56 protein-coding genes, 1 pseudogene and 2 riboswitches are annotated in these 55,852 nt (G+C 70.9%); of the genes and pseudogenes, 29 read left to right on the top strand and 28 right to left on the bottom strand.

Features of this window, described 5'->3' with window-relative positions; all coding sequences use genetic code 11:
• The first annotated feature begins 136 nt into the window (after positions 1-136).
• Positions 137-1,054 (top strand): hypothetical protein, encoded by a 918-nt coding sequence (locus ACG83_RS38435; RefSeq protein ID WP_054571187.1) that lies wholly within the window; start codon positions 137-139, stop codon positions 1,052-1,054.
• A gap of 65 nt (positions 1,055-1,119) precedes the next feature.
• On the opposite strand, the gene ACG83_RS38430 is transcribed toward ACG83_RS38435, so the two are convergent.
• The gene (locus tag ACG83_RS38430; RefSeq protein WP_054571186.1) at positions 1,120-1,953 is read right to left on the bottom strand and encodes an IclR family transcriptional regulator; all 834 of its coding nucleotides are present in this window, start codon (positions 1,951-1,953) and stop codon (positions 1,120-1,122) included.
• Positions 1,954-2,064: 111 nt separating this feature from the next.
• Here ACG83_RS38430 and ACG83_RS38425 point away from each other — a divergent pair, with 111 nt between their 5' ends.
• From ACG83_RS38425 to ACG83_RS38415, 3 genes are all read left to right on the top strand, one after another.
• Entirely contained in the window at positions 2,065-2,526 is a 462-nt protein-coding gene (locus ACG83_RS38425; protein ID WP_054571185.1) for a nuclear transport factor 2 family protein, read from the top strand.
• An 85-nt stretch (positions 2,527-2,611) separates the two neighbouring features.
• Positions 2,612-3,364 (top strand): SDR family NAD(P)-dependent oxidoreductase, encoded by a 753-nt coding sequence (locus ACG83_RS38420; protein WP_054571184.1) that lies wholly within the window; start codon positions 2,612-2,614, stop codon positions 3,362-3,364.
• Positions 3,365-3,451: 87 nt separating this feature from the next.
• On the top strand, positions 3,452-4,237 hold the full coding sequence (locus ACG83_RS38415; protein WP_063793349.1) for an SDR family NAD(P)-dependent oxidoreductase: 786 nt from the start codon (positions 3,452-3,454) through the stop codon (positions 4,235-4,237).
• Here the strand turns inward: ACG83_RS38415 and ACG83_RS38410 are convergent.
• The 3 genes from ACG83_RS38410 to ACG83_RS38400 form a co-directional block, all read right to left on the bottom strand.
• The gene (locus ACG83_RS38410; RefSeq protein ID WP_054571183.1) at positions 4,234-4,725 is read right to left on the bottom strand and encodes a flavin reductase family protein; all 492 of its coding nucleotides are present in this window, start codon (positions 4,723-4,725) and stop codon (positions 4,234-4,236) included. The two genes, ACG83_RS38415 and ACG83_RS38410, sit on opposite strands and share 4 nt — an antisense overlap.
• Positions 4,719-5,510 (bottom strand): alpha/beta hydrolase, encoded by a 792-nt coding sequence (locus tag ACG83_RS38405; protein ID WP_054571182.1) that lies wholly within the window; start codon positions 5,508-5,510, stop codon positions 4,719-4,721. The genes ACG83_RS38410 and ACG83_RS38405 overlap by 7 nt, the downstream gene beginning before the upstream one ends.
• 114 nt (positions 5,511-5,624) lie before the next feature.
• Positions 5,625-7,007: an NtaA/DmoA family FMN-dependent monooxygenase gene (locus tag ACG83_RS38400; RefSeq protein WP_054571181.1), complete on the bottom strand. Its 1,383-nt coding sequence runs from the start codon at positions 7,005-7,007 to the stop codon at positions 5,625-5,627.
• A gap of 497 nt (positions 7,008-7,504) precedes the next feature.
• Between ACG83_RS38400 and ACG83_RS38395 the strand changes: the two genes are divergently transcribed.
• The 4 genes from ACG83_RS38395 (at position 7,505) to ACG83_RS38380 (ending at position 11,569) form a co-directional block, all read left to right on the top strand.
• Positions 7,505-8,491: a LysR family transcriptional regulator gene (locus tag ACG83_RS38395; protein ID WP_054571180.1), complete on the top strand. Its 987-nt coding sequence runs from the start codon at positions 7,505-7,507 to the stop codon at positions 8,489-8,491.
• Positions 8,491-9,036, top strand: coding sequence for a cupin domain-containing protein (locus tag ACG83_RS38390; protein ID WP_076832720.1), 546 nt, complete (start codon positions 8,491-8,493; stop codon positions 9,034-9,036). Before ACG83_RS38395 ends, ACG83_RS38390 begins: the two co-directional genes overlap by 1 nt.
• A 113-nt stretch (positions 9,037-9,149) precedes the next feature.
• Positions 9,150-10,079 carry a hypothetical protein gene (locus tag ACG83_RS38385; RefSeq protein ID WP_054571179.1) on the top strand — a complete coding sequence of 310 codons (930 nt, stop codon included), beginning with the start codon at positions 9,150-9,152 and terminating at the stop codon, positions 10,077-10,079.
• Positions 10,076-11,569: a hypothetical protein gene (locus ACG83_RS38380; protein WP_054571178.1), complete on the top strand. Its 1,494-nt coding sequence runs from the start codon at positions 10,076-10,078 to the stop codon at positions 11,567-11,569. Before ACG83_RS38385 ends, ACG83_RS38380 begins: the two co-directional genes overlap by 4 nt.
• A gap of 1,010 nt (positions 11,570-12,579) precedes the next feature.
• On the opposite strand, the gene ACG83_RS38375 is transcribed toward ACG83_RS38380, so the two are convergent.
• From ACG83_RS38375 to ACG83_RS38340, 9 genes are all read right to left on the bottom strand, one after another.
• Complete coding sequence (locus tag ACG83_RS38375; RefSeq protein WP_054571177.1) at positions 12,580-13,764, bottom strand: LLM class flavin-dependent oxidoreductase; 1,185 nt, start codon at positions 13,762-13,764, stop codon at positions 12,580-12,582.
• 44 nt (positions 13,765-13,808) lie between these two features.
• Positions 13,809-14,936, bottom strand: a complete 1,128-nt coding sequence (locus tag ACG83_RS38370) for an LLM class flavin-dependent oxidoreductase (RefSeq protein WP_054571176.1) — start codon at positions 14,934-14,936, stop codon at positions 13,809-13,811.
• 6 nt (positions 14,937-14,942) lie between these two features.
• Complete coding sequence (locus ACG83_RS38365) at positions 14,943-16,316, bottom strand: ABC transporter ATP-binding protein (protein WP_235498454.1); 1,374 nt, start codon at positions 16,314-16,316, stop codon at positions 14,943-14,945.
• Positions 16,313-17,383 carry an ABC transporter ATP-binding protein gene (locus tag ACG83_RS38360; protein WP_054571175.1) on the bottom strand — a complete coding sequence of 357 codons (1,071 nt, stop codon included), beginning with the start codon at positions 17,381-17,383 and terminating at the stop codon, positions 16,313-16,315. The genes ACG83_RS38365 and ACG83_RS38360 overlap by 4 nt, the downstream gene beginning before the upstream one ends.
• Positions 17,376-18,443, bottom strand: coding sequence for an ABC transporter permease (locus ACG83_RS38355; protein WP_054571174.1), 1,068 nt, complete (start codon positions 18,441-18,443; stop codon positions 17,376-17,378). Before ACG83_RS38355 ends, ACG83_RS38360 begins: the two co-directional genes overlap by 8 nt.
• Entirely contained in the window at positions 18,440-19,507 is a 1,068-nt protein-coding gene (locus ACG83_RS38350) for an ABC transporter permease (protein ID WP_054571173.1), read from the bottom strand. The genes ACG83_RS38355 and ACG83_RS38350 overlap by 4 nt, the downstream gene beginning before the upstream one ends.
• 2 nt (positions 19,508-19,509) lie before the next feature.
• Entirely contained in the window at positions 19,510-21,039 is a 1,530-nt protein-coding gene (locus tag ACG83_RS38345) for an ABC transporter substrate-binding protein (RefSeq protein ID WP_054571242.1), read from the bottom strand.
• Positions 21,040-21,554: 515 nt separating this feature from the next.
• Positions 21,555-21,629, bottom strand: coding sequence for a putative leader peptide (locus tag ACG83_RS48250; protein ID WP_369809824.1), 75 nt, complete (start codon positions 21,627-21,629; stop codon positions 21,555-21,557).
• Positions 21,630-21,821: 192 nt separating this feature from the next.
• Positions 21,822-22,649: an SDR family NAD(P)-dependent oxidoreductase gene (locus tag ACG83_RS38340; RefSeq protein WP_054571172.1), complete on the bottom strand. Its 828-nt coding sequence runs from the start codon at positions 22,647-22,649 to the stop codon at positions 21,822-21,824.
• A 117-nt stretch (positions 22,650-22,766) separates the two neighbouring features.
• Here ACG83_RS38340 and ACG83_RS38335 point away from each other — a divergent pair, with 117 nt between their 5' ends.
• The 4 genes from ACG83_RS38335 to mce all read left to right on the top strand — a co-directional run bounded on the left by ACG83_RS38335 (position 22,767) and on the right by mce (position 27,616).
• A complete protein-coding gene (locus ACG83_RS38335; protein WP_198955694.1) occupies positions 22,767-23,438 on the top strand; it encodes a TetR/AcrR family transcriptional regulator in 672 nt (223 codons plus the stop codon).
• Positions 23,439-23,584: 146 nt separating this feature from the next.
• Positions 23,585-23,673, top strand: a riboswitch (ZMP/ZTP riboswitch).
• 29 nt (positions 23,674-23,702) lie between these two features.
• The gene (gene glyA / locus ACG83_RS38330) at positions 23,703-24,965 is read left to right on the top strand and encodes a serine hydroxymethyltransferase (protein WP_054571171.1); all 1,263 of its coding nucleotides are present in this window, start codon (positions 23,703-23,705) and stop codon (positions 24,963-24,965) included.
• A gap of 520 nt (positions 24,966-25,485) precedes the next feature.
• Positions 25,486-25,687: riboswitch (cyclic di-AMP (ydaO/yuaA leader) on the top strand.
• A 272-nt stretch (positions 25,688-25,959) separates the two neighbouring features.
• Entirely contained in the window at positions 25,960-26,703 is a 744-nt protein-coding gene (locus tag ACG83_RS38325) for a peptidoglycan-binding protein (RefSeq protein WP_054571170.1), read from the top strand.
• Positions 26,704-27,190: 487 nt separating this feature from the next.
• Positions 27,191-27,616: a methylmalonyl-CoA epimerase gene (gene mce, locus ACG83_RS38320; protein ID WP_006543187.1), complete on the top strand. Its 426-nt coding sequence runs from the start codon at positions 27,191-27,193 to the stop codon at positions 27,614-27,616.
• Positions 27,617-27,765: 149 nt separating this feature from the next.
• Here mce and ACG83_RS38315 read toward each other — a convergent pair whose 3' ends face one another.
• From ACG83_RS38315 to ACG83_RS38295, 5 genes are all read right to left on the bottom strand, one after another.
• Entirely contained in the window at positions 27,766-28,116 is a 351-nt protein-coding gene (locus tag ACG83_RS38315; RefSeq protein WP_054571169.1) for a hypothetical protein, read from the bottom strand.
• A gap of 35 nt (positions 28,117-28,151) precedes the next feature.
• Positions 28,152-28,682: an LppP/LprE family lipoprotein gene (locus ACG83_RS38310; protein WP_054571168.1), complete on the bottom strand. Its 531-nt coding sequence runs from the start codon at positions 28,680-28,682 to the stop codon at positions 28,152-28,154.
• 119 nt (positions 28,683-28,801) lie between these two features.
• Complete coding sequence (locus tag ACG83_RS38305; RefSeq protein ID WP_235498452.1) at positions 28,802-29,410, bottom strand: DUF5134 domain-containing protein; 609 nt, start codon at positions 29,408-29,410, stop codon at positions 28,802-28,804.
• 59 nt (positions 29,411-29,469) lie between these two features.
• Entirely contained in the window at positions 29,470-29,703 is a 234-nt protein-coding gene (locus ACG83_RS38300) for a hypothetical protein (RefSeq protein WP_006543191.1), read from the bottom strand.
• A gap of 294 nt (positions 29,704-29,997) precedes the next feature.
• The gene (locus tag ACG83_RS38295; RefSeq protein WP_054571166.1) at positions 29,998-30,654 is read right to left on the bottom strand and encodes a response regulator transcription factor; all 657 of its coding nucleotides are present in this window, start codon (positions 30,652-30,654) and stop codon (positions 29,998-30,000) included.
• 180 nt (positions 30,655-30,834) lie between these two features.
• Between ACG83_RS38295 and ACG83_RS38290 the strand changes: the two genes are divergently transcribed.
• Positions 30,835-31,464, top strand: a complete 630-nt coding sequence (locus tag ACG83_RS38290; protein ID WP_054571165.1) for a response regulator — start codon at positions 30,835-30,837, stop codon at positions 31,462-31,464.
• Here the strand turns inward: ACG83_RS38290 and ACG83_RS38285 are convergent.
• The 3 genes from ACG83_RS38285 to ACG83_RS38275 all read right to left on the bottom strand — a co-directional run bounded on the left by ACG83_RS38285 (position 31,436) and on the right by ACG83_RS38275 (position 35,029).
• Complete coding sequence (locus ACG83_RS38285) at positions 31,436-33,079, bottom strand: aldehyde dehydrogenase family protein (protein WP_054571164.1); 1,644 nt, start codon at positions 33,077-33,079, stop codon at positions 31,436-31,438. The two genes, ACG83_RS38290 and ACG83_RS38285, sit on opposite strands and share 29 nt — an antisense overlap.
• A gap of 74 nt (positions 33,080-33,153) precedes the next feature.
• Positions 33,154-33,933, bottom strand: coding sequence for an enoyl-CoA hydratase (locus tag ACG83_RS38280; protein WP_054571163.1), 780 nt, complete (start codon positions 33,931-33,933; stop codon positions 33,154-33,156).
• Between the two features lie 4 nt (positions 33,934-33,937).
• Entirely contained in the window at positions 33,938-35,029 is a 1,092-nt protein-coding gene (locus tag ACG83_RS38275; protein ID WP_054571162.1) for a thiamine pyrophosphate-dependent enzyme, read from the bottom strand.
• Between the two features lie 95 nt (positions 35,030-35,124).
• Here ACG83_RS38275 and ACG83_RS38270 point away from each other — a divergent pair, with 95 nt between their 5' ends.
• Positions 35,125-35,442, top strand: coding sequence for a GlsB/YeaQ/YmgE family stress response membrane protein (locus ACG83_RS38270; RefSeq protein WP_054571161.1), 318 nt, complete (start codon positions 35,125-35,127; stop codon positions 35,440-35,442).
• 215 nt (positions 35,443-35,657) lie between these two features.
• Here ACG83_RS38270 and ACG83_RS43325 read toward each other — a convergent pair whose 3' ends face one another.
• The 3 genes from ACG83_RS43325 to ACG83_RS38260 form a co-directional block, all read right to left on the bottom strand.
• Positions 35,658-35,936 carry a UBP-type zinc finger domain-containing protein gene (locus ACG83_RS43325; RefSeq protein ID WP_076832686.1) on the bottom strand — a complete coding sequence of 93 codons (279 nt, stop codon included), beginning with the start codon at positions 35,934-35,936 and terminating at the stop codon, positions 35,658-35,660.
• 233 nt (positions 35,937-36,169) lie between these two features.
• Positions 36,170-36,718, bottom strand: a complete 549-nt coding sequence (locus tag ACG83_RS38265) for a GNAT family N-acetyltransferase (protein ID WP_054571160.1) — start codon at positions 36,716-36,718, stop codon at positions 36,170-36,172.
• Positions 36,715-37,581, bottom strand: coding sequence for a Sir2 family NAD-dependent protein deacetylase (locus tag ACG83_RS38260; RefSeq protein WP_054571159.1), 867 nt, complete (start codon positions 37,579-37,581; stop codon positions 36,715-36,717). The genes ACG83_RS38265 and ACG83_RS38260 overlap by 4 nt, the downstream gene beginning before the upstream one ends.
• 140 nt (positions 37,582-37,721) lie before the next feature.
• On the opposite strand from ACG83_RS38260, the gene ACG83_RS38255 reads away from it, so the two are divergent.
• The 13 genes from ACG83_RS38255 (at position 37,722) to hypB (ending at position 48,676) form a co-directional block, all read left to right on the top strand.
• On the top strand, positions 37,722-37,988 hold the full coding sequence (locus ACG83_RS38255) for a HypC/HybG/HupF family hydrogenase formation chaperone (protein WP_054571158.1): 267 nt from the start codon (positions 37,722-37,724) through the stop codon (positions 37,986-37,988).
• Positions 37,989-38,026: 38 nt separating this feature from the next.
• Positions 38,027-39,082 (top strand): hydrogenase expression protein HypE, encoded by a 1,056-nt coding sequence (locus ACG83_RS38250; protein WP_054571157.1) that lies wholly within the window; start codon positions 38,027-38,029, stop codon positions 39,080-39,082.
• Positions 39,079-40,875: a nickel-dependent hydrogenase large subunit gene (locus tag ACG83_RS38245; protein WP_054571156.1), complete on the top strand. Its 1,797-nt coding sequence runs from the start codon at positions 39,079-39,081 to the stop codon at positions 40,873-40,875. Before ACG83_RS38250 ends, ACG83_RS38245 begins: the two co-directional genes overlap by 4 nt.
• 5 nt (positions 40,876-40,880) lie before the next feature.
• Entirely contained in the window at positions 40,881-41,516 is a 636-nt protein-coding gene (locus ACG83_RS38240) for a hypothetical protein (RefSeq protein WP_054571240.1), read from the top strand.
• Positions 41,513-42,289 carry a DUF5947 family protein gene (locus ACG83_RS38235; protein ID WP_054571155.1) on the top strand — a complete coding sequence of 259 codons (777 nt, stop codon included), beginning with the start codon at positions 41,513-41,515 and terminating at the stop codon, positions 42,287-42,289. Before ACG83_RS38240 ends, ACG83_RS38235 begins: the two co-directional genes overlap by 4 nt.
• On the top strand, positions 42,289-42,906 hold the full coding sequence (locus ACG83_RS38230) for a DUF6084 family protein (protein WP_054571154.1): 618 nt from the start codon (positions 42,289-42,291) through the stop codon (positions 42,904-42,906). Before ACG83_RS38235 ends, ACG83_RS38230 begins: the two co-directional genes overlap by 1 nt.
• Positions 42,903-44,174 carry a hypothetical protein gene (locus tag ACG83_RS38225; RefSeq protein ID WP_054571153.1) on the top strand — a complete coding sequence of 424 codons (1,272 nt, stop codon included), beginning with the start codon at positions 42,903-42,905 and terminating at the stop codon, positions 44,172-44,174. The genes ACG83_RS38230 and ACG83_RS38225 overlap by 4 nt, the downstream gene beginning before the upstream one ends.
• Positions 44,171-44,710, top strand: a complete 540-nt coding sequence (locus ACG83_RS38220; RefSeq protein WP_054571152.1) for a hydrogenase maturation protease — start codon at positions 44,171-44,173, stop codon at positions 44,708-44,710. Before ACG83_RS38225 ends, ACG83_RS38220 begins: the two co-directional genes overlap by 4 nt.
• Positions 44,711-44,823: 113 nt before the next feature.
• On the top strand, positions 44,824-45,096 hold the full coding sequence (locus tag ACG83_RS38215; protein ID WP_006538162.1) for a HypC/HybG/HupF family hydrogenase formation chaperone: 273 nt from the start codon (positions 44,824-44,826) through the stop codon (positions 45,094-45,096).
• Between the two features lie 54 nt (positions 45,097-45,150).
• Positions 45,151-46,338 carry a hydrogenase formation protein HypD gene (gene hypD, locus ACG83_RS38210; RefSeq protein ID WP_054571151.1) on the top strand — a complete coding sequence of 396 codons (1,188 nt, stop codon included), beginning with the start codon at positions 45,151-45,153 and terminating at the stop codon, positions 46,336-46,338.
• Positions 46,335-47,498, top strand: coding sequence for a hydrogenase expression/formation protein HypE (gene hypE / locus ACG83_RS38205; RefSeq protein ID WP_054571150.1), 1,164 nt, complete (start codon positions 46,335-46,337; stop codon positions 47,496-47,498). Before hypD ends, hypE begins: the two co-directional genes overlap by 4 nt.
• Positions 47,499-47,513: 15 nt before the next feature.
• A complete protein-coding gene (locus tag ACG83_RS38200) occupies positions 47,514-47,909 on the top strand; it encodes a hydrogenase maturation nickel metallochaperone HypA (protein ID WP_054571149.1) in 396 nt (131 codons plus the stop codon).
• Positions 47,909-48,676 (top strand): hydrogenase nickel incorporation protein HypB, encoded by a 768-nt coding sequence (gene hypB / locus ACG83_RS43320; protein ID WP_076832659.1) that lies wholly within the window; start codon positions 47,909-47,911, stop codon positions 48,674-48,676. The genes ACG83_RS38200 and hypB overlap by 1 nt, the downstream gene beginning before the upstream one ends.
• Here hypB and ACG83_RS38190 read toward each other — a convergent pair.
• Together ACG83_RS38190 and ACG83_RS38180 are read right to left on the bottom strand one after the other, a co-directional pair.
• Complete coding sequence (locus tag ACG83_RS38190) at positions 48,574-51,129, bottom strand: carbamoyltransferase HypF (RefSeq protein WP_063793348.1); 2,556 nt, start codon at positions 51,127-51,129, stop codon at positions 48,574-48,576. The genes hypB and ACG83_RS38190 overlap by 103 nt on opposite strands.
• Before the next feature lie 138 nt (positions 51,130-51,267).
• Complete coding sequence (locus ACG83_RS38180; RefSeq protein ID WP_054571145.1) at positions 51,268-52,872, bottom strand: YhjD/YihY/BrkB family envelope integrity protein; 1,605 nt, start codon at positions 52,870-52,872, stop codon at positions 51,268-51,270.
• Positions 52,873-53,171: 299 nt separating this feature from the next.
• Here ACG83_RS38180 and ACG83_RS38175 point away from each other — a divergent pair, with 299 nt between their 5' ends.
• Positions 53,172-54,110, top strand: coding sequence for a ribose-phosphate pyrophosphokinase (locus tag ACG83_RS38175; RefSeq protein WP_054571144.1), 939 nt, complete (start codon positions 53,172-53,174; stop codon positions 54,108-54,110).
• Between the two features lie 104 nt (positions 54,111-54,214).
• On the opposite strand, the pseudogene ACG83_RS48245 reads toward ACG83_RS38175, so the two are convergent.
• Both ACG83_RS48245 and ACG83_RS44925 read right to left on the bottom strand, forming a co-directional pair.
• Positions 54,215-54,415: pseudogene (locus ACG83_RS48245) on the bottom strand (hypothetical protein); the annotation flags it as partial.
• Positions 54,416-54,610: 195 nt separating this feature from the next.
• Positions 54,611-55,321, bottom strand: a complete 711-nt coding sequence (locus ACG83_RS44925; RefSeq protein WP_152991634.1) for a hypothetical protein — start codon at positions 55,319-55,321, stop codon at positions 54,611-54,613.
• Positions 55,322-55,616: 295 nt separating this feature from the next.
• On the opposite strand from ACG83_RS44925, the gene ACG83_RS44920 reads away from it, so the two are divergent.
• Positions 55,617-55,852: hypothetical protein (locus ACG83_RS44920; RefSeq protein WP_152991633.1), on the top strand; the 236-nt coding region annotated here is incomplete at its 3' end.

The raw sequence follows: 55,852 nt of genomic DNA, 5'->3' as shown, positions 1-55,852 counted from the left end.
GGAAAGGAACCGAGAGTGGGCCAGGCCGCACGGCGACAACCCGGCGACAGGCCGGCGACAGGCCGGCGACGCGGCACCGATCGCCAGCGAGCCCCCGGATCCCCGACCATGTTTACCGGCTAAGTAGGATTGCCTCGTGACAATCGGACACGCCGAACGGGCCGAGCACCTTCCCCTCCCCCTGCCTGACGCGGGGGCGATCGTGGTGGGCCCGCCCGGCGACGGGCCGGGCTACTGGGCCGGCGCGCCCAGCGCGATCCTGGTGGACGGCGTCTACTACCTCACCTACCGGCTGCGCCGGCCGGTCGGGCGCGGGCGCGGCTACGCGGTGGTCATCGCGTCGTCCACCGACGGCGAGCGCTTCACCCAGCTGGCCACGATCACCCGCGGCCCGTTCGGCGCCGAGTCGCTCGAACGCGCCGCGCTGGCCGTCACCCCGCAGGGCACCTGGCGGCTCTACGTCAGCTGCGCCACTCCCGACAGCTACCACTGGTGGGTCGACGTCCTGGAGGCCGACTCCCCCGCCGGCTTCGACGCCACCCGCAGGCAGACCGTGCTGCCCGGAGACGCGCGCACCGCGGTGAAGGACCCGGTGATCAGGTACGACGGCGACCGCTGGCACCTGTGGGCGTCGTGCCATCCGCTGGAGGACGACACCGCCACCGACCGGATGGACAGCCGCTACGCCACCAGCCCCGACGGTCTGACCTGGACCTGGCACGGCGTCGCCCTGGCACCGCGCCCGGGGCACTGGGACGCCCGCGGTGTCCGGATCAGCTCCGTTCTTCTCGACGGTGACCGGACGGTGGCGTTCTACGACGGCCGGGCCAGCGCCGCCGAGAACTGGGCCGAGCGCACCGGTGTCGCGTTCGGTACGGGCCCCGGCCACTTCGAGGCGGTCGGGGTGGAGCCGGCCGCGCAATCACTCGACGCCGACCACGCGCTGCGTTACCTCTCCGTGGTCGAGCTGCCCGGCGGCGGCTATCGGACGTACTACGAGATCGCCCGCCCCGACGGCGCGCACGAGCTGCGCTCACAGCTCCACCCCGCGTAGCGCTGCCCCGCGGGCGGTGCCGTCCGCAACAACGATGATCGCGTTACTGTTCAGCTGGCCTCTGGTCAGCTGGCCTCCGGCGGAGCTCCGCCGATGATCGCGATGACCTGTGCCGCGACCTCGACGACGCGGGCAGCGAGCCGCTGCAGCTCGCCTCCGGTGACGTCGCCGGGCAGGCTGGTCAGCGCGAGGGAGCAGGCCAACGTCCCGTCCGGTGTCCAGACGGGTGCGCTCAGCCCGATCACGTGTAGCCGGGTGGCCGCCAGGTCCGCGTCCGTGGCCTCGTGGACAGCGGGCTCGCCAGGGGCCGCGACCTGCTCGCCGTGGGGGCGGACCGTCGCGCTCCATCCCCGCGTCCGCACCGCCGCCAGTGCCGCGCGGTGGGTGTCGCGCTGCGCGGGGGAAAGCGGCGGCTGGGCGCGGGCGAACCAGCGGGCCTCGGCGTCGTCGCCGGCCCACGCGACGTAGATCGGGCCGATCGGCGCGCGCAGCGGCAGCGGCGAGCCGCTCCTGACCGTGAGCCCGTACGGATGCGGCACCGGGTACGCAGCGGTGACGACCACGCTGTCACCCTGGATGGTCCCGGCCATCGCGGTCGCCCCGAACTCGTCCCGCAGCCGCGGCAGCACGTCCGCCAGCACATCGGAGAGCACCGCGGCCTGGCTCGCGGCCCGGCCGAGCCCGAGCAGCTCGGGCCCGAGCCGATAGTGCGGCCCGGGTTCCCGGCGCAACGCCAGCCCCTCGCCACACAGCGCGAGCAGCACGGACTGGCAGGACGAACGCGGCATGCCCACGGCGCGCGCGATGTCGGACAGCGAACGATCGGTCTCCGGGGTGGCGGCGAGCACCTTCAGGACCTGTGCTGCCCGCTGGACGGAACGGGCCGGCTGGGTGGGCATACGTTGACCCCTCCTCGCGACACGCCCTATCGTGTCTCGTGAACGGAATAATGTCTCACTATATAGACAAGCGATTCGTGACGGGGCGCCACTCGTGACGGGGCGCCACTCGTGACGGAGACCCGTCCACGGCTCGCTCTCGGGCTGCCCGTCGGCACCGCCGTCAACGGCGCGGGCGAGCAGCACCGGATCGTCGAGCTCGCCCGGGCGGCCGACGACGCCGGCGTCGACACGCTGGTGCACAGCGATCATGTGGTGATGGGCGAGCGCACCGACCGCTACCCGTTTGGCACCTTCGGTTTCCCGCACCACCGCGCCCAGGTCGAGGCGGCAGGCGAGGTCGCGGTCGCGCAGACCTACTGCGTGGCGCACCACCGGTACCGGGAGTCCGACGGGACGCCGACGGACCCGCGGATGCTCGTCCGCTACGCCGACCGCTGCGTGCGAGGCAGCGACGGCGGGTGGCGGTTCGCCCGCCGCGTCGCCACCGCCCGCTGGCAGCCGACGCACCCCGTCACCGGCAGCGTCCTCGACGACACCGCGGCTGCCGGCGAGCCTGCCACCTCGGGCTGAGATCCGGCCTGTCCCGCCGCACCCGCGAGGCACCTGCGCACCGACGCCTGCACCGACACCCGACGATCCGACAGAGGGAGCACTGATGGGAACACTCGACGGCCGGACGGCCATCGTGACCGGGGCCGGCCAGGGAATCGGGCGCGGCATCGCGCTCGCGCTGGCATCGGAGGGAGCTTCGGTCACCGTCGCCGAGCTCAACGCGGACAACGCTGCCGCGGTCGCCGCCGAGATCGAAGGACGCGGCGCGAAGGCGCTTGCCTTCCCCTGCGACATCCGCGACTGCGCCCAGGTCGAGGCGTGCGTCGCCGCAACCGTCGAGCGTTTCGGCGACCTGCGGATCCTGGTGAACAACGCGATGGCGGCCCGGGTCGGCGTGCCGCTGGAGGAGACCACCGATGACGACCTGGCGCTCGCGCTGGCCGTCGGCCCGGCCGCCACGCTTGCCTTCATGCGGGCAGCGTTCCCGCATCTGAAGGGTGACGGCCGGATCGTCAACCTGCGGTCGGGCTCGGAGCTGAACGGCCTGGCCGGCTTCTCGGCGTACGTCGCGGCGAAGGCCGCGGTAGGCGGCCTGACGAAGGTCGCGGCACGCGAATGGGACGTGCACGGCATCACCGTGAACGCGGTCGCACCGTTCGCCGCCGGCCCGTCCATGAGAGCGCACTTCGACTCGACACCCGGCTTCATGGACGAGGTGCTGCGCGGGCTGTCCATCAAGCGGGTCGGCGACCCGGAACAGGACATCGGCCGGACAGTGGCGTTCCTGGTCGGTCCCGACGCCGGCTACATCACCGGCTGCACGGTGACGGCCGACGGCGGTGGCAGCTTCCTGTAACGCCCGGTCGCAGGCCGGCTGCTGCGACAGCACCTCAGACAACCACCACTCGATCGCCGTGGTCGAAGGACGGATGGAGACGACACGATGCCCTGGGGACGACTGGACGGCCTGCACGCCCTGGTCGTGGGCGGCGGCAGCGGAATAGGCCTGGCAACCGCGACAGTGCTCGCCCGGGACGGCGCCGCCGTCACCATCGCCGGGCGCACCGAGGAGAAACTGAACGCCGCGGCGGAAAAGCTCGCCGGCACCGAGGGCCTGCGCCTGCGCACGGCCCGCTGCGACACCCTGGCCGCGGCCGACGTCGAACGGGCCGTCGAGATCGCGGCCGGTGGCACCGGCGGGCATCTGGACATCGCGGTGACAGTGCCCGGCGGCGGCTCGTTCGCCCCGGTCCTCACCTACGATCCGGACCAGTTCAGCCGCGAGGTGGACCTGAACGTCCGCCCGGTCTACCTGCTCATCAGGTACGCCGGCGCGGCGATGACGGCCGGCGGCTCGATCGTCGCCACCTCGTCGACCGCGGCCGCCTTCTCCACCCGCAACCTCGCCAGCTACGGCACCGGCAAGGCCGCGGTCGACGCCCTGGTCCGGATCGCCGCCGACGAACTGGGAGCACGCGGAATCCGGGTCAACTCGGTGCGCCCCGGGCTCACCCGGACCGCCACCACCACCGGCCTGTTCGCCAGTGACACCGTGCGGGCCGCCTTCCTCGCCAGCCAGCCGCTCGCCCGACACGGCGAGGCCGACGACCAGGCGGCGGCCATCCGCTTCCTCGCCGGCCCGGAGTCGTCCTGGATCACCGGCCAGCACCTAGCCGTCGACGGCGGACACACCCTCCGCAGCTTCCCCGACCTGCTCGCGGGCGCCTAGGCTTCGAGGCGGCGGAACTGGCTGGCATGGAACACCAGCGGGCTGATGCCGTGGTCGGCGTCGAGGTCGTGCACCCGCAGCAGGATGACGTCGTGGTCGCCCGCGCGCACCTCCTGCTCGATGCTGGTCTCGATCCAGCCGCTCGCCCCGTCGAGCAGAACGGCGCCGTGCTCGCTCACCCGCCAGCGCAGCTCGGCGAAGCGGTCGCCGCCGCGCCCCGCGAGCTGGCGGGCCGCCCGGTCCTGATCGGCGCTGAGAATGCTCACCCCGATGCGGGTCGCGCTGCGCAGCACCGGCCAGGTGTTGGACGTGTGTGCGACGCACAGCGACACCAGCGGCGGCTCCATTGAGACGGAGGTGAAGGAGCTCGCCGCGATCCCCACGGGTGCGCCGTCGACCAGGGCGGCCACCGCGGCGACCCCGGACGGGAAGGCGCCGAAGACGTGCCGCAGCCGGGTGGGGTCGAGCGCCGGCACCGCTGTCACCATCTGCTCGCCTCCGTGACGATGATCGGGCTCAGCGCCGGCTCGTTGCGCAGCGCCTCCAGGAACGTGACGACCTCGGCGGAGACCGACCGGTGGTGGACGTCGTTGAGCACGTCGTGGTGCGCTCCGCGGACCACGGTCAGCCGCGCGTTCGGCAGCGCCTTCGCCGCGCGGCTGAGCGCCTCACGGTCGGCGACGGGGTCGTCGTCACCGACGAGCAGCAGCTGCGGCAGCGTGGCGGTGCTGCCGTAGGCGAGGTCGAGCAGCGCGTCGGGGACGACGTCGCCGAGGCTGCCCCGCTGTACTGCCGGGTCGTCGCTGAGCACACCACGATGCACCGGGCAGTGGGTGCGGGCGTTCAGCTCGTCGTCCCAACCGCCGGTGGCGTGGGCGCCGTAGCCGGGCAGCCCGGCGAGGACGAGGGCGTCCGGCCGCCAGACGTCGGAGACGCCCCGCTGACCACCGGCGGCGAGCGCGGCGAGCGCGGCCAGTGCCACCGCGCCGGTGTCCGAACCGACCGCGACGAGCGGCCGGGTCGGCTCGTCTCCCACGCCGGCGGCGGCTTCGGCCAGCTGCTTCGCGATCACCTCGAGGGAGGCGATCGGGTCGGCCGGATCGAGCACCGGTGCTTCGGTCACCCGCACCCGGTAGGTGTCCGACGCCACGCGGGCGCCGAAGCGGCGGTAGACGGCCGGGCTCTCACCGCGGCCCGGCACGATCAGAACGGTCCCGCGGGTGCGCAGGCCGCCGGTGGCTTCGAAGTCGAGGTGGTCGAGGTGGTCGGTCATGGTGTCGGGCTCCCGCCGGTTCGGGCTGTGCGGTGGGCCGCGGTACGACGGTGCGCCGCCACGGCAGGAAACTGGGTGATGGGTGTGGTGATGGGTGTGAGGTGATGGGTCAGGTCACACACCGGCGGGCTGCAGCGTCTGCTGGCGGGCCGCGGTGTGGCGGTTCTCGGGGATGGGCAGCCCGAGGTTGCCGCGCAGCGTCGTGGACTCGTACTCGTCCCGCACGACGCCGCGCTCGCGCAGGATCGGCAGGACCTCGTCGACGAAGCGCGCGAACTCGCTGGGCACCGTCACGATGATGTTGATGCCGTCGAAGGCGCCGGCGCGGAACCAGCGCTCGATCTCGTCGGCCACGGTGCGCGCCGAGCCGACGAAGGGTGCGTAGTGCGCGCTGAGCTGGTGCTCGACCACCTGGCGCAGGGTGAGGTCGTTCTCCCGGGCGTGCTTCTTGATGGCCTCCGCCTGGGTCCGGAAGCTGAGCGCACCGGCGTCACCGACCTCGGGGAACGGTGCGTCCAGGTCGTACTGCGAGAAGTCGTGCCAGCCGAACGGCCGGCCGAGCTCGGCCAGCGCCCGGGCGAAGCTCTTCGCGCCCAGGGTCGCCCGCTGGATCTCGCGGGCCTGCTCGTCGGTGTCGGCGATGATCGGCGAGATGCCCGGGAACACGAGCACCTGGTCGGGGTCGCGCCCCTTGGCCGCCGCCCGTGCCCGCAGCTCGGCGCGGAACGCCTGTGCCTGCTCCAGCGTCTCGGCGTGCGTGAAGATCGCCTCGGCGACGCTGGCGCCGAGATCACGGCCCTCCTCGGAGTCCCCCGCCTGGAAGATCACCGGCTGCCCCTGGGGGGTGCGCTCCAGGTTGAGCGGGCCGACCACCGAGAAGTACTCGCCGCGGTGGTTCAGCGCATGCTGGCGGTCGCGGTCGAAGAACACGCCGCGTTCCTTGTCCCGGGGGAAGGCGTCGGCCTCGTAGGAGTCCCACAGCGCCCGCGCGACCTGGACGTGCTCCAGTGCCCGGCCGTAGCGGGTCGCGTAGTCGTAGTGCTCGTCCCGGCTGTAGTTGCCCGCGGTGCCCGCGTCGCCGCTGGTGACCACGTTCCAGCCGGCGCGACCGCCGCTGATGTGGTCGAGGGACGCCAGCCGGCGCGCGACGTTGAACGGCTCGTTGTAGGACGTCGTGATCGTCCCCACCAGGCCGATGTGGCTGGTGTGCACGGCGATCGCGGACAGCAGCGTGAGCGGCTCGAGCCGGCTGAGGTAGTGGTGCGGCGAGTCCGGGGTGATGAACTGGCTGTCCACGATGAAGACGAGGTCGAACTTCGCGGCCTCGGCGGCCTGCGCGCGGGCGATGTACCAGTGGACGTCCACACTGGCGTCGCCCGGGATCTCAGGGCTGAGCCAGGTGTTGTGCTGCCCTGGCCCGCCGACCCCGAACAGGACGGCACCGAGCTTCAACGTGCGAGGCTTCGGCGTGCGGGGCTTCAGCGTGCGAGCAGACATCGGTGGACCTTTCCTGGTCGGCAACACGCGCTGGACCGCCCTCAGGCCAGGTGATCCAACACGCAAAGTGACGATCTTGCGCCGGGCACGCCAGACCGACACCCCGAATCGGCGACGATCCACAGCCGGGCGGACCAGCGACCTCAGCGGCCCGAGCGGGCCATGTACTCAGTGCGGCGACCGGCCCCTGGACCGACCGCGCGGCAAACCGGTGCAGCTCGGCCGGCAGAACGCCTGATCAGAGGGCTGGCAGCGGGCGGGACACGGTCAGCGGCAGCGCGCGGCGGCACCGCGACACACGGCGGCACCGCGACAGGTGAGGTCGATCAGATGCCAGCCGACGCCCGCCGCTACGATCTCCGACCGGTTCATGGGCCCAGCATGCGTCCGCTTGGCCGGCGGTGTCCAACTACGCTTCGCAATGATGATCTATAGCGTTCCGCGATTATTTTCACCATTTCGGTGTAGATAGTGTGGCCGCTAGGTAGCCTGACCTGGTGGGACGCACCCTGGACATCGCCCCGCTGCGCAGCTTCGTCGCTGTCGCGGACTGCGGCGGCTTCCAGCGCGCGGCGTCCGCACTGCACCTCAGCCAGGCGGCGGTCAGCCAGCATGTGCGCCGCCTGGAGGCCGCGACGGGCCGCATCCTGGTCGAACGGCAGGGGCGCGGCTCCCGGCTCACCCGCGACGGCGAGCACCTCCTCCGCCAGGCCCGGCGGATCCTCGGCCTGCACGACGAGACCCTGCACAGCTTCGTCCCGCAGGCCGCGGAACCGGTGGTCATCGGGTCGACGGAACACGCCGCGGCGCAGCTGCTGCCGTCCCTCAACGGCATCCTGGAGCAGGAGCTGCCGCACCAGGTCATGCGTTTCCGCATCGACCGGGGCAACCGCCTGCGGGAAGGTCTCGACACCGGCCAGGTCGACCTGGCCCTGCTGCTCGGGCCGGCCGACGACCCCCGCGCCTGGCCGGTCGGCCAGCTCGAACTGACCTGGTACTCCGCACCCACCTGGGAGCGGCCGTCCTCCCTGTCCCAGCCCGTCCCGCTGGTCGTCTTCGACCAGCCCTGCTCGCTGCGCAACCGCGCGCTGGAGGCGCTGTCCTTCCACGCGATCCCGACCGTGATCGGCGCGGAGGCCGTCCAGCTCGCCGGTGTGCAGGCCGCCATCCGGGCCGGCCTCGGCGTCGGGCTGATGGCTACCCTGGGCCAGACCCCGGAAGGACTCGTCGCCCGCGACGACCTGCCTCAGCCGGCCCCCCTGCCGATGGCGCTCTGGGCCCGGCAGAGCCTGCCCGCCGAGATCTCACGCCGCGTCGCCGAGACGTTGTGCCAACTGCTCCTGGCACCCGTGCGCCCGGGCCCCACGGCTCTGCCCCCCGAGTCGCTGGCACCCGAGTCGCTCGCACCCGGGTCCCTGGCACCCGGGTCCCCGGCCGCACCGGCGGACGCGCACCTCGAACCCAGTACCAGCAAGGGAGTCTGATGCCTGCCATCCACGTCCCCGCCGGCAGCGCCGACGGGGAGTTCGTCCGCACGCCCAGCGGCGTCCTGCTGCCCGCCGACATCGACCCGTTCCACCGCCGCCTGCACCGCATCGCCCCGGCCGGCCTCGTCGGCGACACGACGCAGACCTCCGGGATGCGGCGCATGGAGGCGGTCAGCGGCAAGACCGTCGGCGCACGCAACCTGTGGATGGGCCAGACGCACGTCCCGGCGTCGACGGCGTCCGGAAACCACCACCACGGCGCGTCGGAGACCGCGATCTACATCGTCTCCGGCAGTCCGGTCTTCGTCTTCCTGGACGTCGACGGCGACGAGCCGGTCGAGACCCGCGTCGAGACCTCCCCCGGCGACTACATCTTCGTCCCGCCGTACGTGCCGCACCGTGAGGAGAACCCCGACCCCGACGCCGAGGCCGTCGTCGTCATCGCCCGCACCACCCAGGAGGCGATCGTCGTCAACCTCGGCGACCTCGGCTGGTCCGAAGTCCGCCTCGACGCCCCCGGCACACCCGGCACGGAGTGCTGACCGGCGGCACCACCGTCCGGGAACCCAACGCTGGTCTCGGATTCCATTCTCCGGTCTCAGACATGGCGATATGGTGGCGGTTGCTCGGGTAAGCCCTAGCGGCCGGGGGGCCTGTGGGAATCGCCATTGTCGATGCAGTCAAGCTCGCAAAGGACAACAAACGCTCGTACGAGCAGCTCGAAGTGCGCCAGCAGCGGTTAGCCACGCGGATGGCAGCCGAGAGCGAAGCGCAGCAGCGGGCTCGCGCCGAGGTGTACGACCAGGCCCTGGTGTCGTTTCAGGATGTGTTCAGCCGGCTCAAGAACGTCGACCTGACCGAGCTTGCGGAAATCAGTCTTCGGGGTGGCGAGGAGTTACCTGCCGTCGAGCTGCGCCGGCTACGGATCAGCGCGGTCCACTCGCTGGCGGCAGTTGCCGGCGGGGCAGTGGCGGGCGCCGGGATCGGTAGTGCAACGTTCGCGGCGGTCGGTGCGCTCGCTACAGCGTCCACCGGGACGGCGATCTCGAGTCTGTCCGGCGCCGCAGCGACAAGCGCGACGTTGGCCTGGCTCGGCGGCGGATCGCTTGCGGCCGGCGGTGGTGGTGTCGCGGCTGGTACGACCGTGCTGACGGGCATCATCGCGGCGCCGGTGGTCATCGCTGTTGGCGGAGTAGTTGAGTGGCAGGGGCGCCGTGCCCGCGCTGGTCAGCGTGAGACGGCGACGCAGATTTCCGAGGCTGCTGACGACCTCGGACGAGCAGAGACCGACGCTGCCTTGGTACGTCGACGCAGCCGGCAGGTCCGGGACATTCTCAACGATCTACGGGTGGCTATGACCAGCCGATTGCCCGTGCTGGATACGCTCATCACCGCCAACCCGGACTACACGACGTACTCCAACGAACAGCGTCGTCAGGTTGCACAACTTGTCGGTATCGCCTCAAAGGCGGTGACAGTGATGAGCACCCCGATAGCCCATGAGGACGGGAAGGCGAACCCTCAGATTCGCGAGGTCGTTCTCGACGTCAAGCAGTGGCTGCTCGCTCTGTCTCGGCAGGCGTGATCACACCGGATGCCGCTGAGCCCTGCGGCAGGCACCAGCGGCGTATCGGGTTGCTTCCCGGCGGTGTGGACGCGGCGGTCTGGGCTGTCATCGACGAGGCGACCCGCCGGACGGCCGCCGAGGTGGTCGAGACGCTGAACGGCCGTGACACCGTGATGAGGCTGGCGCAGCGCTACGCCAATATCGGCGGCCCGCAGCGCGCGGGACACCTGTTCGAGGTGATGCACGCAGTCGATTTCAACCGGCTCGCGGCCCGAGCCGGCTCAGCAGCGCGCGCCCAGGTGTCCGAGTGGGTCCAGGGTGGTTCGCAGAATGGGCCGGTCGACATCCTCCTGACTGACAGAGGTCAGACGACCGTGCAGGTGCAGGCCAAGCTCCTCGACCGAGTCTCCGACACGACCCGCCAGATTTCCCGGTCCACATACCAGGAAATGGGGCGGCTCGTTGCCGGGGACCGGCTCGCCGCCGTCAACGATCTGCTTGACCGGCGTCTGAGCATGAATCAGGAGGGGATCTACACCGAGGGGTACGCCGATGCTCGCGCCTCCACTTCCGACCGGCTAGCTCACGGCGACGTTCACAGCCGTCCGATCAGCTACGAACAGGCGCAGAAGGCCGCCGGGAACCCGGCTGGTTGGGCCAACCGCCAGGTCGCCGCCGCCGCAGCACGTGACGTCGCGACGGCCGGCCTCGCCGGAGCGGCAGCGGGCGCCCTTGTCGGCGCCATGACCGCCGCGGCCAGCGAGGTCGCCCGGGTTCGCGCCGGGCAGACCTCAGCCGGAGCAGCGGTCATCACCGCCGTTGGCGGCGCCGCTCGCAACGCTGTCCGTTCTGGCACAGTCGGGGCGGTCGCCGCCTCGATACGAACCGCGGCCTCCGGCGGTCTTCTACCGGCGGCGCTGGGCAGCGGCACGGTGCCTACTGCCATGGCGGATGCCGTGTGGGCTGTCGCTGACGCCGGTCTGGATCTTGCTATCGGCCGCATCGACCCCGGCGAATTCGCTGCCCGCAGCGCCGCGGGCACGGCGAGAGCTGGCCTGGTGTGGGCCGGCGGGGTGGTCGGACAGACCATCCTTCCCGTCCCCGTTCTCGGAGCCCTCGTCGGCGGTGTCGTCGCTCAGAGCATTGCCGCGATCGTCACCCAGGGACTTCAGCTCGCGATCGTCGCAGCCCGCGCAGCCGGAGCCAGCCCCGAGGTACTCGCAGTCCTGGAAGCCGAAACCGTCACCACGGTGGCCACAGCCGCACTCATCGGCCAGGCGACCCGGGATCTCAGCGAAGACCAGCACGCCCAACTCACCTGCGCCGTGCTGCCCGACCTCGCCCATGTCCGAACAACACTTGCCTCGGTGGACCCCAGCGCCGCGATCAGCGAACTCGCTGCCCTGACCTGCCACCATGCCAGCCAACCACTGTTCACCACCATCGATGAGTTCGACCTGTGGATGGCTGACATCAATATTCCGCTTGTCCTAGACCCAAACCCGTAGAGCGGGAGCGAAATCTTCAGCGATTCCGAAGCTCGCTACGGCTTCCACCCCAGGGCTTCGCGCCGAGCACCATCCACGAATTCGACGGGGATTCCCTTTCACCGAGTTCTTCCTGGACGAGCACACCCACCACAGGCTATAGGCCGAGACCGGGCGACTTGTCGTGGACGATCGCGCTCACCGGCATTTTCCCGCCTCAGCCTCGCCAGACTTATGTCGGATCACGCAACCCTGGATCTCAACTTGGTTCCGACCGGACGGATCGATGGGACACCATGACAATGCACTGGTAGGCCAACCACCCTTCCCCCCTTTTGGCCCTGCTTGCTGTCCGGATGACCGGCGGATGGGGACCGCGCAGGATGGCTGGCGTACCGGTGCGGTCGATGCAACGTCCGCGTCGAAGTAGTACAGCCTGGATTCTAGCGCCAGGCACTGGCCCCAGGCACCAGGTTCTGCCGATCGGAGACCTGAACAGGTCACCAGATGAACGATTCCTGGCAGCCCAGCCGAAGTGACAGCAGTGTCCGAAACTCGAACTCGGCAGATCCGCTGGATGAATTTCAGGGGTTCCACGGCCGACCGAAGCGGGCCACCACCCCACCGCGGACCTCTTGCATCTCCGGCAGAAACCCGTCCGTCCGATGCTACCCGCCCGCGGCAGCACGACAGCGACCGGCAATATCTGCGACGACCGGGGCCGCGACCAGCACCTTCAGTGGCACCTCGAGACCGTCGGCCGCACAAATCCCATGCCCGCTGAGGCCGAAGAGCGTCGCGAATGCTGTGCCCAAGAATGCCGAAGGGCCCGCTAACCCTCTTCCAAGAACCACCCGCCGAAGACTTGCAAAGCTAACGGTGAGGTGGGTGTCAAGAATCCACGGACGAGAGATACAGCGAGCCCTTTAGTCATGGGAACGCGACAGCCACGCAGGCGCTGAAAGCTGACCGGAACGGTCAGAAGGAGTACCCCACCGCACCGCATTCCCCTGCCAGCCGGAGGCCCGGGTTCAGGAGTGAACGACCTCGCGTACCCGGGAGGCACCGGCGCGCAGGGCGGGAATCAGTTCCCTGCCCCAGTCGACGACGTCGTCGTAGGGGTCGAAGCCGCGGATGAGGAACGTGTCGACGCCGATCTCGTGGTAGCGCAGCAGCGCGTCGGCGACCTGCTGCGGGGTGCCGACGTGGCCGGAGGAGTTGCCACCGGGGCCGGTCAGGGCGGTGACGCCGAACCAGAGGCGCTCGTCGTACACCTGCTGGCGAGCCGCCACCTCCTGCAGCCGGGCGGACGCCACCGAGCCGGACGTCGCGAACAGCGCCCTGCCCGCCGCAGCCGACCCCGCCGACCCTGCCGACCCCGATGACCCGGCTGGCCCCGATGACCCGGCTGGCCCGGCGACCAGGGCCGCGCTCACCCGCGCGGCCTCGGCGCGGCGGCGGGTCTCGGCGGCGATCGCCTCGGCCCGGGCCCAGGCGGCTTCCTCAGTCGCGGCGACGATCGGCCGGGTGGAGAGGCTGAAGCGCAGCGTGCGGCCGTGCTTCGCCGCCTCGGCGCGCAGCAGGGCGATGCGCTCCGCGGTCTGTTCGAGCGGCTCACCGAACAGCATGTAGACGTCCGCGTGCCGGGCGCCCACCTCGACGGCCGCCTCGGACTGCCCGCCGAAGAACAGCGGGATGCCGGCGGCGGTCGCCGGCTTCACCGAACTGTAGGCGCCTTCGAACCGGTAGAACGGCCCCTCGTGGTCGAACGGCGCGTCGGAGGTGAGCGTGCGCCGCAGGACGTCCATGAACTCCGCGGTGCGCGCGTAGCGGGTGTCGTGGTCGGCGAAGTCGCCGTCGCGGCGCTGGTCGGCGTCGTTGCCGCCGGAGATGTGGTGGATGGCGACCCGTCCACCACCGCTGAGCTGGTCGAGGGTGGCGAGCTTGCGGGCGGCCAGGGTCGGCGCGACGAAGCCGGGCCGGTGCGCGATGAGCACGCCGAGGCGCCGGGTGTGCGCCAGCACGTGGCCGGCGACGGCGAACCCGTCGGGTGCGGTCGCCCCGTAGCCGATGAGGACACGGTCGAAGCCGGCCTCGTCGTGCGCCTGCGCGAACCGGGTCAGGTAGGCGGCGTCGACCGCGGGGCCGTCGAAGTACGACCCGCGGGTCTCCGACACCTCCTTGGTTCCCACCATGCCGAGGATCTCGATCGCCATGTCAGCTCCTGCTCGCCTTCGTCGGCTTCCAGTGAGATTCCAGGTCAGACGGACGCCGGGGCCGCGGCGGGCGCGGCGGGCGCGGTCACGGCCGGTGTGCCGGAGCCGGTGACGGGGTCACGGTCGGCGGTCCGCTCGTGGACGAGCTTCACCAGGCTGCCGTAGTCCCGGGCGTCGGCGACCGGGTCGAAGCCGCGGATGAGCAGGGTGGAGACGCCGACGTGCACGTAGTCGACGAGCGCCTCGGCGACCTGCTCGTAGCTGCCGACCAACGCGGTGGAGTTGCCGACCGCGCCGGTCACCTTGGCGATGGCGGTCCACAGCCGCTTGTCGTGGACGTCACCCTCGTCGGCGTACTTCAGCAGCCGCTGGCTGCCCACCTGCTCGGAGCCCTTCAGGAACTTCTGGATGTCGGCGCTGCGCTCCCGGGTGAGCTCCAGGATCTCGGCGGCGCGATCCCACGCGGCCTGCTCGGTGTCGGCGGGGATGGGCCGCAGGCTGACACTGAACCGCGGGTCACGCCCGTACGGGGCGGCAGCGGCCCGGACCTGCCGGATGCGCTCGACGATCCCGGCCAGCGGCTCACCCCAGAACGCGTAGACGTCGGCGTGTTTCCCGCCGACCCGCACCGCGTCGTCGGAAGCGCCACCGAAGTAGATCGGGATGCGTCCGGCGGGCGGGCGCACCGCCGACCAGGCCCCGCGGATCTGGTAGAAGTCGCCGTCGTAGTCGAACGGGGTGGCCGACTCCCACTCGCGCCGCAGGATGTCGAGGAACTCGTCGGTGCGCCGGTAGCGGGTGGCCTTGTCGGTGAGGTCGCCGTCGCGGGCCTGGTCGGCGTCGTCCCCGCCGGTGATGACGTGCAGGGCGATGCGGCCGGGGTTGAACGCGTCGATCGTGGCGTACTTGCGCGCGGCGATGGTCGGGGCGACGAAACCGGGCCGGTGTGCGAGCAGGACGCCGAGCTTCTTCGAGCGGGCGAGGATCTGGTCGGCGACGACGAACCCGTCGGGCATGAAGGAGGCGTGCGCGACCAGCACCCGGTCGAAGCCGGCTTCCTCGTGGGCGCGGACGAACCCGTCCAGGTAGTCCGGGTCGACGACGGGGCCGGTCGAGCCCTGGGACTCGCTGCCGGCCGAGGTGGAAACCATCCCGATGAACTCAACGGACATCGTTGTTCACTCCTTTGTGGACAGGGCGGTCAGCGCCGCACCCGCGTCGACGGCGCTGCGCGCGCCAGCAGGTGCGGAGGCGGCGGGGGCCGGGACGGCGGTCGTACCAGGCCCCGCGGCGGCGGAGATCGATGGCCTGGCGACGTCGTGGCGCCGGACCGGCAGGCCGGGATCCGCGGACCGTGCAGGCGCCGGCGGCGACGTTGCCGGTAGCGACGTCGCTGGTGACGACGTTGCCGGTAGTGAGGACCGCCAGGTCTCGGTGTGATGGCAGGCGACGGTCCAGCCGGCCGCGACGGGCAGCGCGGCAGGGGTCCGGTCGCAGGCGTCGGTCGCGAATGGGCACCGGTGCGCGAAGCCGCAGGCGTCGGCGGGCCGCCGCCCGGCGCCCGGCCTGTCGGCGGGCCGCCGCAGCTGCGCCGGGGTCGGGCCGTCCTCGTCGCGGATGCTCGGCGCCGAGGCGATCAGCAGCGCGGTGTAGGGATGCCGCGGCCGGTCGAACACCTCGGCGATCGGGCCGTCCTCGACGACGCGGCCGCGGTAGAGGACGACGACCCGGTCCGCGATGCCGGCGAGCGAGCTCAGGTCGTGCGAGATGATGATGATCCCCAGCCGGCCACGGCCAGGGTCCGCATCGGCCGCGCTGGCGGAAACAGCCGGATCGGCGGGCACGGCGGGCTGATGGCGCAGCCCGTCCAGCAGCCGAAGGATGAGGTTGCGGTTCGATCCGTCCAGCGCGCTGACGGGCTCGTCACAGATGAGCAGCCGCGGGTCGTCGACGATCGCGCGGGCGATGGACGCCCGCTGCCGCTGGCCACCGGAGATCGCCCCGGGCAGGCGGTCCGCCACGGCGGGATCGAGACCAACCCGGCGCAGCGCGTCGGCGACGGCCGCGCGCCGGTCGTCGCGGCTGCCGCGGCCGGCGACGGCGAGCCCCTCGGCGATGCTGGTGCCGATGGTGAGGTCGGGATCGAGCGCGCGCAGCGGGTCCTGGAAGACGAAGCGGATGGCACCGCTGCGGCGGAAGTCCCGGCGGGCGCGGCGGCGCAGACCGCGGACATCCCGGCCGTCGACCTCGACCTCGCCGGCGTCGGCCCGGGTCAGGCCGGCGATCGCGCGGGCGAGCGTGGTCTTGCCTGATCCGGTCTCACCGATGACGCCGACGACCTCGCCGGGACGGACGGCCAGGGAGACGTCCCGCAGGACGGTCGTGCGCCGTCCCGGCCCACTGCGGGCGCGGAAGGAGACGGTCAGGCCACGGACCTCCAGGAGCGGCGCCGCGGCAGCCACCGGAACCGGTTCCGCGGAACCGTCCGGATGCGGTTCCGCGGAACCATCCGGGAACGGCCCCGTGACAACGGCGGTCCTGGTGGCGTTCATGTGGGTGCTCCTGCTCGCTCGGGGACTCGGGGCGTCAGTTCGATCTCGCCCAGTCGGGCGCACCGTGCGAACCGCTCTCCCCCGGGCGCACCGGCCGGCGCGCCCGGCACCGCCGCCCGCAGCTCCACCGGCGCCGCGCGGCAGGCGTCGGTGACGAAGGCGCAGCGGTCGGCGAACCGGCAGCCGGTGATCCGCGCGCCCACCGGCGGCGCGGCGCCGTCGATGACGTCCAGCTCACGGCGCCGCCAGTCACCGACGGAGGCGACCCGCAGCAACGCTGCCGTGTAGGGGTGCCGCGGGTTCGCCAGGACGTCCGCCGTGGGCCCGGCCTCGACGATCTCGCCGGCGTAGAAGACCAGGATCCGGTCGCAGAGCTGCGCGATCACGGCGAGGTCGTGGGAGACGGCGAGGATCGCGAGGCCCCGCTCGGCGCGCAGCAGGTCCAGCGCCTCCAGCACCTCCGCCTGCACCGTGACATCGAGCGCGGTCGTCGCCTCGTCGGCGACGAGCAGGTCCGGCTCACCGGCGACGGCGATCGCGAGCACGACCCGTTGCAGCATGCCGCCGGACAGCTCGTGCGGGTACTGGTGGTAGACCAGCTCGGGCTGGTGCAGGCCGAGCGTGCCGAGCAGCGCGATCGCGGCCTGGCGGGCTTCGCGGCGGCGGTGCCCGACCTTGATCCGGAACTGCTCGGCGAGCTGGCGGCCCACCGTGTGGGACGGGTTGAGGTACGAGCCGGGATCCTGGAAGACCGCACCGATCCGGGTGCCGCGCAGCCCGTCCCAGCGGCGCCTGGGCAGGTCGACGAGAGACGTCCCGTCGAAGTCGATCTCACCGGAGCTGACCGTGCAGCCGGGCGCGAGCACGCCGAGGGCGGCCCGGCAGGTCAGGGTCTTGCCGCTGCCGGACTCGCCGACGAACCCCACCGCCTCGCCGCGCCGGATGGTGAACGAGACTCCCTGCACGGCGGGGACTCCGCCGGCGCCGCGGGCACGGCGGCGCCGCCCGAACGACACGCCGCCGACGGTGATGTTCAGGTCCTCGACCCGAAGCAGGTCGTCAGGCATCGCGCACCTCCCGGTTCTGCCGGGGTATGGAGGACGTGGCCGCCGTGGTGGTCTCGACGGGCCCGGTGGCCGTGGCCGTCGCGGCGGAACTGATCGCGACGGCGGAGCTGACTGTGGCGGCGGAGCTGACTGTGGCGGCAGAGCTGACTGTGGCGGCAGAGCTGACTGTGGCGGCAGAGCTGGTCTCGGCGGTGTCAGCGGAGTCGCTGCCACGGGCACGGCCGCTGCGAGCCGGATCGCCGGTGACGATGCCGGTGGTGTCACGGAGCGCGTCCGCGAGCGCGTTCAGCGCGGCCACCGTGATGATGATCACCAGCGAGGGCGCGAGCGGTGCCCAGGGCCGCTGGGCGAGGTAGTTCAGGTCCGACGAGAGCATTCCGCCCCAGGTGGGCGCGGGCGGCTTCGTCCCGATGCCGAGGAACGACAGCGACGAGACCACCAGCAGCGACGCCGCCGCCCCACTCGCCGCCGTCACCACGATGGTGGGAAGCACCTTGTTCCAGATGTGCGTCCGCAGGATCCACCAGCGGGACGCCCCGACCAGCTCGGCGATCTCGACGTACTGCGAGGAGGCCAGGCCGAGCGTCGCGGCCCGGGTGATCCGGAAGTAGTTCGGGGCGAGCACCAGGCCGATCGCGAGCATCGCCTGATGGATGCCGTTGCCGATGATCCCGGTGACCGCGATCGCGAAGATGATGTAGGGCAGGGTGAGCAGCGCGTCGCTGATCCGCAGCGCGAGCCATTCGAAGGCCCGGCCGAACACCACCGACGCCAGCCCCGCGGGCGCGCCGAGCAGGAGCCCGACGCCGACCGCCTCGGCCGCGCCGACCACCGAGCGGCCGGTGGCGTCCATCAGCCGGCTCAGCACGTCGCGGCCCAGGTAGTCGGTGCCCAGCCAGTGGGCGCCGCTCGGGTTCTGCAGGATCGCCTTCGGGTCCTGGGCGATCGGGTCCTGCGGCGCGAGGGAGCCGCCGGCGACCGCGAGCACGGCGACGACCGCGAGTACCAGCAGGGCGAGGCGCACCGAACGCAGCCGGATCATCCGGCGCAGCACGCTCATGATCGCCGCTCCGCTGCGGGGCGGAGCCGCACCAGCGCCACGTTGACCGCGACGTTGCAGACCAGCACCAGTGCGATCGAGGTGACGAGAACGCCCTGGATGACGGGAATGTCACCGCGCTCGGCGGCCTGCAGCGCCTGCTGCCCCAGACCGGGCAGGTTGAAGACCGCCTCGGCGACAACCGCACCGCCGATCAGCCGCGGCACGTACAGGCCGACAACGGTCAGCGCCGGCCCGACGGCGTTGCGCAGCGCATGGCCGAACACCACCCTGCGCACCGACAGCCCTCGCACGGTGGCACCGGTCACGAAGTTCTCCCGCAGGGTGCCCACCAGGGAGGTGCGGATCTGGCGCGTGAGCTCCGCACCGAACTCCACGCTGAGTGCGATCCCCGGCAGGATCACGAACTTCAGCCACTGGCCCGGGTCCTCGGTGAACGGCACGTACCCTCCGGAGGGCAGCACCGGCACCGTCACCGCGAACAGGATGATCAGACCGATCCCGACGACGAACGGCGGGATGGTCGACGCCACGGCGCACACCGCCGTGACCGCACGGTCGAGCCGCCCGCCGTTGTTCAGCGCCGCGGCGATCCCGGTCACCCCGCCGACGAGGATGGCGACCACCGCGGCCACCAGCGTGATCGACAGGTCGACCGGCAGAGCCTGCGCGACGCTGTCCCGCACCGGCAGGGTGGTGAAGTAGGAGTAGCCGAGATCCCCGGTGAGCGCGTTGCCGAGCCAGCTCACGTACTGGACGAGGAACGGCCGGTCCAGCCCGAACTGGTGGTTCATCCGCTCGATGTCCTGCGGCGTGGCGAGATCCCCGAGCACGGTCGCGGCCGGGTTGCTGTCGGTGAGCGCGGTCATGCCATAGGTGATGAAGGTCGCCAGCAGTGTCACCGGCACCCCCACCGCCAGCAGTTGACCGAAGCCACGGGCCAGCCCGGACAGGCCCGATGGGCGCCAGCGGCGCAGCAGGCCCGCGCCCCCCGGGAGCCGCGACGGCTGCGACGGCTCCGGCTGGCCCCGTCCTCCGGAGCCGACGACGTCGAGGGTGGTCATGGTCAGCTGTTCCCGGTCACGGTGACGCCCTCGAACCGCTGCGCCATCAGGTAGCTGCCGACCGGCGACACGTTCGAGCGACGGGCCAGGATCCGCGGGTTGCTGAAGAGGAAGACGTTGGGCATGGTCTCCACAGCGATCTTCGTGGCCGCCTGCACGACGGACGCGTAGTTCGGGTCGTCCAGCGGCGTCGCGGTGATCTTCGCGACCGCCTCCTTGAGCGCCGGCGGGTTCGTCCGGCCCGGGTTCATCAGGCCCTGGTCGCCGAAGAGCACCTGGAACGCCTGCACGGGGCTCTCCCGCCCGGCGAACTGGTCGGTGAAGAACGGCTTCGCCCGCTGGATGTAGACCTGCTGGGTCGCCTGGGCCTGCGGGATGACCTCCAGCTTGACCCGGATGCCGGCCTTGGCGAGCTGCGCCTGGACCTGCTCGGGCAGTCCCTCGGCGATCGTGGTGGTGAGGGTGACGTCGATGCCGTCCGGGTGCCCGGCCTCGGCGAGCAGCTTCTTGGCCTTGGCCACGTCGTACGGGTAGGCGTTCTCCAAGGCGGCGTTGTGCCCGGCGTGCCCCTTTGGGAACGGCTGGTAGTTGACCTCGCCGACACCGAAGTTGACGGTGTCCACCAGCGCCTTCCGGTCGACCGCATGCTTGATCGCCTGGACGACCTTGGGGTTGTCGAACGGAGCCACCGTGTTGTTGACGTCGAGCACGCTGATGACCAGCGACGAGATGACCTGCACCTCGAACCCGGCGGCCTTGACCGCGGTGAGCTGCGACGCGGGAATCATGGCGACGTCGAGGCGGCCCGACTGAAGCGACGCGAGGGCGGTGGCGGCCTCGGGCGCCGGGTAGAGCTCGAAGTTGTCCGGCTTGATGTTGGCGGCATCCCAGTAGCCGGCGAAGCGCGTCAGCTTCGCGCTGTCGTTGGGCACATAGGAGTTCAGCTGGAACGGGCCGGCGCCGACCGGCTTGGTGGCCAGGCCCTTCTCGTCGGTGTCGATGGCCTTCGGGCTGACGATCATCCCGGTCTTGCCGGCGAGAATGGCGGGCAGCTGGTAGTCGGTGTTCTTCAGGTCGATGCGGACGGTCGTCGCGTCGACCGCCACGACCTCCTTGAGGCTGGCGAGCTGGGCGGCCACCAACGAGTTCTTCGCGTCCCGGCCGCGCTCGAGGCTCTTCTTGACGGCGGCGGCGTCCACCGCGGTGCCGTCGCTGAACGTGAGCCCGGAGCGCAGGTGGAAGGTGACCGACGTGCCGTCGGCGCTGTACTCCCAGGAGCTGGCGAGCGCGGGCACCGGGTTCGCCTTCTCGTCCAGCTTCGTCAGGCCCGCGTAGACCAGCGAGAGGGCGTGGACGTCCCACCCGGCCGACGACGTGATCGGGTCCCAGGAGGTGACCAGCGCCCATCCCCAGCGCAGGGTGCCCCCGCTGGTGCTGCCGCCCGAGGCCGAGTCACCGCCGCCCCCGCACGCCGCCAGCAGGATCGAGCCTCCGGCCAGCGCCCCCAGGCGCAGGAACCCACGTCGCCCCATCACCGGCGCCGCCGACTCAGGTGACGAGGCGGAACTCAGGAAGGTCGTCCTCGGGGTACTCACGGGTTGGTCCTCTCAGGCATGAGAAAAGTCAGGCGGCAGCGAAGAAGTCAGGCGGAAGTCAGGCATGGCGGGGTGCCGACCGGTACGGATGCCGGTCGGTTAGTTACGGGCGCGCTGAAAACACGACCCGGCGGTGGCAGGGCACGGGGCGTTCTCAGGCAGGGCGCGGGCAGGGTCGCGCAGGCGTCTGATGACGCCGCGCGCGGACGAGGAACACGGAACGGGAGCGGTGGAGCGACGTCCGCCGACGGGAGGCGGACGACAATGCCAGCAGCAGACGAAACTCCGGCAGCAGGCATCTCGGGACCGGCTGTACAGCTGGCACGGGCGCGGGTGCCCGACCTGTCCACCGGTGACGGACGGTGGCTACCTACATCAACCCGGACCCGGTGGAGAGGACCAGGCACACCTGGCGGGGTGCCACGGAGCGTGGCACCGGACGCCGTCGACGACTAGCGACAGAGGGCGCTGGCGATCCGCACGAGGTCGACGTAGCGGCGCGCCACGCCGGTGTATGTCCACCGCATAGGTGAAGAATGCCCGATGACCAGGTAAAACGTCAATCACTACAACTGGGCGATCTATTTCACAAGCTCCGAGCCACCCGTACGCATCCATCTCACCACGCACCGTGGAGATCCATCACTGGAACCTTGCCGACCTTGTCGACAAGCAGTCACAACAACCACCAGAAAATCTCCATACGCGACGGTGAGTAGTTACAGTCGATCGGTAACGCTCCGCAACCGTTCGGCATCGGCGACGTCGGCCGCTCCCGCACTCAGCCGCAGCCGATGCCGGCGCCGGTAGGCCGACACCTGGCGCTCCGGAGGCTGATCGATCAGCTCGACGATCGGTTCGACCGCCCGGTCGACCGGGGTGGCAGCGACCGCGGCCAGCGCCGACACCAGCGCCCGCGCCGGCCGGCTCAGCGCACCCGCATGGCTGGTGCGCACGAAGCCGGGGTTGTAGAGCACGTGACGGATGCGGCCCGCCGGACGCGCACGCAACATCAGACCGAGCAGCTCGTTGGCGCGCCGGCTCTGCTGGTTGGCGCGCCGGGCGGTGAACCGCCGGTCAAGCTGCAGGTCGCCCCACCTCACGGCGTCGCGAGACGCACCTGGCACCGAGGTGTTCAGAACCACCGGCCGCTCGGCGGCCTCAAGCCGGTCAGCCAGGCCGTGACTGAGCAGGTACCGGCTCAGGTAGTAGAGGGCGAAGGTGTGCTCGAGGCCCTCCGCCGTGACGGTGCGGGTGGTGCGCAGGTAGGCCGCACAGAGGATGAGTGCGTCGATCGCGGGGAACCTGTCGGTGACCTCGGCGACGACCCGGCGGTTCTCCGCGGCGAGCGCCAGGTCCGCCCCGACGAAATGGGCCACCCCGGCGCCACTGACGCCACTGACGCCGCCGCCGGCCTCGGCGACCAGGCGGCGGAACTTCTCCTCGCTGCGGCCGATGACCACGACGTCGGCACCCGCCCGCAGGTAGTGCAGGGCCAGGGCCCGCCCGATGCCGTCGGTTCCCCCCGAGATGACGAATCTGCCCACGTCTACCGATCTCTCCCCTACAGCCGGCGCCCCGCCGCCCCGAACTTGAGGTGACCCTCAAGTTCGGCCGAGGCTAGGGTAACTTGAGGACACCGTCAACTTCCCCAGGTGAGGACATTGCCCCCGACAGAAGACGAGCCCGGCCTGCGCAGGGACGCACGCCGCAACCGCGAGCAGCTGATCGCCGCCGCGCGCGAGCTGTTCGCCGAGCGCGGCGTCGACGTCCCCCTGGAGGAGATCGCCCGCCGCGCCCGGGTGAGCATCGGCACGCTGTACAACCGGTTCCCGACCCGCGGCCACCTCGTCGACGCCGTGTTCGCCGACCGGGTCGCGGCGAGTGTGCGCATCGCCGAAGCGGCGCTCGACATGGACGACCCGTGGCAGGCGCTCGTCCTCCTGCTCGAACAGACCTGCGAGCTGCAGGCCGCCGACCTCGGCTACAACGACGTCGTCTCCCGGGCACTGCCGCTGCGCGGCGCCGCCGAGCAGGCCCGGGCCCGCGGCTATGAGCTGATGCAGCAGGTCATCGTGCGGGCCCAGGAGGCCGCGGTCCTGCGCGCGGACATCACCCTGGAGGACATGGCCTTCGTCCTGTGGGGCCACGCCCGCACCGTCGAGGCGACCGCGGCCGTCGCGCCCCGCGCCTGGCGACGCCATCTCGCGATCATGCTGGACGGCCTGCGCGCCGAGGCCGCCCACCCGCTGCCCGAGCCACCGCTTCGACCCGACCAGGCCCGACAGGCGCTGAGCGGTCAGTGCGCCGCGGAGCACGACGAGCCTCGGGCGTGACGCGGCAGCAGGCGTGACATGGCGGCAGGCGTGGTGCCGGTGCGGCGGCAGGCGTGCCGGCGCGGCGGCGTGCCGGCCGGCGCCTGGTCACGGCGGTCCACTGTCCAGGCCTCCGGGGCGACAAGGCCGTGCCCACTACGATGCAGAGCAACAGTCGTGACTGGCGTGCTCGGGTGGAAGTGACCACCGGGGAGCGACGAATCTGCTGGCGGTGCCGCGCGCCTGGGCACTCCGACGTCCGCCGCATGCCCGTTGGAGGTCCACATGCACGAGCCCGCGATGACGCACCTGGCGGCCAGCGACCCCGAGATCGCCGGCCTGGTCGAGTCCGAGGCCCAGCGCCAGTTCGAGAAGATCCGCCTGATCGCCTCCGAGAACTACGTCTCCACCGCCGTCCTCGAGGCCTCCGGCTCCGTCCTGACGAACAAGTACTCCGAGGGCTACGCCGGCAAGCGCTACTACGAGGGCCAGCAGTTCATCGACCCGGTCGAGACCCTGGCGATCGACCGGGCGAAGGCGGTGTTCGGCGTCGAGCACGCGAACGTCCAGCCGTACTCCGGCTCGCCTGCCAACCTGGCCGTCTACCTGGCGTTCCTGCAGCCGGGCGATGCCGTGATGGGCATGGGCCTGCCCTCGGGTGGCCACCTGACCCACGGCTGGACGGTGTCGGCCACCGGCCGCTGGTTCCAGGGGGTCCGGTACGGAGTACGCCAGGACACCGGGCGGGTCGACCTCGACGAGGTGCGCGACCTCGCGCTCCAGCACCGGCCAAAAGTGATCTTCTGTGGTGGGACCGCGATCCCCCGCACCATCGACTTCCCCGCCTTCGCGGCGATCGCGGGCGAGATCGACGCCGTGCTCGTGGCGGACATCTCCCACATCGCCGGCCTGATCGCCGGTGGCGCCCACCCCTCGCCCGTGGGCCACGCGCCGGTCATCACCACCACCACGCACAAGACCCTGCGCGGGCCCCGCGGCGCGATGATCATGTCGGACGCGGCGCACGCGTCCGCCCTCGACAAGGCGGTGTTCCCAGGCCTGCAGGGCGGCCCGCACAACCACACGACCGCCGCCATCGCGGTCGCGCTGCGCGAAGCCACCACCCCGGACTTCCGCGAGTACGCCCACCGCGTCGTCGCGAACGCGAAGGCGCTCGCCGAGGCGCTGTCCGCCCGCGGTTTCGACCTCGTCACCGGCGGCACCGACAACCACCTGATCCTGATCGACCTGACCAGCCGTGGCGTCGCCGGCAAGCCGGCCGCGAAGGCGCTGGACCGGGCCGGTATCGAGCTCAACTACAACACCGTTCCGTTCGACCCGCGCAAGCCGTTCGACCCGTCCGGCGTCCGGCTGGGAACGGCCGCGATCACCACCCGCGGACTGCAGCCGGAGCAGATGCCGACGCTGGCGGGCTGGATCGACGAGGCCGTGAAGGCCGCGGGCGATGACGACGAGACCACCATCAGCCGCATCGCCGGCGAGGTGCGCGACCTGATGACGGCCTACCCGATGTCCGGCTGGGTCTGATCACATCGCACATCCGCTCGGGCTCGCCCGGTCCGCTGGCCGGGCGAGCCTGTTCCTGACGGCGCGGTCGACGGGAGAGCGCCCACACCGCCAGCTTGCCCGCGACGTATGGGGCGGTTCCGCGGAACCGCCCCGCCAGTCACCGTAGGACGTCGGCGAGGGCCCCACGGGGACGGGGCAGGGTCCGGTATTCCACTCTCGCCGGAGATGCTACGCACATCACAGCCGATTCGGCGATCGCGAGCCGACAGGCCTGCCAGGGATCACTGCGGATCGGTCACCACCCTCCGCGGACGACCCGGTCACCACGCGCAGCTCAAGCAGCCGGCAGAACGCCGCATACACCACATCGGCGGCACCTGCGGTACTCGGCGGACCCTCTCCCCCTCTTCGTCGCGTACAGTGCGCATACACCAACCTGTTGTACGCATCGTGACTAGGTAGCGCCACAAAAGGGCAAAAACTGGGACTTGCGACTACCCTTAGTAGTTCGTTACGGTGTGTTGGCACCAAACAAGCGACGGGTCGTACGCCGAGTTCTGCCCTAGGCCCGTCGTCCCCTCCTAGTGACCACCAGGGCAGAAGCGGGGGAACCAGGTTCCTCCGGATGGCCACCGCACCCAGGCGGCCGTCCTCGGGGTGAAGTCGCCGCGCAGCGCGCGCCGACCGGGCTTCCCGGCCCGAACCCGACAGCTAACCTCGCAGGCGTACGGGAAGGATCTGCGTGTACGCATGCTTGGAATAGCAGCCGGGACTGCATCCGTCCCTCGGAACGCCGCCGCGGTAACGCCGCGCCCGTAACCCGGGGTTGACACCGGAGATCTGGGGCCCGCTCGGGCCCAGACAAATTTCACGCCGATAGCAGAACGCGCGTCCATTCGTGCGCCTTTTTTCGCGACCCCATTTCGTCGCGACTCATTGATCCGTGTACGGATCACTGGCGCCCGAAGACGCCCTACCCGCCTGCTCTTCAACGTAGAAACGAGATATCTTGATGTCGACCGGAAAGCACCGCAAGTCCCCCAGCGTCCGCCGCCGAGGCCGTGGTCGCTCCGCTGCTGTTGCCGCGGCGAGCGTCATCGGGGCATCCGCCGGCCTGTTCTTCACCGCGAGCCCCGCCAGCGCGGCGGTAATCTCGGACACCAGCATCGCGCAGGCGGCGAAGAACGCCGGCCTGAACTCCTGCCGCGGAATTCCGCTGAGCACCTGGGTCGCCGTCGCGCTCGCCGAGTCCGGCGGCAACACCACCGCCCACGCGACCGTCGGCGAGGACTCCCGCGGCCTGTGGCAGATCAACATGCGCGCGCATGCCAGCTGGGTCGGAAACCGCGACCTCTACGACCCGAACGTCAACGCCTGGGCCGCACGGCAGGTCTGCCAGAGCCAGGGCATCACCGCGTGGAGCGCCTACACCAACGGCATGCACACGAAGTACCTGGCTCGTGGAGCCGCAGCAGCCGCGGCCGTGGGCAACTCGGTGAGCACCACGGTGTCCACCGCGCCGTCCACCAGCGCCAACCGCGCCGTCGACTCGGGCTACATGCGGCTGGGCGTGTCCGGCCCCCGCTGGGATGTCTCCCTGGTGCAGGACCAGCTGCGTAAGCTCGGCTACCCGATCGTCGTCGACGGCTACTTCGGACCGCAGACCAACCACATGGTCATCGACTTCCAGAAGAAGCACGGCCTGGTGCCCGACGGCGTCATCGGCCCGCTCACCCACAAGGCCCTGTTCGGCTGATCGGCCGCACAACCGAATACCCGAGCGAGCGACCGGTCGATCAGCTGCCCCTCGTAAGCTGATCGGAATCGTCGATCGACTCGACGCACCGTCCCCGCCGCGGGCCCCTGGACATCCAGAGGCGTCACGGCGGGGACGCCGCGTTTTCCGGCGATAAGCCGCACCCCTGGCATCGACTCGGCAGAAATGCGATCCAGCCGAGCTCCAGGCACCGTTACACGCCTTCCATTAATCACTACAGACAACACGGATCTTCTTGTGGGTCCGAGCGGGGAATTCATACCGACTGCGGTGACTGGGACCTTCCCGCACCACTCGTCATGAAACTTCGACGAAGCCCGGGGTGACGCGCGCCACAGGTCGGTGGTGACCGGGACACGGCGTACTGGATTCAGTGGACCGCAACGCCGTATCCGGGCACTCTCGGAGGCTGGGCCCGGGCCGGACGCCGCCACGGGCCGACCGTCCTACGACCAGGAGCGATGTTGTGCTGACCAGGATCGACCATGTCGGGATCGCCGTGGCCTCGCTGGAGGAGGCCATTCCTCGCTACGAGGCCGCATTCGGCCTGACGGTCGCGCATCAGGAGACCAACGAGGCGCAGGGCGTGCGCGAGGCCATGCTGCTGGTCCACAAGGGCGACACCGGCGGTTCCTACGTCCAGCTGCTGGAGCCGATCCGCGAGGACACCCCGGTCGGCAAGTTCCTGGCCAAGAAGGGGCCGGGCATCCACCACATCGCCTACGGCGTGGGTGACATCGACTCCGCGCTGGCGGCGCTCACCGTCGCCGGCTTCGACCTGGTCAACAAGACGCCCGTGCACGGCACGGCCGGCAGCCGCATCGCCTTCATGCACCCGAAGGGTGTCGGCGGTGTGCTCACCGAGTTGGTCGAGGCACCGGAAGGGCACTGACTCGGCGCCCCCGCACCGGCTGCACGCACAAGGCACCGGGCGTCGGCCATCCCGCCGACGCCCGGTGCCCCCCCAGCCCGCAGTCCCCAGCCCGCAGCCCGCAGCCCGCGATCACCCGTGGGCCGTGAAGGCCCGCCCGGCTGCCATCGTCACCACAGCACCGCGATCGCCACATTGGCCACCCCGAGCCCACCTGCGGCGTGAGCCAGGGCCGCCGGCGCCTCGCGGCCGCGGGCGTTGCCCACGACGGCGATGCCGGCGACGGCCGCCGCGACGACGAGCTTGACCGCGATCTTGGCGTTGTCCACGTCCCGGTCCACGGCCCCGCTGGACGCCAGCCCCACCAGGATCATGCCTGTGACGATCTGGACGAGGGCGCCGTGCAGGATGCCGGGCGTGATGACCGGATGCGGCGAGCGGATCTGCGCGAGCCACCCTCCGACAATCATGGCCATCCCGACCAGGTGAAACACAACAACGATGTCGTAGACCACGCCCATGACGTCTTTTCTACAGGACGTAGAACATGGCCGGCTCAGCGGCGGCTCGTCGGAGCCGACCAGTCGTTGGTCGGGATCGGGTCGAGCGCCTGCACCGCGGTGCCGTTCCACCGGAAGCGCACCGTGGCCGCCCCCGCCGACGGGCAGCACATCGGATCATCAGGGCGGTACAGGTCGTACTGAAGCGCCACGGTGTCGCTCGTGGACCACACCCATCGCACGTTCGCACTCGGGACGCTGTCGGTTCCGACGAACCGGCCCTGACTGAAGAAGAACGCCTGCTGCGGATGTCCGTCCACGGATGACGTCAACCGCCCCACGATCGCGCTCAGCGCCCAGGCGGGTTCGTAGCTGCTGCTCCCCATCGGCGTGTAGCCGCGTTCCCGCACCAGCTGCACCGCCTGCGCGGGTGTCAACGCACCGGCCGGGGCGGCAGGTGTCGCGGTGCCTGATGTGACAGCCGGTGTGCTCGCCGGTGCGCTCGCCGGTGCGGCGAAACTCGCCGAAGCCGTCACGGTCAGCACTGCAGTGAAGGTCAGCACGAAGATGAGCACGATGCGCCGCATGGGTCGCCCCCTTGGCCTCGTTTCCGCCAACCGGGTGACCATAGGCGCCCGTGGCGCGCTCCGCCCGCCAGGAAGGCGATTCGCGCGCTATCGGAACAGCGCGGATCAGAACATCGCGGTCAGACGTGCCCGAGAAACATCAGCACCATCCCGCCTGACATGACAAGCCTGGTGCCACGCGGAACGACCGGATCCGGAAACGCCCTGACCAGCCAGGCGGTGATCCTGCGGGCGGATGTCCGCGCCGCCCAGCGGGCGGGCAGGCCCACCAGCGCCACCAGGCAGGCTCCGGCGAAGACGGCGACGCACCAGGCGCCGAGGGCGCCGTCGGTGCGCAGCGGCCAGCCCGCGAAACCGACCGCGCCCGACATGCACGCCATCGCCGCCGACTCGACGACGACCATGGCGCAGCATGACCAGACTCCGGGCGTCCCACAGTGCGGATGCAGCACCACCATCGCCAGCATGACGAGCGCGAGTGCCAGGTACACGGCGAAGAACGGCCACGAGCCGATGAGCCGCGGCGGGCCGACGAACATCACCGCCATCCCCGCCGCGACCAGCACGTGGGCGACTTCGATCCAGCCGTCGGCGACCATATGGCCAGCCACCGGATGGCCAGCCGCCGGATGACCGAGCGTCAGGCGCCCGGCCGGGGTGGAGCGAAGCAGCCCGTACAGCCGCACGAGGTGAACCGCCGCCACCACCGCGGCCGCCGCGGCAGCCACGGCGGTGACCGGCCCCGGTAGCGGACCGAGCTCGGCCGCTACGGAATGAGGATGACCGGTCACCCTCCGGCGGCGATTTCGGCCGCCACCAGGGAGGTGATCCGGCCCGCGCGGGCCTCGTCGACGATGACTTCGAGCTGCTCGATGCTCATCTGGATCCGCTGGCCGAAGTCGTCCGTGAGCACAACCCTCCGGGTGGCCTCAGCCTCATGATCGATATAGAGCTCCGGGCAGCCACAGCTGCACTTGCCACAGAACGTGATGACGCGACTCAATGCTTCCGAACCGCTCACAGCACCTCCCCGCTGACACGGCAAACAGAAGATCATCTGAAGTGTAAGCCGTCGGGCCCGTCGAGCCGGGGCGTTCCGAACACCATCACATTGTCGTGACAAGGTGCCCGGCAGGCGCTCCCCGGCGCAGGCCAGACGCCGCCCGACGCCGCCCGGGCGCCGCTCGCCACCACCCGGACGCCATCCGGCGCCAGACAGACGCTACTTGACCCCAGGCAACCACAGCTGGGTGCGGCGCCCGGCCGGGTGCCGCACCCAGCTGCGCCGCTCAGCTGCGCCGCTCAGCTGCGCCGCTCAGCTGTGCCGTGCGGCCTCCAGCCAGGCGAGCACCGCGAGCACGCGCCTGTTCTCGGTGGGCTCCATCCGCAGGCCGAGCTTGGTGAAGATGCTGGCGATGTGGGACTCGACCGTCTTCGGGCTCAGGTGCACCTGTTGGGAGATCCCGCTGTTCGACAGCCCCTGCGCCATCAGTTCGAGGATTCGCCGTTCGCGGTCGGACAGCCCGAGCAGGCGGTGCGACTGCGGGTAGCCGGCGAGCAGGCGCGCGGCGATGTGCGAGTCGATGACGGGCTGCCCGTCCCGCAGGCGCTCGAGCGCGTCCCGCAGCGCCTGCCGGTTGGTGATGTTGTCCTTGCGCATGTAGCCGATACCGTCGGCACCGCCGGCGAAAAGGTCGGCCGCGAACGGGTCGTCGTCGTGGGCGGTGACGACGAGAATGCCCATCGACGGGTGCGCGTCGCGCAACGCGCGGGCGGTCAGCAGCCCCTCGTTGGTCCGGGTGGGCGGCATCCGCATGTCCACGATCGCGACGTCGGGAGGAGCCTCGCGCACGGCCGCGAGCAGTTCGGTGCCGGTCGGCACCGACGCCGTGACCTGGACGCCGATCGTCGTGAGCAGAACACCGAGTGCCTCTCTGATGAGCCCACTGTCCTCCGCGATCGCAACACGCACACCGGATCTTCTCACGCCGGTGCTCGCTGAGCCTTTTCCATCGTCGACTCCGGCCTGCGGCACCCTGCCCGTGCACCGTGAGGTGGAAGGGCTCACTGTCCCGATCACACCGGGATAACCCCCGGACGTTCCGGGGTAGGGCCGGTAGCCGCACCGGGACGGGTCCGGTAGACCTGACCGATGCGGGTAGCGATCGCGGATGACAGCCCACATCTGCGCGCGGGGCTGCGTGCGCTCGTGGCCAGTGTCGGCGCGCAGGTCGTCGCGGTCGTCGGCCGCGGTCACGACCTCGTCGACGTCGTCACGGACGCCCCCGTCACCGAGCCGGTGGACGTCGCCCTGGTCGACATGCGGATGCCGCCGACCCTCACCGACGAGGGCCTGCGTGCCGCGCGGCAGATCAAGGCGCTGCGCCCGGCCACGGCGGTGCTGGTCTTCTCCGCTGACGACGAGGCGCCGTACGCGGCAGACCTGCTGCGCGACTCACCAGGCGGCGTCGGCTACGTCCTGAAGTCGACGATCACGGACCGCGACCAGCTGCGGTCGGTGCTGACCCGGCTGTCGGCAGGCGAGGTGGTCGTCGACAACGACGTGGCCCGCCAGCTGCTGAGCCGGCCCGGTGCCGCACCGGCGCTCGCCGTGCTGGATGACCGTCAGCGAGCCGCGCTGGTGCTCGCGGTGCAGGGGAAGGCGGTCAGCGAGCCGGTCCTGGCGGGGCTGCGCGACACGCTCGGGTTCCCGCTCGGCCTGGGCGGCACCGCTGGCCCGGTCGCCGCCGAGCTCATCGCCTGGCTGCTCGCACCCGCCTGAGCAGCCGGCCCGCCGCACCGCCGGCCGTCGTCCCAGCCGGGCTTCCGGCCATCGTCCCGGTCGCGCTGCCAGCCGTAGTCCCGGTCGCACCGTCCATCGTCGTCCCCGTAGCGCTGCCGGTCGTGGGCACGCCGCGGTGACGCACCCGCAATGCCGCCCTCAGCACGGTGGACGTCCCTGGATACGGGTCGAACCGGGTGACGTCGAGGCCCCGGACGCCCGGGCGGCGGGCGGCGACCGATCGGGGCCGGGCGAACTCGCGCAGGCCGTCAGCCCCGTGGATCCGCCCGAACCCGCTCTCGCCGCGCCCGCCGAACGGGAGGGCGGGGATCGCGGCGAAGGACAACACCGAGTTCACCGACACCATGCCCGCATCGAGGCGCCCGGCGATCTCCTCGCCCCGGGCCCGGGAGAAGACCGCCGCGCCCAGTCCGTAGCGGCTGTCGTTGGCCAGGGCGATCGCCTCGTCGACGTCGGCGACGGTCCGCACGGTCATGGTCGGGCCGAACGTCTCCTCCTGGACCGCCGTGCTGTCCTCTGGCACGTCGACCAGCACGATCGGATCGACGAACCGGCCGCGCACCGCCTGCGGCCCGCCGAGCAGGGCCGACCCGCCGCGGGCGAGCGCATCCGCGACATGGCGGCGGACGACGTCGGCCTGGCCCGGCATCGTCATCGGGCCGTAGGCGGCCTGTGGATCAGACCCGGGCCGGACGTCGGCGAGCTGGCGGCCCAGCTCGGTGAGGAAGGCATCGCGCACACCGGCCACGACGTAGACACGTTCGACCCCGGCGCAGGTCTGCCCGGCGTTCGAGGCCGCGCCCCAGGCCACCATCCTCGCCGCGGCGGCGATGTCGGCGTCCTCGGCCACGATCGCCGCGTCCTTGCCGCCGCACTCGGCGACCACCGGGGTGAGCGTCTCCGCGCAGGTCGCGAGCACCTTCCTGGCTGTCGCGCCCGACCCGGTGAAGGCGATCTTGTCGACACCCGCCCGGCACAGGGCCGTCCCGGTCTCGCCGCCACCGGTCACCCCGACGAGGACGCCGTCGGGCAGCTCCGGGTTCGCCGCGGTGAAGCCCTCGACGAGGAGCAGGCCCAGCGCGGAGGTCAGCTCACTGGGCTTGAACACGACCGTGTTGCCCGCGGCGAGCGCGTAGGCGAGGGAACCGGTCGGGGTCAGCAGCGGGTAGTTCCACGGCCCGATCACCCCGACCACGCCGTAGGGCAGGTAGCCGACCCGCGCGGCGTAGTCGATCATCAACGCGGTGGTACGGGCCCGGCGCTCGCGCAGCACCGGGCGGGCGTTGCGCGCCGCCCAGCGGATGTGTTCGCAGGTCAGCAGGAGCTCGAGGCGGGCGGCGATCGCCAGCTTGCCGTTCTCGGCGTGGACGAGGTCGACGATCTCATGCTCATGGGCGGCCAGCCAGGCCGCCCAGCGCAGCAGGGCGGCCCGCCGGCCGGCGAAGCCGGCCGCCTGCCACGCCGACCGCGCGGACCGCGCCGACCGCACGGCAGCGACCACCTCGTCGGCGGACATCACCGCGAAGGTTCCGACGACCTCGTCGGTCGCCGGGTTACGTGACTCGAACTTCGCTTCCGCTGCCTGCGCTGCCATGACGTTCCACCTTCGTCCCCACGTCCGATGGCCCTGCGTCCGGACGCACCCGCCCCGTCGTCGGGCCGCGGGCCCTATTTGCCCTGGAAGATCGGGGGGCGCTTCTCAGCTCGCGCCCGGCGGCCTTCCTGGGCGTCGTCGCTGGCCCAGCATGCCTCATAGGCGGCGGTCACGGCCGCCGACGGCCGGGCGGTCGCGTCCACGGCCTCGTTGAACGCCCGCTTCGAGTACGCGAGCGTCAACGGCGCTAGCCCGGCCAGCTCCTGGGCCCAGGCGACGGCGACGTCGAGCTCACCGGAGCGCTGCACCAGGCCGAGGTCGATCGCCCGCTGCGCCGCCACGCTCTCGCAGCCGATCACGACCGCGCGTGCCGTCCCGCCACCGGCGAGCGCGGCGAGGCGGCTGAGCGTCCACGGGTCGACCGCGAGGCCCAGCCGCGCCGTCGGAATCGCGAACGAGGCACGTTCGGCGGCCACCCGCAGGTCGGCGGCGAGGGCGAGCTGCAGACCGGCGCCGATCGCCGGGCCGTTGACGGCCGCGATCACCGGAACGGCGGCATCGGTGATGGCGTGCAGTGCCGCGTAGAGCGCCTCGGTGAACGCCTCGCCGTACACCTGGTCGAGGTCCGCGCCGGCGCAGAAGCTGGTGCCGACACCGGTGAGGACGATGGCGCGCGCGCCGGCGTCCACCGCCTGCCCGACGCCGTCGCGCAGGCCCTGGCAGTGGTCGATGTCCAGGGCGTTGCGCCGATCCGGCCGGTCGATGCGCACAATCGCGATCTTGTGGCCGGTTCCGGCGGGGCTGTCGGCGTCGGCGGACGATTCGGATCCGGCGTGGATTTCGACATCTATCACGGCGTCAACCCTCCCAGATCTGCCCTCGCTGCTCCCGCAGTAGTGAGGAGCCACCAACGAGCACGTGATCGACCAGCGACCACGGGCTCGGATCCGGCAGCGCCAGGCACTGTCGGCGCAGCGCGTCGGCGTCGGCGTCGGCCTCGGCACGCACCTGTGCGAACCAGGCCGGCTCGTGGGTGTGTGCCAGCAGCCGCTCCAGCCGGTCGATCGGGTCCCGCGCGCCCCACCAGGCGACCTCGGCCGGCTCCTGGTACCTGGTCGCGTCGTCGGACGTCGTGTGCGGTGCCATCCGGTAGGTGTTGGCCTCGACGAGCACGGGGCCCTGGCCGGAACGGGCGTGCTCAAGCGCCCAGCCGGTCACCGCATGCACGGCGAGAACGTCGTTGCCGTCGACCCGGACCCCGGGAAAGCCGAACCCCTCCGCGCGCCGCGCGAGCGGCACCGGCGACTGGCGACGGCTCGGCGTGGAGATCGCCCACTGGTTGTTCTGGCAGAAGAACACCACGGGTGCCGCGAAACTGGCCGCCCAGACGAAGGCCTCGTTGGCGTCGCCCTGACTCATCGCACCGTCGCCGAGATAGACCATCACCACCTGCGGGTCGCCATCTCGAGCGACGCCTTCGTCGATTCGCACGCCGAGGCCGTAGCCGACCGCGTGCAACGTCTGCGAGGCCAGCACCAGCACGTAGTTGGCCACCTTGTACAGCTCCGGATCCCAGCCGCCGTGCGTCACGCCACGCAGCAGCCGCAGGACCTCCACCGGCGGGATACCCCGATGCCAGGCCACCGCGTGTTCCCGGTAGCTGGGGAACAGGAAGTCGCCCGGGCGGGCGGCCGCCGCCGAGCCCACCTGCGCGGCCTCCTGGCCACGCAGCGGAATCCACAGGACCAGCTCCCCCTGCCGCTGCAGGGCTGTCGCCTCCTCGTCCAGCCGCCGGGCCCGCACCATCTCCCGGTAAAACGACTCCGTCTGGCGAGAATCCGCGCGCACCGCGAACCGCGGATCATCGACGAGCGACCCGTCCGGTGCCAGCAGCCGAACGCCCTCGTCAAACGGCGTTGCGTTCTCACCGCGTTCCGCCATCAACGACATCCGTATTCATCCCGTCTGGTCGACGACTCGTTTGCGACGCTGGAACGGAGGGGAAACCCGGGGTATCCATCACCCGACCCAGGGGGCCATCCGTCGTGTTTCAAATTCTGTGGATAGTAGTGGCAGGTCTCGTCATCGGGCTCATCGCGCGCTTCATCGCACGCGCGGCCGGGCACGGCCGGTACGACATCCCGCTCTGGCTCACCGTGGCCATCGGTATCGTCGGCGCCCTCGTCGGAAATGTCATAGCGAGCGCGATCGGGGTGCGCAACACGTCGGGTATCGACTGGATTCGCCATGTTCTTCAGATCGGCGTCGCGGTCGCCCTGGTCGCCGTCGCCGCCCCGCTGTGGGCCAGTCGCGCCAAGGCGCACGCACGCAGCGACCGTGACCGATACACCGCGCACCACTAGTCCGCCCCGCCAGGCCATGCGAGGTGCTGCGTGGCCAGCACGGCGACCCGCCCCGGGGCCGACGGCACCCACCGGTGCCCGCGGCCCCGGGGCGGCGCACGCACCTCGGCCCACGGCGGCCCGGCGGAGGTTCCACGAACCACCGGGCACCCACCGGGGCATTTCGGATGCCCAAACATCGGACGCCCTGCTTTTGGGCACGCTATCGGACACAGCTATACATAGGCCTCGTCCACGTAGCACCAACGCCAGTGCTCGCCGGGCTGGAACGAACGGACGACCGGATGGCCCTCCGTATGCGCGTGTGCGCGGGCATGTCGCAGCGGCGAGGAGTCACAACAACCCACATTGCCACAGGTGAGACACAGCCTCAGATGCACCCAGGACGAGCCGACCCGCAGACACTCGGTGCAGCCATCTGGTGTTGTCGGTACAACCGGCCGGATCATCGACAGATGAGGATCATCAGCAACGCTCACGTCCTCATTCTCCATTGAACGGCCGCTCGTCGTGAGGCGGGTTGTATCACCGCCGCGGGCAGCCTCTGGCGACACCTGATCAGTATCCCGATCAGTACACAGACACTCCCAGTTCACGGAGAATCCGACTGGACGACAGATCCAGTACCGATCGGGCGTCTCCGCCCGTCTCGCCGCCGCCGGCAGCACCGCCGCCGGCAGCACCGTCGCCAGCAGCACCGCTGCCGGCAGGCCGGGCCCACGCCAGCTCAGGCGCCGGGTGCGAGATCCTTGTCGAGGACGACGAAGACGAGATCCGTCCGGCGTGGCAGGCCGAACCGCTCGTCCCCGTAGGGGAACGGCTCGCGGCGGGAGGTGCGCCGATAGCCACGCCGCTCGTACCAGGCGATCAGATCGTCCCGCAGTGAGATCACGAGCATCTCCATCCGGGCCGCATGCCACTGCCGGCGCGCGAACTCCTCGGCGGTGGCGAGCAGCCGGTCGCCGACGCCCCTGCCCTGCAGATCCGGGCGCACGGCGAACATCCCGAAGTACGCGCCGTCGGGTCGGCGTTCCAGCTCACAGCAGGCGACGACGGCGCCCGTCGGGTCGACCGCGGCCAGTAGCCGCAGATCCGGCCGCGCGATCGCCGCCAGCACCATCGCCAGATCCGTGCGCTGGCCGTCGAGGAGGTCGGCTTCGGTGGTCCAGCCGACCCGGCTGCCCTCGCCGCGATACGCCGACTCGATCAGCTCGACCAGCGCGGCCGCGTCCTGGCTGTCGGCGACACGGACGGTGAGATCATCGACGGCGGTCATCGCGCCGCCGCGCCGGCGAGCTCGGTGGCCAGCCGCGGCAGGACCGTGCTGAGCTGCGCGTCCAGCGTGAAGGCCGCCCGGGCGTCGCCGCGGGTGGGGCCCTGGTTCACGATTCCGACCGGGATGCCCAGCTCCCCGGCCCGCAGCACGAACCGGTAGCCCGACATGACCGCCAGCGAGGATCCGAGCACCAGCAGCGCACGGGACTGCGTGAGCAGGTCGACGGCCGCGGCGAGCCGGGCCGGCGGCACGGTCGCGCCGAAGAACACGACGTCGGGCTCGAGGTCACCGTCGCAGTCAGCGCAGCCGACCACGGCGAAACCGTCGATCTCGGCCTCGGCGAGCGTGGCGTCGCCGTCCGGGTTGACCTCGGCGCCCAACGGCGAGCCCGCGACGGCTCCGCTGTCGAAAACGTGCTTGCCGAAACCGGGGTTGCGCAGCCGCAGGCGGTGGTCGAGATCGGCCCGGTCGCTGAGGACCCCGCAGCCGCGGCAGCGGACCCGCGCCAGGCTGCCGTGCAGGTCGATCACCCGCCGCGAGCCGGCGGCGCTGTGCAGGCCGTCGACGTTCTGGGTGATGACGCCGTCCACCAGTCCGGCCCCCTCCAGCGCCGCGACGGCGTGGTGGCCCGGGTTGGGGCGGGCCAGCGCGACGTGCCGCCAGCCGACGTGGCTGCGGGCCCAGTACCGGCGCCGGGACTCGGCGTCCCCGGTGAACTGCTGGTAGGTCATCGGGGTGTGCCGGCGCAGCGACCCGTTCGGGCCGCGGTAGTCCGGGATGCCGGAACCCGTCGAGATCCCCGCGCCGGTGAGCACGGCGACGCCGCCGGCCGCGACGAGATCCCGCAAGGAGGCGAAGGCCATGTCTCCGAGCGTAGGGCGCGCCGGGCGGACATCAGGCCCGGTCTGGGTGGTCATGCTCACCACGGCGCCACCGTCCCGCCGCGGCGCAGGTCGTCACGTGTCGGGTGGTGCCGCTCACATCACAGACGTACCGTTAGGCCGTGAACACGCACCGCAAGGACCATGCCGATATAGCTGGCCCAAGCGCTCCACCCTGCCACCCCGCCGGTGAACTCACCGGCGAGACGGGCCACTGCATCACCTGTTCGGACGACGCGATCGAGATGGAGATCGTCCGGCTGGAGGAGGGCGGACTGGCCGTCGCGAGGGCCGCTGCGGGGGTGGAGGAGATCAGCATCGCGCTGGTCGAGGCGCAGGCGGGCGACACCGTCCTGGTGCACGCCGGGGAGGCGATCGCCGTCGTCTGAGATCAGTGATCGGTCGACGACGGAAGGGGTGGAGATTCGTGTCCACAGTCGAGGAACCGATCCACATACTCTGGATCAACGCCGGTCTGAGCTGCGACGGGGACTCCGTCTCGCTCACCGCGGCGACGCAGCCGAGCATCGAGGACATCGTGCTCGGCGCCCTGCCGGGTCTGCCGAAGGTCAGCGTGCACTGGCCGCTCATCGACTTCGAATCCGGCCCGGAGCAGGGCGCCGACACCTTCATCGAATGGTTCCGCAAGGCTGATCACGGCGAGTTGGACCCGTTCGTGCTGGTGGTCGAGGGCTCCATCCCGAACGAGGACCTCATCACCGGCGAGGGCTACTGGTGCGGTTTCGGCAACGATCCGCAGACCCACCAGCCGGTACCCACCAGCACCTGGCTGGACCGCCTTGCGCCCAAGGCACTCGCCGTGCTCGCGGCGGGAACCTGCGCGACCTACGGCGGCATCCACGCCATGGCGGGGAATCCGACCGGCGCGATGGGGGTCCCGGACTATCTGGGCTGGGACTGGAAATCGAAGGCGCAGATTCCGATCGTGTGCGTACCGGGCTGCCCGGTGCAGCCGGACAACCTCTCGGAGACGATCACCTATCTGCTTTACCAGGCCAGCGGCCAGGCTCCGATGATTCCGCTGGACGAACAGCTGCGGCCACGCTGGCTGTTCGAGGCGACCGTGCACCACGGTTGTGACCGCGCCGGCTACTACGAGGAGGGCCAGTTCACCACCGAATACGGAACCCCGCAGTGCCTGGTGAAGCTCGGCTGCTGGGGACCGGTGGTGAAGTGCAACGTCCCGAAGCGGGGCTGGATCAACGGGGTGGGCGGCTGCCCGAACGTCGGCGGCATCTGCATCGCCTGCACCATGCCCGGTTTCCCGGACCGTTTCATGCCGTTCATGGACGAACCACCCGGCGCCCATGTGTCGGCAGCGGCCAGCAGCGTGTACGGCGCGGTCATCCGCAGGCTCCGCGCCATCACGGCGCGCAAGGCCGACATCGAACCGCACTGGCGGCGCCGGGATGGCCACGCGCCCCAGCACGCCGAGGACTCGCGGGAGAAGGTGCTGGCATGACAACCACCTCGGAGCACAGGGAAACCGAAGCCCGAGGCTCTGACTCCCATCTGCTGGAGATGTCATGGGACCCGATCACCCGAATCGTGGGGAGCCTGGGCGTCTACACGAAGATCGACTGGCCGGCCCGGCGGGTCGTCGAGTGCCACAGCACGTCATCGATCTTCCGCGGCTACAGCATCTTCATGAAGGACAAGGACCCGCGGGACGCGCATTTCATCACCAGCCGGATCTGCGGTATCTGCGGTGACAACCACGCCACCTGCTCCGTCTACGCACAGAACATGGCCTACGGAGTGAAGCCACCACACCTCGGAGAATGGATCATCAATCTCGGCGAAGCCGCCGAGTACATGTTCGACCACAACATCTACCAGGAGAACCTGGTCGGTGTGGACTACTGCGAGAAGATGGTCGGCGAGACGAATCCCGAGGTGCTGGAACAGGCCCGGCGCACCGAGTCACCCAACGCGGACCAGCACGGGTACCGCACCATCGGCGACATCATGCACGCACGCAATCCCATCGAGGGCGAGTTCTACCGCGAGGCCCTGGCGATGAGCCGGGTGACCCGGGAGATGTTCTGCCTCATGGAGGGGCGCCATGTTCACCCGTCCACGCTTTATCCGGGCGGGGTGGGCACCGTCGCGTCCGTGCAGCTGTTCACCGACTACCTCACCCGGCTGATGCGCTATATCGAGTTCCTCAAGCGCGTCGTCCCCATGCACGACGACCTGTTCGACTTCTTCTACAAGGCCCTGCCAGGCTATGAGGAGGTCGGCCGGCGGCGGGTGCTGCTCGGCTGCTGGGGCTCGTTCAACGACCCGGCGCACTGCGACTTCACCTACCGGAACATGTCCGACTGGGGCCGGCACATGTTCGTCACCCCGGGCGTGATCGTCGACGGCAGGCTGGTCACCAACGACCTGGTCGACATCAACCTCGGCATCCGCATCCTGCTGGGCAGCTCGTACTACGACGACTGGGCCGACCAGCCGATGTTCGTCACCAACGACCCGCTGGGAAACCCGGTGGACCGCCACCACCCCTGGAACCAGCACACCATCCCCCATCCGGGCCGGCGCGACTTCGACGACAAGTACTCGTGGGTCATGTCCCCGCGCTGGTTCGACGGGACGGACCACCTCCCCCTCGACACCGGCGGTGGCCCGATCGCCCGGCTGTGGAGCACCGCGCTGTCCGGGCTGGTCGACATCGGCTACGTACGGGCCACCGGCAGCAGCGTCCAGATCACCCTGCCGAAGTCGGCGACGGTCGGTGAGCGGACCTTCGAGTGGATGATCCCCCGGTGGAGCAACGCCCTGGAACGCAACCGGGCACGCACCTACTTCCAGGCCTACGCGGCGGCCTGCGCGGTCTACTTCGTCGAGCAGGCCCTCGCCGAGGTCCGCGCGGGCCACACCCGGACCTGGGAGCCGTTCGACGTCCCGCAGGACGCCGTGAGCTGCGGTTTCACCGAGGCAGTGCGCGGGGTGCTCTCCCATCACATGGTCATCCGGGACGGGCGCATCGCGAACTACCACCCGTACCCGCCGACGCCGTGGAACGCCAGCGTGCGCGACGTGTTCGGCACCCCCGGCCCGTACGAGGACGCGGTGCAGAACACGCCGATCTTCGAGAAGAACCCGCCGGAGTCGTTCAAGGGGATCGACATCATGCGCACGGTCCGCAGCTTCGACCCGTGCCTGCCATGCGGTGTGCACATGCACACCGGCACCGGACGAACCCTGGAGGTGCTGCACACCCCGCATGCCTTCACCCCGGCCGGATGAGCGCGATGACAGCGACAGCAACAGCAACAGCGACCACCGCGGACCCGCGCGACACCGTGAACCCGCACGACCTGAACCCGCACGACAGCACGGACCCGCGTGACACCGCGGCCCGCGTCGACGGTCTGCTCGCCAGGATGGAGCAGCTGGGAGACAGCCGGACGCGGGTGCTCGCGGAAGAGATCGTCAGAGCACTGATGGAGTTCTACGGTGCCGGCCTCGCCCGCGTCACCCGGATCGCCGACGCGGACACCGTCCGGCGGCTCGCGGCCGACCCGCACCTGGGCGCCATGCTGGCGATGCACGGGCTGCATCCCGTCAGCACCCGCGACCGGGTCGAGCAGGCGTTCGACCAGATCCGCGCGCGGCTCGGCGACCGGACCCCCGTGCTGGCGGTGACCGGCCCGGCCGACGATCGGATGGTCACCGTCCGGGCCGACGGGCAGCCGACCAGCCCGGCGGTGATCGCCGCTGTCGAAAGCGCCGTCGCGGCGCTCGCACCCGAGGTCGGCGTCACCGTCGAGGGGCAGCATCTCGCCGGCGACCTCGCCGCGGGACGTCCCCTGCTGCCCGTCGTCGGCGTGAGCGCGGCGGGCACGGCTGACCGTGCCAGCAGGGCGGGTCGGGCGGGCACGCCATGACAGCCCCCACCCTGCGCCGCTTCCTCGCCGGGAACCCGGGCCGCGCCATGACCCGGTGCGAGTTCTGCGGTGAGGCGGTCGACGACGAGCACGGTCACGGTCATGTCGCGGATCTGGCCACCAGGTCCATCCTGTGCGCCTGCCCCGGCTGCCGGCTGCTGTTCACCCCCACCGGAGCCGGCGGCGGGCGCTACCGCGCTATACCGACCCGATACCACTTCGCCCCCAGTTTCGCTGCCGGCCCGCGGCTGCTGGCCGCGGCGGGGATCCCGGTGGGGCTGGCGTTCTTCGTGATCCTCGACGGAGCGGTCAACGCCTTCTACCCGAGTCCCGCGGGGGCGACGCACTGCGAGCTGCCCGCCACCCTGACGCCACAGGACCTCAACCTCGACGACACCGACGGCCCCGGCACCGGCACCGGCACCGGTATCGGCACCGGCGCTGGTACCGACCGCGCAACGGGCGGAACGGCGTGGCGGCCGGAGCCCGAGGTCGAGGCGGTACTCGTCCACGTCACCCGCGACGGCCAGGCGGGGTACCTGCTGCCGATCGACGCCTGCTACCGGCTCGTCGGCGACCTGCGGCTGCACTGGCGGGGATTCGACGGCGGCGCCGACGCCCGCGCCCACCTCGCGGCCTTCCTCGCCGACGCCCGGCACCGGGCCGGGGCCGGGGCCGGGGCCACGCCCGCGGCCACAGCCAGCGCTGCGGATGCGGATGCGGCCAGCGCTGCGGCGGCTGCTCCCATGACTTCGGCTGTGGGAGGCGCATGATGGCCGACCTGACCTTCACCTGTGTCGAGGTCACGCCGCTGCGGCATGCCGCGGCGCCGACGCTCCGGTTCGTCCTGCGGGTCGAGGAGCACAGCGGTGAGCGGCTGCACGCGCTGGCGCTCCGCTGCCAGATCCGCATCGAGCCCGGCGCGCGTCGCTACGACGACGCGGAGGCGCAGGCGCTGACCGGGCTGTTCGGAGCCGGCCCGCCGCATCCGATCCAGTTCGCGATGGTGTCCACGATGATTCCCGGCTTCACCGGGAGCGCGGACGTCGAACTCGCCGTGCCCTGCAGCTACGATCTTGAGGTCGCCGCCGGCAACTACTTCCAGTCGCTGCGAGGCGGGGTGATCCCGCTGCGTCTGATGTTCAGCGGAACCGTCTTCGGGGTGGGCCCGCACGGGCTGCGCGTCGAGCAGGTGCCCTGGCGCCTGGAGACCACCTGCCGCCTGCCGGTGGCCACCTGGCGCGAGCTGATCGACGCCTACTTCCCCGGCTCGGGCTGGCTTCGCCTGGATCGCAGCACCGTCGACGCGCTCACGCGCTACCGCCGCGACCATGCCATCGCGACCGCCGACGCCGCGATCGTCTCGCTGCTGGCCGGGGAGGACCGATGAGATCGCCGGACCGGACCAGCACCGACGCGGCCATCAGTGACCACGCCGATGGTGGGACGTCCGCACCCGTGCCCGGCGACGATGACGCGCTCGGCTTCCTGTCCGCCGCGGCGCGGGCGCTTTCGGACACCGTCCTGTACGAGGGCTACCTGCTCTACCCCTACCGGGCCGACGCGCTGAAGAACCAGCAGCACTGGCAGTTCGGGGTGCTGATGCCCCCGTCGTTCGCCGGTGCCGGCAGCGGCGAGCACAGCAACGCGCACACCGAGTTCCTCCTCGACGGCGGCCCGGACGCCCAGCTGACAGTCGCGATCCGATGGCTGTGGGAGCACGACGGAGCCCGCGGCGAGGCGGCCACCGCCCTGCGGATGCGCCTCGCCGACATGCTCGATGAGCCGGCACGCCGAGAACTCACCTACCCGCCACCGCGGCCGACGCCGTCGACGCCCGCGGCGCGCGGCGAGCTGCTGCTCGACGCCCAGCGGCTTCCTGGCCCCTACGGGGGGTTCCGGATCCGCGCGAGCGTCCGCAACATCTCCGCCGGTGAGCCACCGGGCGCGCCGGACGCCGCCGCCGGAGCGCGGGACGCGGCGTTGGGGGCCGCGTTCATCGGGCTGCAACTGGTGGCCCATGTCGCCCCGGGGGAGTTCCTGTCGCTGGCGGACCCGCCCGAATGGGCGGCCCGCGCCGCGGCTGACTGTGCCAACGAGCGGCTGTGGCCCGCCCTGCTGGGCCGGCCCGGCCGCAGCGACACGCTGCTGGCGGCACCGATCACCCTCCCGGACGACCCTCATCTCGCCGCGGAGAGCCCGACCTCCTTCTGCGACGCCACCGAGATCGACGAGATGCTCGCCCTGCGCACGGCGACCCTGACCGAGACCGAGCAACGCGACGCCCGGGCGGGTGACCCACGGGCGGCCGAGCTCCTGGACGCCGTCGCGGAGCTTGCGCCGGCGATGGTCGAGAAACTCCACGGCCGCACCCGGATCGCCGGCTCCGACCCGGCTGGTGCCACCCCGTCCCCGCCGCTGGCCCCGTCCCCGCAGCTGGTGGAGGGCGCCGCGGTGTGGGTCCGGCCCCGCCGCGGGCGGACCGACGCGCAGGACATGTTCGTCGACGGCGCCGCCGCCACCGTCGCCGCGGTACTGCACGACCTCGACGGACGGACCCACATCGCGGTCACCCTGGACGAGGATCCGGGCGCCGACCTGCGCCGGGAGTTCGGCCGCTTCCTGTATTTCAGCCCGGACGAACTGGAACCGAGATGAGCCCGCCCACGCTGGTCGCCGGAGTGGGTAACGTCCTGCTCGCCGATGACGGTTTCGGCGTCGAGGTGGTGCGCCGTCTGCTCGACGCCGGCCCACCGCCGGGCGTCACGGTCGCCGACTACGGGATCAGCGGCATGCAGCTCGCCCTCGACCTGTGTTCCGGGTACGGAGCTGTGGTGCTCGTCGACGCGCTCGGGCGCGGGCACCCGCCGGGAACGATCTCGTTGCTGGATCTGGGCGGCGCGCGGGAACCGGTCGGCTTCGACGCGCACGGGATGCGGCCGGACGCCGTCCTCGACCTGGTCGCCACGCTCGGCGGCCACCTCGACCGCGCCCTGCTGGTCGGCTGCGAACCGGCCATCGTGCATCCCCAGATCGGGCTGTCCGCGCAGGTGGCAGCCGCCGTGGAGCCCGCGGCCCGGCTCGTCCGCTCCGTGGTCGAGGAGGTGGCGGCGTCGGAGGAGGCCCCGGAAACACCCGCGCATTCGTACTCGTACTCGTACTCGCACTCGCATTCGAAATCGCGAAGGAGCTGATCATGTCGCACTGGATACTGCTCGCCGCCGCGACGGCCGGCCTCGGCGCAGTGGCCGTCACAGTGACCCCTGACCTGCGGCGCTACCTAGATTTCAGCCGGATGTGATCCGGCATGTGCCTTGGCATCCCAGGCGAGGTCGTGGAGATCCGCCCGGACCGCCCGGACATCGCGACGGTGGACGTCAGCGGAGTGCGGCGGGCGATCAACATCGGGCTGCTCGACGCCACCCCGCCCCGGCCGGGAGACTGGGTCCTCATCCATGTCGGCTTCGCGTTGTCCCTGATCGACGAGGCCGAGGCCCGGGCGGCGCTGGAGTTCCTGACCGGCATCGGGCGGGCCTACGACGACGAGCTGGCGGCGCTGCGCGCATCGGCCATCGACTGAGCCTGCTCAGGCTCACGGAACGTCGGCCGACCAGCGAGGAAGGAGGGGAAGCTGATGCGCTTCGTCGACGAGTACCGAGACGCCGACACCGCGCGGGCGCTGTCGGCCCGGATGGCCGACCTGTGCGAACCCGGGCAGGCCTACGCCTTCATGGAGGTGTGCGGCGGGCACACCCACACGATCTACAAACACGGTCTGGAGGACCATCTCCCGCCGGCGGTCTCCCTGGTGCATGGCCCGGGCTGCCCGGTGTGTGTCATCCCGATGGGCCGGGTCGACGATGCCATGCACATCGCCCGTCAGGACGGCGTCATCATGACCTCGTTCGGCGACATGATGCGGGTTCCGGGCAGTCACGGCTCGTTCTTCGACGCGAACGCCGAGGGCACCGACATCCGGATGGTCTACTCCCCGCTCGACTCGCTGAAGATCGCGCGGGCGAACCCGGACCGGCGGGTCGTGTTCATGGCGATCGGCTTCGAGACGACGACACCGTCCACCGCGCTGACGGTGCTGCGGGCGGCCGCGGAAGGCCTGGAGAACTTCTCCGTCTTCTGCAACCACATCACGATCGTGCCGGCGCTGCGGGCGATCCTCGACTCCCCCGACGTGCGCCTGGACGGATTCGTCGGCCCCGGGCACGTCTCGACGGTCATCGGCTGCCGGCCGTACGAGTTCATCCCGCGCGACTACGGCAAGCCGCTGGTGGTCTCCGGCTTCGAGCCGCTGGACATCCTGCAGTCCATCTACCAGCTGCTCCGTCAGCTCCGGGACGGACGGTGCGAGGTCGAGAACCAGTACACCCGGGTGGTCGCGGCCGAGGGCAACCCGGTGGCACTCGCCGCCATCGACGAGGTCCTCGAACCGCGGCCGGACTTCGAGTGGCGCGGGCTGGGACGCATTCCGTGGTCGGCCATGCAGGTGCGGGAGCGGTTCGCGGCCTTCGACGCCGAGCGGATCTTCGCGCCACCAGGTGCCCGGGTCGCCGACCCGAAGGCCTGCCAGTGCGGCGAGGTCCTGACCGGTGTGATCAAGCCGTGGGAATGCCGGGTCTTCGGCACCGGCTGCACCCCGGAGACCCCGATCGGGGCATGCATGGTCTCCCCCGAAGGGGCCTGCGCGGCCTACTACAACTTCGGGCGCCTGCGCCACCGCGGCTCCGCCAACCCCCATCGCGGGGATGACGTCGGCTCCGTCGGCCCCGCGAAGGCGGACCGCAGAAAGGCGGTGATCGGCACATGACGACGGCAGGCCAGGGTGCGTCCGGAGTCCTCGACCGCGTCGAGGCCGCGCGGCGCCGGCGTCCGAAGCTGCGCGACACCCACATCACCTCGGCGCACGGCGCCGGCGGCAAGGCCACAGCGACCCTGGTCGACGCGGTCTTCCTCGAGGCACTGCGCAACCCGCTGCTGGAACCGCTGGAGGACGCGGCGGTGTTCGCCGCCGGCACCGAGCGCCTCGCCCTGACGACGGACTCGTTCGTCGTCACGCCGTTGTTCTTCCCCGGCGGCAACATCGGGGATCTCGCGGTGAACGGCACGGTCAACGACCTGGCGGTGGCCGGGGCCCGCCCGTTGCACCTGGCCTGCGCGGTCATCCTCGAGGAGGGCATGGACATCGCGGACCTGCGCCGGATCGTGGCGTCGATGGCCGAGGCGGCGACGCGCGCGGGCGTGTCGATCGTCACCGGGGACACGAAGGTCGTCCAGCGTGGCCGGGCCGACGGCTGCTACATCACCACGACGGGCGTCGGTCTGGTCGATCCGGGGCTGCGGCTCGGGGCGTCACTGGCCCGGCCGGGGGATGTCGTCGTGGTCACGGGGCCGATCGGCGACCACGGGATCACGGTGCTGCTGGCCCGCGGCGAGCTGGACCTCAGTGCCGACCTCCGCTCCGACACCGCCCCGCTGTCAGCCCTCACCGCACGCCTGCTGGCAGCCGTCAACGCGCAGAGCGGTGACGGCGCCCAGGACGGTGGCGGCACGCAGGACGGTGACGGCGCACCGGGCGGCGGCGCAGCAGGTGGCGGCGTGCGGGCGATGCGGGACGCGACCCGCGGTGGAGTCGCGACGATCCTCAACGAGGTCGCGAAGGCGTCCGGTGTCGGGGTCGTCGTCGACGAGGCCGCGGTTCCCGTCCGCACCGAGGTGCGCGGAGCCTGCGAGCTGCTCGGGCTCGACCCGTTGTACGTCGCGTGCGAGGGCAGGATGGTGGTGATCGTCGCCCCGGAGGCGGTCGACACCGCGCTCGCGGCCCTGCGTGCGGACCCGCTCGGCGCGCAGAGCACGGTGATCGGCCGGATCGTCGACGACCCGCCGGGAACGGTGCTGCTCAACACGGCGTTCGGCGGCACCCGCATCGTCGACCTGCTGGTGGGCGACCCGCTGCCGCGGATCTGCTGACCGGGCGGTCGCGCGGTGCACGAGCTCTCCGTCACCGTCGGCCTGGTCGACATGGTCGTCGACCGGCTGCCCGCGGACGTGCGGGTCACCAGGGTGGCGCTGGAGATCGGCCGGTTGTCCGGGGTGATGACCGAGCCGGTGCGGTTCTGCTTCGACCTGGTCGCCGCCGGCACACCGCTGGCCGGCGCGCGGCTGGAGCTCACCGAGCCGGTCGGGCGGGGTCACTGCCGACGATGTGGGCGAGACGTCGACCTGCCCGACCTGCTCACGCCGTGCCGGTGCGGCAGCCACGAGATCGACCTGACCGGCGGTGAGCAGGTCCGGATCGTCGCAGTCGAGGTGACCGACGTCCAGGTGGCCAATGAGGTCGAGGTGGCCGACGTCGAGGTGGCCGATGAGGAGGTGGGCTGATGTGTGGCACCTGCGGGTGTGACCGCACCGACGAGTCGGCACGCGAGACCGGCCCCGGCGCCGGCGCCGCGACGCGGATGCTGCGGCTGGAGCTGGACGTGCTGGCCCGAAACGACGAGGCCGCCCGGGAGAACCGGGCCTGGCTGGCGGCGCGGCGGACAGCCGCCGTCAACCTGATGAGCTCTCCGGGCTCGGGGAAGACGACGCTGCTGGAGCACACGATCCCCGGTCTCACCGGGGCCGTCGAGTGCGCGGTGATCGAAGGCGACCAGGAGACCCGGCTGGACGCCGAGCGCATCCGCGCGACCGGAGCGCCGGCGGTCCAGGTGAACACGGGCACCGGCTGTCATCTGGACGCCGCTTCCGTCGGCCGGGCGCTGCGCGAGCTAGACCCGCCACCCGGCCGTCTCGACCCGCACCGCGGCGCCATCGACCCGCACCGGGGCTCCGTGGTGCTCATCGAGAACGTGGGGAACCTGGTCTGCCCCGGGCTGTTCGATCTCGGTGAGACGGCCCGGGTGGTGCTCACCTCGGTCACCGAGGGCGAGGACAAACCGACCAAGTACCCGCACATGTACCGGGCCGCGGATCTGATCCTGCTGACCAAGGTCGATCTGCTGCCCTGGCTGGCCTTCGACGGGGATCAGTTCACCGACGCGGTGCGTCAGGTCAACCCGTCCGTCCGGGTGCTGGCGGTGTCCGCGAACGACGGGGCCGGGCTGTCCGACTGGTTCTCCTGGCTGCGCGCGCTGGCGACGGCCGCCTGACCGAGGCTGATCCCGCCGTCGTTGCAGGGCACCCGCGCATGGGTCAGCACGGTGAAGCCCGATCGGGCCAGGCCGTCCTCGATCTCCCCGGCGAGCCGCACGTTGGCGAACACACCGCCCGACAGGGCCACGGTGCCGGGCTCCGTTCCGAACAGCCGCTCCCGCAGCGCCACACAGGTGTCGACGGTGAGCCTGGCCAGGGTGGTGTGGAAGCGGGCGGCGACCACCTCCGAGGTGGCCCCGGCGCGCAGGTCCGCCACCACGTCCCGGACCAGCCCGGCACCCGACAGGACCAGGGCGTCGGTGCCCGGCGCTCCCCCGACCCGTGTGCCCCGGGCCAGTGCTCCCCGGCCTGCCCCGGACGGGTAGGCGCCGTGGTCACCGGGTGCGGCCAGCTGCTCCAGCTCGATGGCGGCCTGCCCCTCGTAGCGGATCGTGTCGCGGACGCCGACCAGCGCGGCGACCGCGTCGAACAGCCGCCCCACACTGCTGGTCCGCGGCGCCAGCGGAGTCGGCGTGGGCGGTGTGTCCGGCGTTGCCAGCGCCGACGGCGTCGCCGGCGAGGTGGCCGAGCACGCGCGGGCCAGGCTGGTCACCGCGTCCCACCACGCCTCGTTGCGCCGCGCGACCCCGAGCCGCTCCACGTGGTCCACCCCGGCGGCCTGCAGGTAGGCGGCGGCCATCCGCCACGGTGCGCGGATCGCCGCCGCCCCGCCGGGCAGTGCCACCGGCTCGAAGTGGGCCACCCGGGTGAAGCCGGTCAGGTCGGCCCACAGGAACTCCCCACCCCACAGGGTGCCGTCGAGGCCGAAGCCCAGGCCGTCGAACGCCACCCCCAGCACGGGCCCCCGCTGTCCGTTGTCGGCCAGGCAGGAGGCGATGTGCGCATGGTGGTGCTGGACGCCGACGACGGGCAGCTCCTGCTCCAGCGCCCACTTGGTGGACAGGTATTCCGGATGCAGGTCGTGCGCCACCAGCTCCGGCCGGATGTCGAACAGCCTGCCCAGATGCTCGATGGCACCGGCGAACGAACGCAGGGTCGCCGGGTTCTCCAGGTCGCCGAGGTGCCCGGACAGGTACGCGCGCCGCCCCGCCGCCAGGCAGACCGTGTTCTTCAGCTCCGCTCCGCACGCGAGCACGGGCCGGGTGACGTCCCAGGCCAGCGGCACCGGCTCCGGCGCGTAGCCGCGGGACCTGCGCACCACCGCCGCGCGGCCGCGGACCGACCGGGTGACCGAGTCGTCCAGGCGGGTGTGGATGGCCCGGTCGTGCAGGAGGAACCCGTCCGCGACCCGGCCGAGCCCGGCGAGGGCCTCGTCGTCACGGAACAGGATCGGCTCGTCGGAGATGTTGCCGCTGGTGAGCACGATCGGACCGGGCAGGCGCCCGAGCAGCAGGTGGTGCAGCGGCGTGTAGGGCAGCATGATCCCGAGCGTCCGGACCCCGGGGGCAACCGACGGTGCGATGCAGGGGGACGTCCCGGCACCGTCGGGCAGGTCGGACGCGTCCGGTGGGGCAGGCGCGTCGGGCGGTGCGGGCCGGCGGTCGAGCAGCACGATCGGGCGGCGCCGGCCGGTGAGCAGCCGGCGGGCGGTCACGTCGACGACGCAGAGCCGCTCCACCTCGGCCAGATCCCGGGCCATCAGGGCGAACGGCTTGCCGTCGCGGCGCTTGCGCCGGCGCAGCTCGGCGACCGCCTTGTCGTCCGTGGCGAGCACGGCCAGGTGGTATCCGCCGAGGCCTTTGACCGCCAGGATCCCGCCGGCCCGCAGCAGCGCCGCCGCCTGGTTCAGGGCGTTGTCGGACGGCGCCTGGCCCGGGCGGGTGGTGGGACGGATCCCGGCCCCGAGGCGGAACCCCGGCCCGAGGCGGAAGTCGGGGGTCAGCCAGAAGCCGTGCGCCGGCCGGAACTCCAGCGTGGGCCCGCAGTCCGGGCAGCACACCGGCTGGGCGTGGAAACGCCGATCGGTCGGGTCCTCGTACTCGGCCCGGCAGCGGCCGCACATCCGGAACGGCGCCATCGTCGTGGCGGGCCGGTCGTAGGGGACGTCCAGGATGATCGTGAAACGCGGCCCGCAGTTCGTGCAGTTGATGAACGGGTACTGGTAGCGCCGGTCGGCCGGGTCGGCCAGCTCGCGCAGGCAGTTCGCGCAGGTGGCGCTGTCGGCGCAGACCTGCGTCCGCGGCCCGCCCCCGTCGCGCGCCGGATCGCTGGCGACGATGCGGAAGCCACCTCCCGGTTCCGCGGAACCGGCGCCGTCCGCGCCACCGGCGCCATCGGTGTGGCCGATGTGGTCGGTGTGGTCGGTGTATTCCGTGACGTCGACCGTGTCGATCTCCGCGAGCGGCGGCGCCTCGTCCCGCAGCGCGGTCAGGAACGCGGCGACGTCGGCGCCGTCGCCGTCCAGCTCGATGTGGACGCCCTCGCTGTCGTTACCGACCTCGCCGCGCAGCCCCAGCCGGGTGGCCAGCCCGTGGACGAAAGGGACGGAAGCCGACCCCCTGCACGATCCCGGTCACGTCGACCCTGACATGCTCTCGTGCCGTCATTTCCCGAGTGTCACTCAGACCACTGACTGTCGCCCGTCGGGCTACTGACTGTCGCCCATCGGGTGTCCGAAGGTGTCCTCGAAGACCAGCTCGGTGACGGGGCGGCGGCTCAGCCGGCGCGGGAAGCCCGCCTCCGGATATCCGACCGCCAGGTGTGCAGCGGTGATGTACCCGGGCGGGATCGCGAGCAGCTCGGCCACCGCGGGCTCGTCCGCGACCAACAGCGTGGTCAGGGCGCTGGCGACACCCTGGCCGCGCAGCGCGAGGCAGAGGTTCTGCACGATCGGGTAGACCGACGCCCCGCCGACGATGCTGAGCCGGCCGAGATCGGTGTCGGTCGGATGCAGCGCCGCCAGCTCCACGCAGACCACGATGAGCACCGGTACCTCGGCGAGGTGTCGCACGAAGTGGTCCGTGTCGGGTGGCGGCTCGAGCCCACGCTCCTGCAACGCCGCCAGGTAGAGCTGCCAGCGGGCCCGGTACAGCTCCGCCAGCGCCGCGCGGCGCTCCGGATCGCGCACGACGACGAACCGCACCGGCTGCCGGTTCCCGCCCTGCGGCCCGAACCGGGCCGCGTCGAACGCCTCGACCAGGACGTCATCAGGCACCGGGTCCGGCCGGAACCTGCGGCAGGTCCCCGTGGTGCGCATCGCGTGGGTCAGCTCCATGGGCGGATCCTGGTCGAAGGAGACGTCCACCTTCTGGAAGCTCTTGAACTGCTCGGCCTGCGCGTACGCGGTGTAGACGCGCCGGTCCGAGTCGGTCAGGACGACGTCGTCGGTGAACGGCGTCAGCAGCGCGCGCGGGTACAGCCGCCCGGCCCGCACCGTGTTGATCTCCATCGCGAACACGATCACCACGGCGAGCAGGTACAGCCAGGTCACCAGGCCGAGCACCAGGGCGAACAGCCCGTACACCTGGGTCCGGCCCTGTAGCTGGTACTGCAGCAGATAGGTACCGGCCGACTGGAGCAGCTGCCAGCCCACGGCGGCGACCGCCGCCCCGGGCAGGACCTGGCGGAACGACACATCCTTGACGGTGAGCAGCTGGAACGCCACGAGGGCCAGGCCCGTGTTCCCGACGAGACCGAGCACCACGGCCAGCACCTGCAGGCCGACCCCGAGGCCGGTCCCCAGGTCGCTCGCCCGGGTCGTGATCGCCGACAGCACGGTCGTCAGAAGCACACCGAGGCCGAGCAGACCGATCAGGCCGAAGCTGCGCACCCGGGCGAAGAACGGGTTCGGTCGGGACCGGCGCGGAACCGCCCACACTGTGTCCAGCGCGTTGCCGACCGCGCGGGCCACACCGAGGCTGCCCCAGATGCTGCCGAAGACGCCGATCGCCACCGCGGCGGCACTCCCCCGCAGCGCGTGGACGTCGTTGCGCAGCTGGTCACCGATGATCGGGAACTGGCTGAGCGCGGAGCTGACCACCTGCTCCTGCAGGTCCGGATGCCCGGCAAGCACGAAACCGAGGCAGGTGGTGAGCAGCAGGAGCAGTGGGAACAGCGAGAGGAACCCGTAGAAGGCGATCAGCGCGGCCAGGTACCCGCCCTGGTCCTCGGTGAACTTGTAGACGACCGCGAGCGGGAACGCGACACTCGGTCGGCTCTGCTGCGCACGATCCAGGCGCGCGCCGAGGGCCATCCACTGCCTCCTCGTCCCGGCGCGCCGGGCGCACGCCGCTGCGGAGAATCTGGACCGACATCCGCGATCGTAGGGATGACCTACGCCGAAGTATCCCGCGAGATGCTGGACCTGGGCCTGTCCCCGCCACGACAGAACCAGCCCGGACGGGCCGGCACCCGGCCAGCCCGGCACCGGCCGGCGGGCCCGCGGGAACGCACCCGCCTGTGGGGGCCGCGGCGAGCCGGCTCGCCGGCCGCGCCTCGTAGGATGGCCCGGTCAGCGAAGATCCCCAGCAGCGCAGACATCGGGAGCTAATTGTGCGAGAGATCGCCGTGTTCAGTGGGAGTGCGCACCACCAGCTCGCCCAGGACGTGTGCGACCACCTCGACGTTCCACTCTCGCCGGTGCGGGTCGACCGTTTCGCCAACGACTGTCTGGAAGTACAGCTGCAGGCGAACTGCCGCGAGCGGGACATCTTCCTCATCCAGCCGCTGGTCAAACCCGTCCAGGAGAACCTGGTCGAGCTGCTGCTCATGCTCGACGCGGCCCGCGGCGCCTCCGCCGCCCGGATCACCGTCGTCATGCCGCACTACTCCTACGCGCGGTCTGACAAGAAGGACACACCGCGGATCTCGATCGGTGGCCGGCTCGTCGCCGATCTGCTGGTCGCCGCCGGCGCCAGCCGCATCCTCGCGATGACCCTGCACTCACCGCAGGTACACGGCTTCTTCAGCGTCCCGGTCGACCACCTGCACGCGCTGCGCGAACTCGCCCAGCACTTCCAGCGCAACGACCTGTCGAACACGACCGTCGTCTCCCCCGACCTCGGCAACGCCAAGGAGGCGGCGCGGTTCGCCCGGCGCCTCGGCGTCCCCGTCGCGGCCGGTGCCAAGCAGCGCTTCGCCGACGACCGCGTCGCGATCAGCGCCGTCATCGGCGACGTCGCGGGCCGCGACATCATCATCCTGGACGACGAGATCGCCCAGGGCAGCACCGTGCTGGAACTGCTGGAACGCCTGCGCGAGATCGGCGTCGGGTCCATCCGGGTCGCCTGCACGCACGGCCTGTTCGCGAACGGCGCGCTCAAGCGCATCGGCGACCAGCCCGACGTCACGGAGATCGTCTGCACCAACACGGTCCCGGTGCCAGCCGCCGACCAGTTCTCCAAGCTCACGGTTCTGTCGGTCGCCCCGGCACTCGCCGAAGCCATCCGCCACATCCACAACGGCGAATCCGTCAGCGCCCTGTTCGACTGACCCCATTGCAAGCGACAGCCGCTCTCGACGTTATCTATTCCAGCGCCGGTTCGACGCTGCAACCTCAAATGAACCGCCCCGACCCCTAATGAACCCGGAGCGGTTCAGACAGGATAACAAGAGCCCAGTGACGAGAGATCGTCACCGGGCTCTGTGGGGCCCGGGGATAAGATCCCCCGGGCTACCCGAATGCTTGTTTTCTTGACACCCCCGACCGGGTCGATGGTTTTGCAGTTGCTGTTGTGGGCCAAGATCGGTGTCGATCCTGCCACGACATAGTACGTGTGGAGGTCGGCGATGGTGAGGTTGTAGAGGGTGTCGACGCGCTGGTAGGCACCGACAACACGATCCGGACCTTGTCCTCGGCCGGGATCACCGGAGGACGACTCATCTTGATCTCCTAGGGCTCATGGCCAACGAACCCCTCTGCCAAAGATCCTGACGTATGGCAAGGGGAACAAAGTCCATCGCATAGCATTCCCGCATGTCGCACGAAGAATTCAGGAGTCGACACTCTCCCAGCCCTCAGGAACAATATTGAGAACGCCCCGCGCTTCGTATCCCAACGGGGCTGAAGCCCAGATTATCGAGTCTCCGTCAATGCGCACCAATATTTCGGCGCCAGCGAGCCACTTAACTGCCGCTCCTTCCGGTTCGGCCCAGAATGGGTGCCTGGGAATTCCGACCTGTATCAGCGAGCCGGTAAGTGCATCAATGGAATCTTCGTCTACTTCACGAAATATGCTGCCCTTCGATGAAATTACCAACTCGTTCAGGACCGCCTCGAAGAGGTGCACGGAGAGCCTGCCGTGATAGGGGCGCCAATCACCCGTCACATCATTTAGACCCTTAAAAAGAACTGGCGGGTCGAGCTCTGCTAGCCGCTGAGTTGAGATGCCCCAAAGTGCGCACATTTGATTCTCTTCTTGAATCACGAGCACATTATCTTCGATCCGCATACTGCGGGGTAGAAGGAACGGATCCTGGCAGTTCATAAGGTATCGCCCGATTCCATTCGGACCGAGGAAGTTCCCCAGAGGCCACGGAATCTGCACACCGAGCCTGCCCTGTACGGCTACGAGCTCCTCGGAGGTGCAGCCAACCCGGTTCCCGGCCTCGCCTCGCCACGCCTCAACCACCTCTCGCAGTAACCCAAGCATCTCGCTAGGGCTAGACGGCAGAACGGCGAGCTTCCCTGCCACATCGAACATCAGGCTCCCTAAACTAGTGGGGATTATCTCCCCACTCTAGCGTACGATACCTCCCACCCCTTACATACTGACCCACGTATCCGTTTGGACCATACACGTTCAACTCGTCAAGATTGAGAAACTTTGCCCATCCACCTAGGCTGGATCGACAGAACCCGCAAGGAATCTTGCCTGCCACATAGAGATCCGCGATACCACCATTTGCTCCAGTTTTTGCCGCCTGAATGAACGCATCGGATTCGGCGTGCCCCATCGACTGGGGCATTACACTGGCGGGCCGTGGATACGCCTGCCCATGTCCATTTACGCCGTAAATCGGATCACGGCCGGCGATATCGAGGCGAGCCACGACGGAAATTTTCGCGCCATCAGCGGAGCTCTGAAGATCGGACAACATGTCCTGCGTATCTGCGAGGGCATCGGCGAGGCTGTCTGTGCCGTGTTGGCAGATGCGGGTGTTGCCGAGGTCGTAGCGGTCGGTGTGGGGGTTGCCGGTCTGGGTGCAGGTCTGGTCGGGGAGTGCCTGGCGGC

Origin of the sequence: Frankia sp. R43 (assembly GCF_001306465.1) — a bacterium.
In the GTDB taxonomy this organism is placed as follows: Bacteria; Actinomycetota; Actinomycetes; order Frankiales; family Frankiaceae; genus Parafrankia; species Parafrankia irregularis.
This window is presented reverse-complemented; position numbering and strand designations above follow the sequence as displayed.

What these genes read in the sequence shown, in the direction of transcription:
- ACG83_RS38430 (WP_054571186.1), bottom strand. Translation starts at nt 1,953, where the DNA reads ATGCCCACCCAGCCGGCCCGTTCCGTCCAGCGGGCAGCACAGGTCCTG.
- ACG83_RS43325 (WP_076832686.1), bottom strand. Translation starts at nt 35,936, where the DNA reads ATGGAGAATGAGGACGTGAGCGTTGCTGATGATCCTCATCTGTCGATG.
- ACG83_RS38405 (WP_054571182.1), bottom strand. Translation starts at nt 5,510, where the DNA reads ATGACCGACCACCTCGACCACCTCGACTTCGAAGCCACCGGCGGCCTG.
- ACG83_RS38365 (WP_235498454.1), bottom strand. Translation starts at nt 16,316, where the DNA reads ATGAACGCCACCAGGACCGCCGTTGTCACGGGGCCGTTCCCGGATGGT.
- ACG83_RS38215 (WP_006538162.1), top strand. Translation starts at nt 44,824, where the DNA reads ATGTGCCTTGGCATCCCAGGCGAGGTCGTGGAGATCCGCCCGGACCGC.
- hypD (WP_054571151.1), top strand. Translation starts at nt 45,151, where the DNA reads ATGCGCTTCGTCGACGAGTACCGAGACGCCGACACCGCGCGGGCGCTG.
- ACG83_RS38315 (WP_054571169.1), bottom strand. Translation starts at nt 28,116, where the DNA reads ATGGGCGTGGTCTACGACATCGTTGTTGTGTTTCACCTGGTCGGGATG.
- ACG83_RS38225 (WP_054571153.1), top strand. Translation starts at nt 42,903, where the DNA reads ATGAGATCGCCGGACCGGACCAGCACCGACGCGGCCATCAGTGACCAC.
- hypB (WP_076832659.1), top strand. Translation starts at nt 47,909, where the DNA reads ATGTGTGGCACCTGCGGGTGTGACCGCACCGACGAGTCGGCACGCGAG.
- ACG83_RS38400 (WP_054571181.1), bottom strand. Translation starts at nt 7,007, where the DNA reads ATGTCTGCTCGCACGCTGAAGCCCCGCACGCCGAAGCCTCGCACGTTG.
- ACG83_RS38260 (WP_054571159.1), bottom strand. Translation starts at nt 37,581, where the DNA reads ATGGCCTTCGCCTCCTTGCGGGATCTCGTCGCGGCCGGCGGCGTCGCC.
- ACG83_RS38290 (WP_054571165.1), top strand. Translation starts at nt 30,835, where the DNA reads ATGCGGGTAGCGATCGCGGATGACAGCCCACATCTGCGCGCGGGGCTG.
- ACG83_RS38325 (WP_054571170.1), top strand. Translation starts at nt 25,960, where the DNA reads ATGTCGACCGGAAAGCACCGCAAGTCCCCCAGCGTCCGCCGCCGAGGC.
- ACG83_RS38360 (WP_054571175.1), bottom strand. Translation starts at nt 17,383, where the DNA reads ATGCCTGACGACCTGCTTCGGGTCGAGGACCTGAACATCACCGTCGGC.
- ACG83_RS38235 (WP_054571155.1), top strand. Translation starts at nt 41,513, where the DNA reads ATGACAGCCCCCACCCTGCGCCGCTTCCTCGCCGGGAACCCGGGCCGC.
- ACG83_RS38240 (WP_054571240.1), top strand. Translation starts at nt 40,881, where the DNA reads ATGACAGCGACAGCAACAGCAACAGCGACCACCGCGGACCCGCGCGAC.
- ACG83_RS44925 (WP_152991634.1), bottom strand. Translation starts at nt 55,321, where the DNA reads ATGTTCGATGTGGCAGGGAAGCTCGCCGTTCTGCCGTCTAGCCCTAGC.
- ACG83_RS38390 (WP_076832720.1), top strand. Translation starts at nt 8,491, where the DNA reads ATGCCTGCCATCCACGTCCCCGCCGGCAGCGCCGACGGGGAGTTCGTC.
- ACG83_RS38420 (WP_054571184.1), top strand. Translation starts at nt 2,612, where the DNA reads ATGGGAACACTCGACGGCCGGACGGCCATCGTGACCGGGGCCGGCCAG.
- ACG83_RS38230 (WP_054571154.1), top strand. Translation starts at nt 42,289, where the DNA reads ATGGCCGACCTGACCTTCACCTGTGTCGAGGTCACGCCGCTGCGGCAT.
- ACG83_RS38265 (WP_054571160.1), bottom strand. Translation starts at nt 36,718, where the DNA reads ATGACCGCCGTCGATGATCTCACCGTCCGTGTCGCCGACAGCCAGGAC.
- hypE (WP_054571150.1), top strand. Translation starts at nt 46,335, where the DNA reads ATGACGACGGCAGGCCAGGGTGCGTCCGGAGTCCTCGACCGCGTCGAG.
- ACG83_RS38410 (WP_054571183.1), bottom strand. Translation starts at nt 4,725, where the DNA reads ATGGTGACAGCGGTGCCGGCGCTCGACCCCACCCGGCTGCGGCACGTC.
- ACG83_RS38350 (WP_054571173.1), bottom strand. Translation starts at nt 19,507, where the DNA reads ATGACCACCCTCGACGTCGTCGGCTCCGGAGGACGGGGCCAGCCGGAG.
- glyA (WP_054571171.1), top strand. Translation starts at nt 23,703, where the DNA reads ATGCACGAGCCCGCGATGACGCACCTGGCGGCCAGCGACCCCGAGATC.
- ACG83_RS38345 (WP_054571242.1), bottom strand. Translation starts at nt 21,039, where the DNA reads ATGGGGCGACGTGGGTTCCTGCGCCTGGGGGCGCTGGCCGGAGGCTCG.
- ACG83_RS38370 (WP_054571176.1), bottom strand. Translation starts at nt 14,936, where the DNA reads ATGTCCGTTGAGTTCATCGGGATGGTTTCCACCTCGGCCGGCAGCGAG.
- ACG83_RS38310 (WP_054571168.1), bottom strand. Translation starts at nt 28,682, where the DNA reads ATGCGGCGCATCGTGCTCATCTTCGTGCTGACCTTCACTGCAGTGCTG.
- ACG83_RS38355 (WP_054571174.1), bottom strand. Translation starts at nt 18,443, where the DNA reads ATGAGCGTGCTGCGCCGGATGATCCGGCTGCGTTCGGTGCGCCTCGCC.
- ACG83_RS38275 (WP_054571162.1), bottom strand. Translation starts at nt 35,029, where the DNA reads ATGTCGTTGATGGCGGAACGCGGTGAGAACGCAACGCCGTTTGACGAG.
- ACG83_RS38245 (WP_054571156.1), top strand. Translation starts at nt 39,079, where the DNA reads ATGACAACCACCTCGGAGCACAGGGAAACCGAAGCCCGAGGCTCTGAC.
- ACG83_RS38220 (WP_054571152.1), top strand. Translation starts at nt 44,171, where the DNA reads ATGAGCCCGCCCACGCTGGTCGCCGGAGTGGGTAACGTCCTGCTCGCC.
- ACG83_RS38415 (WP_063793349.1), top strand. Translation starts at nt 3,452, where the DNA reads ATGCCCTGGGGACGACTGGACGGCCTGCACGCCCTGGTCGTGGGCGGC.
- ACG83_RS38285 (WP_054571164.1), bottom strand. Translation starts at nt 33,079, where the DNA reads ATGGCAGCGCAGGCAGCGGAAGCGAAGTTCGAGTCACGTAACCCGGCG.
- ACG83_RS38180 (WP_054571145.1), bottom strand. Translation starts at nt 52,872, where the DNA reads ATGGCCCTCGGCGCGCGCCTGGATCGTGCGCAGCAGAGCCGACCGAGT.
- ACG83_RS38375 (WP_054571177.1), bottom strand. Translation starts at nt 13,764, where the DNA reads ATGGCGATCGAGATCCTCGGCATGGTGGGAACCAAGGAGGTGTCGGAG.